Raw genomic sequence first — 47,951 nt, 5'->3', positions numbered from 1 at the left:
ATGATCTGCTCGAGAAAACCGAGCAGCACGGCGGAGACCACGAAGGCGAGATGCATGAAGGTCAGCCACATCAGCTGGCTCTCGGTATATTGCTGCGCATTGAGGAAGATCTGCAGCAGGTGGATCGACGATATCGCGACGATCGACGAGGCGACCTTGATCTTGAGGCTGCCGGCATCGAGCTTGCCGAGGAAGGAGACGTCCTTCTCCGCCTCGTCGAAGCGGCTGACGAAGTTCTCGTAGCCGGCGATCATCACCATGAGGATGAGGCTGGCGACCAGCGCCGCGTCGATAAGGCCGAGCATGGCGAGGATCATCTGCGCATCGTCATAGACGAAGACGTTCTTGGCGACCTTGACGAACTTGTAGAGGAAGGAGACGGCATAGACGGCGAGCGCCGCCACGAGGCCGAGATAGAAGACCACGAGGATCCAGCGGCTCGACAGGATGATGCGTTCAACCAGGAGTTCGAGGGATTTCATCGCGCGGGCTCCAGCGGGAATCAGTCAGGTTCACTGTTGATTAACCAATGGCCCGAGGGGCCGCAAGACGTCTTCGCACATGCAAAAGGGCGGCGTCCGCGGACGCCGCCCTTGCCGGAATGCGCCGCTTTCCTCATGCCCTTCGGAAGAGACCTGCGATCAGGGACAGGACCAGAAGGGCGAGGAAGACGAAGAACAGAATCTGCGCGATGCCGGCGGATGCGCCGGCAATACCGCCGAAGCCGAGCAGACCGGCAACAAGGGCGATCACGAGAAAGACGACAGCATAGTACAGCATTTTCAATCTCCTTGTTATGTCGCAGAAGAAACGGAAAGCATCCGAAAAGGTTCCCGGGAACGCCGCGCAACAGAGTTGATTTGCTACACTTTCCATTCTTCCAAAACGATGCCGCCGCGGCCTTTCGGCTGCGGCGGCATGAGCGGTGATCGAGAGGGCTGCGACCGGCAGAGCATTTCGTTTCCGCGCAACTCCGGACGCAAACCGCTGCGTGCTTTTGCTCGGAATTGCGCTAGTGGCGGCGCGCCCAGTCGTCGATCTGCCGCTCCGCTTCGTCCTTGGCAAGGCCGTAGCGCTGCTGGATCTTGCCGGACAACTCGACGCGGCGACCCTTGATGACGTCGAGGTCGTCATCCGTGAGCTTGCCCCACTGGGCCTGCGCCTTGCCCTTGTATTCGTTCCACTTGCCTTCGATGATATCCCAGTTCATCTCGCTGTCCTTTCGGTTGAATGCAATCGATTGACGGGGAAGCGGCGGGAGCCGGAAAAGTTCCTCAATGCAGGCCGATATCGACCGGGCCGGCGTTCTCGGCGACGACGATGCCGTCCGCCGGCGGGCCCACCTTGCGCACATGGACCTCCAGCCGGTTCCGCGACGTCATGCGCCAGCTGATCTCGACATTCTCTTCCTCCCAGGCGGGATCGAAGGGCGCACAGCGGCCATGTACGACGCGCTTTCCAACACCCGCATCGCCGAGGGCAGACGGCAGGGCGCCGACGCAGTCTTCCATCGTCTCGAACGCTACCTGCGGCGCCTGCAGCTCCTCGCAGGAAAGACTGCCAGGCGCGCAGCCGACCAGAAGCATGATTGCGGCGATGTGCTCCATGTCACTCTCCATCTCCTGTCGGATCGGGCTCCCCATAGAACTGGCCAGACAACGGGACGATGCACGGAAAAGTTCCGATCACGCCCTGTCACGATTTCGGGAACAAAGTTTCGGCAGGCACGTTGTCGGCGCATCGCTCAATGGCGAACCGGACGAGAAAGGAAGCGCAGATGCTCGGCACCATTCTTCTTATCATCCTCATCCTCCTCCTGATCGGCGCGCTGCCGAACTGGGGATATAGCCGCGGGTGGGGTTACGGCCCGTCGGGCGGTCTCGGTCTCATCGTCGTCATCCTTCTCATCCTCGTCCTCATGGGACGCATTTGATCCCGACCAACCAGCCAGGAACCGGAACCATGAAGAAAACCATCATCGCGCTTTGCCTCGTCGCCTCCACCGTGGCACTCTCCGCCTGCTCCCAGACCGAACGCGGCACCGCCATCGGCGCGGCATCGGGCGCCATCATCGGCGGGGCGGTGACCGGCCGCGCGGGCGGCGCCCTTGTCGGTGCGGCCGTCGGCGGCACCGCGGGTTACCTCATCGCCCGTTCGGACCGGCGCGGCTACTGCATCTATCGTGACCGCCACGGTCACCGCTACGAAGCCCGCTGCCGCTAAACGGCACCACGAGCAGAAACGCGAAACGGGCCCCCGGGGCCCGTTTCTTGATGTCTTGAACAGGGAAAACGAATGACGTCAGGAACCGCCCTTGGCTCTGCGCTCGGCATCGTCGAGCTTTTCCAGAAGGTCGAGCAGGCGATCGGGCACGGGCTCGGTCTCGATGACGTCGTAGAAGGATTTCAGCTTGCGGCCGACGGGGCCATTGGGATCGAACGCAGCCCTCGCGGAGGCGGCGCCGCGTCTCTTGTCTTTACCGGGCTCTATCATGGTCTTGTTTCCATCGCTTGCCGCCCGCTATCTTCCTTTTGCCCAATATTCCCAATAGCAAGTCAGACTTAGCATGCTACCAATAGGTTTCCGCAAGGTGAACTCTAGCGGAAACGGTTCCGATACGGAACATAGCCAGGGAGAACGAAATGTCACTTTCCACCCGTATCGCACCGCATCTCGCCTATCTGAGGCGGTTTTCCCGTGCCGTGACGGGTTCGCAGACGTCCGGCGACGCCTATGTCGCCGCCATGCTCGAAGCACTCGTCAGCGACATCTCGCTCTATCCGGAAGGGCGCAGCGACCGCATCGCGCTCTACCGGCTCTACTGCACGCTCTTCGACAATCTCGACATCACCCTGCCGGAAAATACCTCGCCCTTCGGCTGGGAACGGCAGGCGGCGGCGAACCTTTCCAACCTGCCGCCGGCAGAACGCAAGGCCTTCCTGCTCGTCGCCGTCGAGGGCTTCGACATTGCCGAGGGCGCCGACATCATGGATGTGCCGGAGGACCGCTTCAGCGCATTGCTGGACGAGGCCTCGCGCGACATCTCGCGTCAGGTGGCGACCGATATCATGATCATCGAGGACGAACCCCTCATCGCCATGGATATCGAGGACATGGTGAAGGGCCTCGGCCACCGGGTGACCGGCATCGCGCGCACCCATTCGGAGGCCGTCGAACTCTATCACCGCACCTCGCCGCGCATGGTGCTGGCGGATATCCAGCTCGCTGACGGCAGTTCGGGCATCGACGCCGTCAACGACATCTTGAAGAACAGCACGATCCCGGTGATCTTCATCACCGCCTTCCCGGAACGGCTCCTGACCGGCGAAAAGCCGGAACCGGCCTTCCTCGTCACCAAGCCGTTCAATCCGGACATGGTGAAGGCGCTGATCAGCCAGGCGCTGTTCTTCGACGAGCAGGCGCGGCTCGCCAAATCCGCATGACGCAAAAAGGCCCGCGCAAGCGGGCCTTTTCATTCCGGTCTGCCGTGCTTGTCAGAGCGCAGCGACGACGATGACCTCGACGAGGTAATCCGGCGTCGCGAGCTTGGATTCGCCGGTGGCGCGAGCGGGCGTGTGGCCCTGCGGCGCCCAGGTATCCCAGACGGCGTTCATCTTGGAAAAATCGGCCATGTCGGCAAGCCAGATCTGGGCGGAGAGGATGCGCGTCTTGTCCGTGCCGGAGAGCGCCAGAAGGCGGTCGACCTCGGCCAGCGCCTGCTTCGTCTGCTCGGTGACGTCAGAACCCGCCTCGCCGACCTGACCGGCCAGATAGACGGTGCCATTGTGCACGACGGCCTGGCTCATGCGCGGGCCGGTTTCAAAGCGTTTGATATCCATGTCTCGTTCCTGTCAGGTCGCGGAAATATCGGAAACCCACCGCCACGCGATGGCCGGCAGGCCCGCCGTCTATAGGCGGACGGCCGGCGGGGCGCCAGAGGCGGTCCCGCAAATTCTCCCTCAGGATGCCAATCCCCGGAGGGCGGCGGCGACGATGGCCTCGACGGGCGCATCGATATCGACCGTCACGACGCCCGGTTCGCCGGACGGGTCCTCCAGCGTGGCGAGCTGGCTGTCGAGCAGGCTGACGGGCATGAAGTGCCCTTCCCGCGCGGCCATGCGCGTCATCAGAAGGTCGCGGCTGCCCTTGAGGAAGACGAAGGAAAGCGTGCCGCCGGCGGCGTTGCGCAGGCGCTCGCGGTAGACCTTCCTGAGGGCGGAGCAGGAGACAACGACGCCGTTGCCCGCGGCGCGCGCATCGGCCAGTGCCCGGCCGATCGTGTCGAGCCAGGGCCAGCGGTCCTCGTCCGTCAGGGGAATGCCGCGGGACATCTTCTCGACATTGGCGGCGGGATGCAGGCTGTCACCCTCGATGAAGGCGGCGCCGAGGCTTGCGGCAAGACCCTCGGCGACCGAGGTCTTGCCGCAACCGGAAACGCCCATGACGACGATGGCGCGGGCGTCGGTCACGCGCGCCGCTCGCCTCAGGCGACGCGCTTGCGTCGCTCGACGCGGGCGCGGATGGCGTCGATATCGACACGCGGCGTCGCGGCGAAGAGCGTCTTGGTATAGCTGTGCTGCGGGTCGTCGAAGACCTGGTCACGGCTGCCATATTCCACCGCCTCGCCGAAATACATCACCATCACGTCGTCCGCGATGTGGCGCACGACCGAAAGGTCGTGGCTGATGAAGACATAGGTCAGGTGGAACTCGTCCTGAAGGTCGGCAAGCAGGTTGAGTACCTGGGCCTGCACCGAGAGGTCGAGCGCCGAGACCGGCTCGTCGAGCACGAGGAGGCGCGGATTGAGCATCAGCGCGCGGGCAATCGCCACGCGCTGGCGCTGGCCGCCGGAGAACATGTGCGGGTAGCGCCCGTAATGCTTCTCCTCCAGCCCCACCTTCTTCAGCATGGCCATGGCGCGGTCGCGCCGCTCGTCCGCGGGAACCTTGGTGTTGATGACCAGCGGCTCCGTCAGGATGTCGCCGATCTTCTTGCGCGGGTTCAGCGAACCATAGGGGTTCTGGAAGACGATCTGCACCTTGCTGCGCATTTCCGGCGTCAGCGGCTCGCTGGCGATGTCGACCTTGCGGCCGTCGATCAGCATTTCGCCCGCGGTGATCGGATCGATCATCGTGACCATGCGGGCAAGGGTGGACTTGCCGCAGCCGCTTTCGCCGACGATGGCGAGCGTCTTGCCCTCCTCGACCGTGAAGCTCACGCCCTTGACGGCGTGAACGGTCTTGGACGGCTTCATGAAGCTGCCGGGGATGTGATAGTCGCGCTTGAGGTCGCGCGCTTCGAGAACCGGGGTCATCGGACGGCTCCTGCGAAAATCTCGGCGTCGGTCAGCTTTTCCGTGATCGTCGGCAGGCGCCCGCCCGTGGCGTTCTCCGGCAGGGCCGCGAGAAGAGCCTTGGTGTAGACGCTTTTCGGGGCCGAGAAGAGCGAGAGCACGTCGGCCTCCTCGATCTGGCGGCCCTTGTACTGCACGATGACGCGGTCGGCGGTTTCGGCGACGACGCCCATGTCATGGGTGATGATGATGAGGCCCATGCCGTGTTCGGCCTGCAGCTTCATCAGGAGGTCGAGGATCTGCTTCTGGATCGTCACGTCGAGCGCGGTGGTCGGCTCGTCGGCGATCAGAAGCTTCGGATTGCAGGCAAGCGCGGTCGCGATCATCACGCGCTGGCACTGGCCGCCCGACATCTGGTGCGGATAGTGGCCGAGGCGCTCTTCCGGGTTCGGGATGCCGACGAGCTGGAACAGCTCGATCGCCCGGTCGCGGCGAGCCTTGCGATTAAGGTCCGTGTGGATGCGCAGAACTTCCTCGATCTGGTAGCCGACCGTGAAGCACGGATTGAGGCTGGCGATCGGCTCCTGGAAGATCATGGCGATGTCCTTGCCGATGATCCTGCGCCGCTCAGCGTCGGACATGGCCTTCATGTCGCGGCCGTTGAAGGTGAGGACATCCGCCGTCACCTTCGCCGTCCAGGGCAGGAGGCCCATGGCGGCGAGCATGGAGACGGACTTGCCCGAGCCGGATTCGCCGACGATGGCGAGCACTTCGCCCTCGTCGACCTTGAGCGAAACGCCGTCCACGGCGCGGAAGGGACCGGATGCCGTCTGGAACTCGACGGTGAGGTTCTTGATTTCGAGAAGCGACATCACGACCTCTTCAGCTTGGGATCGAGGGCGTCGCGCAGGCCGTCACCCATGAGGTTGATGGCGAGCACGGTGACGAGGATGGCAAGGCCGGGGAAGGTGACGACCCACCAGGCGCGCTGGATGAATTCGCGCGCTTCGGCGAGCATCGTGCCCCATTCCGGCGTCGGCGGCTGGGCGCCCATGCCGAGGAAGCCGAGGGCCGCCGCGTCGAGGATCGCCGCCGAGAAGGCGAGCGTCGCCTGGACGATGAGCGGCGCGAGGCAGTTCGGCAGGATCGTCAGGAACATCAGGCGCAGCGTGCCGGCGCCCGCGACCTGCGAGCCGACGACGTAATCCTTCGACTTCTCCGTCATGACCGCCGCGCGCGTCAGGCGCACGAAATGCGGCTGGTTGACGAGCGAGATGGCGATCATGGCGTTGAGCAGGCCCGGACCGAGAACCGCCACCAGCACGAGGGCGAGCAGCAGCGAGGGGAAGGCCAGGATGATATCCATGATGCGCATGATGAAGGTATCGACCTTGCCGCGGAAATAGCCCGCGACGAGACCTATCAGCACGCCCGAGACCACCGACAGCGTCACGACGACGAGACCGATGAAGAGCGAGAAGCGCGCGCCGTAGATGAGGCGCGAGAGGATGTCACGACCGACGGCGTCGGTGCCGAGGATGTGCCCCCAGGTCCCGCCCTGCTGGAAGACCGGCGGCAGGAGAAGGAGTTCACGGTTCTGGATGCTCGGATTGTGCGGCGCGACGAAGGGCGCGAAGACGGCGACGAACAGGATCACCAGGAAGATGAAGAGGCCGATGACCGCGCCCTTGTTGCGCGAGAAATAGAACCAGAATTCGGAAAGGCCCGACGGCGGCGTGCCGCCCGTCTTGGCCTCGGACGTTGTCTGTACTGAGCTCATGGGATCGCCCTCCTAGTGCCGGATGCGCGGATTGACCCAGCCGTAGAGCAGGTCGACCACGAGGTTGACGATCATGATGACGGCGGCGATCAGCATCAGCCCGCCCTGCACCACGGCATAGTCGCGCTTGAAGACGCTGTCGACCATCCACTTGCCGATGCCCGGCCAGGAGAAGATCGTCTCGGTCAGGATGGCGCCCGCAAGCAGCACGCCGACCTGCAGGCCGATCGTGGTGATGACGGGGATCATGGCATTGCGCAGCGCGTGGATGCCGATGACGCGGAAGGGCGAAAGACCCTTGGCGCGGGCGGTGCGGACATAGTCGTCGCCGAGCACTTCGAGCATGGCCGAGCGGGTCTGGCGCGCGATGACCGCAAGCGGGATCGTCGACAGCACCACGGTCGGCAGGATCAGGTAGGTCAGCGCCGACTTGAACGCCCCCGCCTGCCCCGAGATCAGGCTGTCGATCAGCATGAAGCCGGTGACCTGCGGGAAGAAGTACATCAGCGAGATGCGTCCCGAGACCGGCGTCCAGCCGAGATAGCCGGAGAAGAAGATGATGAGCAGCAGCCCCCACCAGAAGATCGGCATCGAATAGCCGACAAGGGCGACGCCCATGATCGACTGGTCGAGCCAGGTGCCGCGCTTGACCGCGGCAAGCACGCCGGCCGGAATGCCGAGCACGACTGCGACGATGATGGCGCAGAGCGAAAGCTCCAGCGTGGCGGGGAAGAGGTTCATGAAGTCCTCAAGCACCGGCCGCTTGGTGACGATCGACGAGCCGAAGTCGCCCGAGAGCAGGCCCGTCAGATAGTCGAAATACTGGATGTACATCGGCCGGTCGAGGCCGAGCTGGTGCATCAGCTCGGCATGGTGTTCCGGCGACATGACGCGTTCGCCCGACATCAGCATGACCGGATCGCCCGGCAGAAGTCGAATGAAGGCGAACGCGATGATCGATACCCCGATGAACGTGGGTATCAGGACGGCGAGCCGTCCGAAGATAAAGCGCAACATGGGAGCCAATCCCTTCTTCTTTTGAAAAACCGGCGGCCCGAATGCCTTCGGACCGCCGGCCATTGCACGCTCTTTGCGGCGTGCCTTTCTTTTGCCCGATATTACTCGGCGATGTCTACACCGTCAAAGCGGTGAATCCCCAGCGGGTCCATCTTGAAGCCCGAGACCTTCTTGCTCATCGGGACGACGACCAGCGAATGGTCGATGGTGTTCCACGGCGCTTCGCGCTTGAAGATGACCTGAGCCTCTTCATAGAACTTGGTGCGCTGGGCGATGTCGGAGGTTTCCTTCGCCTTCGTCATCAGGTCGTCGAATTCCTTGTTGCACCACTGCGCGCGGTTGTTGCCGCCGACGGCGTCGCAACCGAGCAGGGTGTCAAGGAAGTTGTCCGGATCGCCGTTGTCGCCGGTCCAGCCCATGATGGCCGCACCGTCGCGGTCCTTGGCGGAGGAGAGCTTGAGGTATTCGGCCCATTCGTAGGAGACGATCTCGGCCGTGACGCCGATCTTGGCGAGGTCGGCCTGCATCAGCTCGGCCGCACGGCGGGCGTTCAGCATGTAGGGACGCGCGACGGGCATGGCCCAGATCTTCATCTTGAGATCCTTGACGCCGGCTTCCTCGAGCATCTTCTTGGCCGCGTCCGGATCGTACTTGTCGTCCTGGACGGCGTCGTTATACGACCACATGGTCGGCGGGATCGGGTTCTTGGCGACCGTTGCCGCGCCCTGGAAGACCGCGTCGACGATGGCCTGCTTGTTGACGGCCATGTTGAGGGCCTTGCGGACCTCGACCTTGTCGAACGGCGGAACCAGCGTGTTGTAGGCGAGGTAGGCGACGTTCAGGCCTTCCTGCTCCAGAACCTGGAGGTTCTCGTCCTTCTTCAGCTCGGCGACGTCGGCGGCGTTCGGATAGGCCATGATGTGGCACTCGCCGGCCTTCAGCTTCTGCGCGCGGACGGCGGCGTCCGTGGTGATGGCGAAGACGAGATCGTCGACCGGCTGCTTGCCGTTCCAGTAGTCGGGGTTGGCCTTGTAGCGGATCGCCGCATCCGTCTGGTAGGCGACGAAGGTGAACGGGCCGGTGCCGAGCGGCTGCTGGTTCAGCAATTCCATCTTGCCGTCAGCCTGCAGCTTGTCGGCATATTCCTTGGAGAGGATCGAGGCGAAGTCCATGCCGAGATTGGCGATGAACGGCGCTTCCGGACGCTTCAGCACGAACTTGACCGTCAGGTCGTCGACCTTCTCGATCTTCTCGATCAGATCCGGGAAGCCCATGCCCGCGAAATATTCCCAGGAAGCGCCCGCGACATACTTGTTCCACGGATTGTCTTCCTTGTACTGGCGCTCGAACGAGAAGATGACGTCGTCGGCGTTCAGTTCGCGGGTCGGGGTGAAGTATTCGGTCGTCTGGAACTTCACGCCCTTGCGCAGCTTGAAGGTGTATTCCTTGCCGTCGGCCGACACTTCCCAGCTCTCGGCGAGGCCCGGTTCCAGCTCCGTGCTGCCGTGCTTGAACTCGACGAGGCGGTTATAGGCGGTGCGCGACGTGGCGTCGAAGGTCTGGCCGCCGGTATAGAGGCCGGGGTCGAACCCTTCGGGCGAGGCTTCCGAGCAATAGACCAGCGTCTTCGACCAGGCAGCGCCTGCCATCATCGAGGCAAGCGCCGTCGCTGCGAGGAGAGTAGTCAGCTTTTTCATAGTGAGCTTCCCAGGTTTGCTTTTTTGTTCGTTGTGTGCGGACGCGGGTGCAGGTCCAGCCCCGGCCTTGCGCGGATGGAACGACATTTGCCGCAGGATTGCAATAAGTCGGCGGACAATTTTGTCCAAACGGAAAAATCCCTGGAAGATTATTCTCCACAGCATTCGAAATGCCTGCAAAACCGGGATTTTCGCCCGTAGCGCCGACGCCGTTTTTCCCTTTTCCATCATCGGCTTGCAGCGCGTGACGGGCAGAAAATGAGAGACCTGCGCTAAATTGTCCGGCAAAAGCCTTTGCCGCCAGAGATTGCGGCGCTAGATTGCATCGCGTGGAATCCGGGGGTGGAGGCCGCGTGGCCGTATTGAACAGACACTACAGGCGATACGATTTCGAAGGCGATCTGGAGAAGGCTCTCAATCGCGTCGATTTCTTTCGTATCTTCCATACGATGGCCCTGCGCCACGGCTTCGAGCATTTCGGCGTCCTGCAGCTCGCCAACGAGCACGAGACCAGCCTGCTCGCCGGCCGGCTGGTGCTGCACGACCTGCCCGCCGGCCTTGCCGAAGCCTATGACAAGCGTCACCGCCTCAACGATTCCGCCCTCTTCAAGAGCTTCTACAAGTCGACGATCCCGACGGTGTGGCGCGCCTCGGACGCGGCGCAGAACGGTTCCACCGAAGGTGCCGATTTCCTCGACCAGATCGGCTTCGACATGGCGCTCGCGGTCCCCGTGCATTCCGTCGCGGGTACGCGCTATGTCGTCCTCTTCCTCGGCGACGGCGAGGATATCGGCCGGCGCGAGCATTTCGAGATCTGCTACGAGGCGAACTGCACCTTCGACTATTTCTACAGGCAGGTGCTCGCCAACAAGGCCGGCATGGGGCTGACGCCGCGCGAGACGGAAATCCTGCGCTGGATCTCCTACGGCAAGACGGCAAGCGAGATCGCCCTCATCGTCTCCGTCTCGGAGCATACGGTGAACTCGCACACGGCGACGATCCTGAAGAAGCTCGACGTCGTCAACCGTACCCAGATGGTCGCCAAGGCGATCCGCGAGCAGATCATCCAGTAAAGCGGGAAAACGGAGCCGGGCGTCCGGTATAGCAGAGTTAGGGACTTGTTAATATTCGCGGCCTGAACAAGAGTAGCTACGGCTTTCTTCGAGGCCGGCGCCCATAATGCCAATCGGGTCACCCACCGCCATGACAGCACAAGTGCATATTCTGCTCGTTGATGACGATCCTGCGGAAAATGTCATTCTCAGCGCGCTGATGCGCAAGGTGGCGAGCTATGCCATCGCCCTGCATTATGTAGAGACGGTGGACGCGGCGCTCGATTTCATCCGCTCGTCCGGGGTGACGCTCGACATGATCCTGATGGACAACCGGCTGCAGCCGCAGGCGGACTTCCGCGAGACCGTGCCGGGGCTGCGCCATGCCGGCTATATCGGCCCGGTCGGCGTCATTTCCTCGTCGATCAGCGATGCCTATTTCCAGAAGATCGACGATTACGGCGTCGACTTCCGCATAGACAAGGCCGAACTCGATCCGACGGCCATCGAATTCATTCTCAGGGAATATGTGAGGAACGAAGCGGGCGCCGGAATCTGACGATCCGGCGCGGCGCGCGTCAGGCCGCCGGCTGCTGCTGGGCCTGAGCCTGGGCGGCGCGGGTGTGATCGAGGCCGAGCAGCATGCCGATCTGCGGGCGCGCCTTGACGAGATCGTCGATCGTGTACTGCTGCAGCACTTCGAAGAAGGCGTTCAGCGCCTTGCGCAGCGCCGCGTTGAGGCCACAGCTATCGACGAGCGGGCATTCGATCTCGCCCGCCTCGAAACATTCGGCCATGGCGAAGGAATCCTCCGTCACGCGCACCACGTCGAACAGCGTGATCTCGCTCGCCGGCTTGGGCAGGCGCACGCCGCCATTGCGGCCGCGCACGGTCTCGATGATGCCAGCCCTGGTCAGCGGCTGAAGGATCTTGAACAGGAAGAGTTCCGAAACGCCGTAGGCCTTCGCGATTTCCGGGATGCGGCTGAGCTTGTCCCCGTTCGCCGCGCAGTACATCAACATGCGCACGGCATAGTTGGTTTGCTTCGTCAGACGCATGGGAAACTCCGAATTCGGTTTTGAAGTGGATCACATATAGGACAGATCGCGGTTTAGAACAATTCCAAAAAGCGGAAAAACACATTCATGTTATGCGGCAGCCGGGAATCGACCCGCTAAAGGCGACTCTTGCGGTAAGGTTTAAGCACCGGTTGAAGCGGATGCAACCATTTACCGGCCCTCCGGCGCCGGCTGGCCGGAAACGGTCCTGGCATAATCGAGGATATCCTTCCTGCGCTGCGGCGTGCCCGGATGGGTGGACAGGATATTGGTATCGGACTTGTCGCCGAGCTTTTCCTCGATGAGCGTGAAGAAGCGGGCGATGGCCGCCGGGTCGTAGCCGGCCTTCGCCATCAGCTCGACCGAGCGCCGGTCGGCCTCGGCTTCCGCCGCGCGCGAATAGGAAAGCGCCAGCAGGCCGCCGCCCTGCACCAGGACGTCCTCGACCGCCGAGCCGACGTCGCCGGCGATCAGCATGATGAGGCCGGTCATGCCGGCGGCCCGGTAGAACTGGCGAAGGCTGTGCTTCAACTCGACATGGCCGATCTCGTGCGCCAGCACGCCGATGATCATCTCCGTATCGCCACCCGCCATCTCGACGAGCTGGTCGGTGACGACGAGCGTGCCGTCCGGCAGGGCGAAGGCGTTGGGGCCGATGATACCGCCGTCGCGGAAATTGAGATTGTAGGCGCCCGCACCGGCCGGCGACTGCGCCGCGATGCGGGCGAAGCCGTCGGCGATCTCCCGGCGGCGCTCCTCGGAAAGCTTTGTCGGCGAGAACGTCGTCTTGTCGAGCGCCTCCAGCGTGCTCTTGCCCATCAGTTGCGGCACGATGGGCGGCGTCGTGACGACCGCGACCTCCACGAGCGCCGGCACGCCCCAGTGATAGACGGCGCTGCCGAGCACGAAGGCGAGCAGCACGATGACGATGAGGCGCAGGCGGAACTGCTCCAGCCAGTGCACCATGCCGGCCCCACCCCTGCCCCGCGCGGCGAGGTAGCGGTCGATGCCCTCATTGTCCCAGGTCTCGAAGATCGAGCCGTCCGGGAAGGTCACCCGACGGGGGATGGAGCCGACCCGGCTGGAAATCTCCAGCCAGGAAAGACCGGCGCCGGCCAGCGGCCTTTCGCTCCCGACCGGCACGGCGGCGATCTCGCCGCCCTTTTCGACGAGATGCGCCTCGACCGATCGGCTGGAGCCGGCGGGGTGCCATTCCCCGCCGGCGATGGCGGCATTGTCAGAAGCCAAAATCGAACCCTTCGAAGTCCATGAACTCGGCGCCGACGGCCGACCCCTGTTCCTCGATCCTGCTGAACAGCTCGCCGACGTCGCCCGAGAAGGTAACGCCGGTATGCTCCCACGTATAGCGGGCGAGGCGTACGGCCGCCCAGGGCCGCATCAGGCCGAGGGTGAAGATCGTCACGATCACGTTGGAGATGGCGATCCAGGTGTAGCGGATGCGCGAGACGTCGCTCATCAGCCGGTGCCTGCCGTCGAAGATCGTGGAGGACCAGGCGACGTTGCGCACGCCCGCCCGGTAGAAGAGCCCGGCGATGCCCATCGTGGCGAAGATGACGATATAGCCGATGACCGCGCTGACGATCAGCGGGATCTGCTGCTCGGGCGCCAGCGAACCGGGTGTCTCGATCAGCGCGGCGATCAACGCGAAATTGGCCGCGACGATGACCGCGATGATGCCGAGGCCGATCAGCGCGATGAGGAAGGACAGCAGCCAGGACTTGTAGAGCGGCCCGAGCGGCGGATCGGTATCGAAAGCCTTGCCGCCATAGCGTAGGTTCGCGCCGAGATAGCGCGACACCCAGCGGCTGGCGAGCGGCGTGAGGATGCCGAGCGTGATGACGGAAAGCAGGCCGCCGAGGATGAAGGCCTTGAACGCGCCGCCGGCACCGCCGACGAAATCGAAGCGCACGTTGCGGTAGCTCGTGACGCGCGCGGCGAAGCGCAGGCCCCTGGCGACGAGCCACGGCAGGGCGACCAGCACGACGATGGTCGGCAGCAGCACCAGGAACGGCACGACGGCGGCCAGGACGTTCAGCACGACGAACGCGCCGAGGACGATGAGCCGGCCGACGAGGATCTGCACGCCCCGCGCATGATATTCGAAGGACCGGCCGAGCAGGACGGTGTTACCGTAGAAATAGCGGTTGCGCCGGACCTTGGCCCAGGCGGAATAGATGCCGAGCGTGACGATCGTCAAAAGCACGTTGACGATCCAGATGCCGAAATATTCGGATGCCTTGCCGGTAAAGGAAATACGATGAAAGCCCCCCGCCTGCCCTGCGGCCTGCGGCGATCCTGCCAATGCCATGTTTGCCCCCTTCAGTGCATGAACCGAGGAGGTAACGGGCCGAACGACCGGCCTATTCTTCGCAAGGCACAAATAATGTGCGCATGCAAAAAGGGCTCCCGACGGGAGCCCTTTCCTGTTTCTGATCGTTACGGATCACTTCATCGTCGGCATGACGAATTCGGCGCCGTCCTTGATGCCGGACGGCCAGCGGCTCGTCACGGTCTTGGTGCGGGTCCAGAACTTGATGGAGTCCGTGCCGTGCTGGTTGAGGTCGCCGAAGGCGGAAGCCTTCCAGCCGCCGAAGGAGTGGTAGGCCAGCGGAACCGGGATCGGAACGTTGACGCCGACCATGCCGATATTGATGCGGCTGGCGAAGTCGCGGGCGGCATCGCCGTCGCGGGTGTAGATGGCGACGCCGTTGCCGTATTCATGCTTCATCGGCAGGTCGAGGGCTTCCTCGTAGTTCTTGGCGCGCACGACGGAGAGGACCGGGCCGAAGATCTCGGTCTTGTAGATTTCCATGTCCGGCGTGACGTTGTCGAAGAGGCAGCCGCCGACGAAATAGCCGTTCTCGTAGCCCTGCAGCTTGAAATCGCGGCCGTCGACGACGAGCTTGGCGCCTTCTTCCAGGCCCTTGTCGATGAGGCTGCGGATGCGGGCCTGGGCTTCCTTGGTGACGACCGGGCCCATGTCGGCCTTCTCGTCGGTATAGGGGCCGATGCGCAGGCTCTCGATCTTCGGTGTCAGCTTCTCGATCAGGCGGTTGGCGGTTTCCTCGCCGACCGGAACGGCGACGGAGACGGCCATGCAGCGCTCGCCGGCAGAGCCGTAGCCGGCGCCCATCAGGGCGTTGACGGCCTGGTCGAGATCGGCGTCGGGCATGATGATCATGTGGTTCTTCGCGCCGCCGAAGCACTGGGCGCGCTTGCCGTTGGCGGTGGCGGCACCGTAGACGTAGCGGGCGATCGGCGTGGAGCCGACGAAGGAGACAGCGCCGATATCCGGATGGGAGACGATGCCGTCGACCGCGGCCTTGTCACCGTTGACGACATTGAGGATGCCCGCCGGCAGGCCGGCCTCGATCATCAGTTCGGCAAGGCGGATCGGCAGGGACGGATCGCGCTCGGAGGGCTTGAGGATGAAGGCGTTGCCGCAGGCGATCGCCGGGGCGAACATCCACATCGGGATCATGCCCGGGAAGTTGAACGGCGTGATACCCGCGCCGATGCCGACCGGCTGGCGGATCGAATACATGTCGATGCCGGGGCCGGCGCCTTCGGTGAACTCGCTCTTGGACAGATGCGGGATGCCGATGACGAATTCGCAGACTTCGAGGCCGCGGATGACGTCGCCCTTGGAATCTTCGACCGTCTTGCCGTGCTCGCGCGAAACCATCACGGCCAGCTCGTCCATGTTCTGGTTGAGCAGGTCGACGAACTTCATGAAGACGCGGGCGCGGCGCTGCGGGTTGGTCGCGGCCCACTTCGGCTGCGCGGCCTTGGCGGCGTCGACGGCGGCCTGCAGCTCGGCGTCGCTCGCCAGCGCGACCTTGGCCTGAACCTCGCCCGTGGCGGGATTGTAGACGTCCGCGGTGCGGCCGCTCGTGCCCGGGACGTGCTTGCCGTTGATGAAGTGTCCGATCTCGTACATGGGGAGTCCTCCGTGGTTATGAGGAGATGATCGCACTTCAATTTGCACAACTCAAGCGCCTGAGATAAGGAACCGTTGTGCAGAAATTAAAGCCGGAGGCTGCGATGAACTGGGATGACGCCCGCATGTTCCTGGCGGTGGCGCGCACGGGGCAGCTCCTTGCCGCCTCCCGCCGGCTCGGCGTCAACCACGCCACGCTCAGCCGCCGCGTCAGCGCGCTGGAGGAAGCGCTGAAGACGCGCCTCCTCATCCGCCGCACCAATGGCTGCGACCTCACCGCCGAGGGCGAGGCCTTTCTGCGCGCGGCCGAACGTATGGAAACGGAGATGCTAGCGGTGCAGGCCAGCATCGGGCGCATCGACACGGCGGTCGCCGGCACCGTGCGCGTCGGGGCACCGGACGGCTTCGGCGTCTCCTTCCTCGCCCCCCGGCTCGGCCGGCTGACGGCGCGGCATCCGGAACTGAAGATCCAGCTCGTGCCGGTCCCCCGCTCCTTCTCGCTGTCGCAGCGCGAGGCGGATATCGCGATCACGCTGGAGCGGCCGGACCAGGGCCGGCTCGTCTCGTCCAAGCTCACGGACTATACGCTCGGCCTTTATGCCTCCAGGGCCTATCTGGCGGAGAACGGCACGCCGGAAAGCGTCGAGGACCTCAAGGCGCACCGGCGCATCGGCTATGTGGAGGACCTCATCTTCACGGCCTCGCTCAATTTCACCGGCGAGATCATGCGCAGCTGGGACGCCGGCTTCGAGATTTCGAGCGCCACGGGCCAGACGGAGGCCGTGCGCTCGGGCGCGGGCGTCGGCATCCTGCACGACTATATCGCCCGGCAATATCCCGAGCTCGTCCGGCTGCTGCCCGCCACCGCGATCCGCCGCGCCTACTGGACGACATGGCACGAAAGCGCGCGCGACCTCGTGCGCGTGCGCACCGTCGCCGAATTCGTGCAGGAACTCGTGCGCAAGGAACACGCGATGTTCCTCTGAGGCCCGGCAGAGGCCTCGATCAGCAGAAATTCAAATATGGAGGAGAAGAGTGGTACGGTTGGTGGGAATCGAACCTACGACCTCAGGTGCCACAAACCTGCGCTCTAACCAACTGAGCTACAACCGCACAACAAGGCGCGTCCAGCGCGCTTGGTGGGTCACATACGGGCAGCCGCACCTTTTTTCAAGCGTTTTCTGCACGCTCCACAAACGAAAATGGCTGGGCAATCGCCCGGCCACTCGATTACAGGGTCGGAACCCTTATCCTGTAGCGGTTCAGACCGACTTGAAGGACTTCATGGCCTTTTCGGCGGCCGACTTGCCGGGAGCGGCGACCTTCTCGGCAACCTTCTTGGAGGTTTCCTGGAGGGACTTGGCCTGCTCGACGACAACTTCGGCCTGCTTGCGCAGGAAGGCGGTCTGCAGTTCGAAAAGTTCGGAAACGGACTTCACGCCGAGCAGGGCTTCCATGTGGGAAAGCGAGCTTTCGGCATTGGTGCGGAGCGCTTCGATGGCCTTGAGGCCGAGTTCGACGGAGCCGGCCTGCGCGCTTTCGAGCGTCGCTTCGACGGTCTTCGTTGCGTCCTCGGCGGCTTCCTTCATCTTGGCATAGGCTTCCTTGGTCTGCGAGGCGCCCTTCTCGGCGAATTCGCGGAAGCTCTCGGAAAGCTTGGCCGGGTCGATGGAAGCGATGGAGAATACGTCGTCGGTCTTCTTGGTAGCCATTGTCTGCGCTCCTTGGTTTGGCCCTCTCTAGAGGCGCCGTGTTCTTGGATGGCCTCCATATAGGCGATTTCTTTTCGCATTGCAACATTTTTGTGCGATGCACAATAAATCCGGCGCGCCGTTAACCTTTCCGCCCGAAAGCCCGGGGCTCAGCGGGTCCGGCGCTGGACCCTCCGCCTGTGCGCCGCTATTAATAAAGCGTTAATCGAAGACCGGGGTGCCGGAGCAAGATGCAGGCCTGAACATGTCCGCGAAACAGTATCCCTTTATCGACGTCGCCGTCCATGAACGGGTGCGCCTGCCCTTTGCCCGGGGCGAGGCGGTCGTGCTGTTTTCCAAGGACATGGCGCGGGTGCTCTGGTCGAACGGCCGGGGCGCCGCCCTCTTCGGCCAGGACAATATCTACGATTTCCTCGATACCGGCCCGGACCGCACCGACGTCGCCTTCCGCCAGCTCGCCGCGACCGCGCGGCAGGTACAGGCGCCGGGCGAGCGGCGCAGCTTCCTGATGCGCATCGGCAGCGGCTTCCGCAGCGTGCCGGTCCATGCGACGGTCGAGGCGATCACCATCCGCCGCGGCGACGATGCCATCCTGTTCAGCGTGCCCGTCGCCGGCAGCCAGGGCGGCGCGGACGCAGCCACCGCGATGCTCGCCGGCTTCGACGATCCCGACACGCACATGGCCGTGCTCGACGGCGAGGGCGCCGTCGTCGCCGCCTCGGACGGCTTCGACCGGCTGGCCATCAGCCAGCAGACCCGCCTTGCCCTCGTGGAGGCCGCCGGCCGCAGCGCCGAACACCTCGTCAAGCGTCCCGTCTCCACCGGCCGCGGGCATCTGCCCGCCGCCATCGGCAAGATTTCCAACGACCCCGCCCTGCACCTGCTTTTCGCCGTCGAGACCATTCTGGGCCATCTCGACCCGGAGGAGGACGAGCCTGTCCAGCAGGCCGAAGCGGAGCCGGCCGTCGAGGAGACGCCCGCCGCTGCCGGGGAGACCGCTGCGGCGGTATCGGAAACTCCCGAGCCTGTTTCGAACGACGAAGAGGCTCCCATCGAGGATGCCCCGGCGGAAGAGGCGGAAGAGATTGCCGCCGAAGAAGCCGACGACGACGATAACGTCGAGGCCCCCACCGAGATTACGGCCACCGATGCCGTCGAGTCCCCTGCCCCCGTGAGCGAGACGGTGGAGAAGACCGGTTTCGTCTTCAACCCGCAGGGCCGTCCGATCCGTTTCGTCTGGAAGATCGATGCCGAGGGCCGGTTCAGCGAGATTTCGGAAGAGTTCGCCGCCGCCGTAGGGCCGCATGCCGCCGCGATTTCCGGGGAACGCTTCAGCGATGTCGCCGGCCGCTTCGATCTCGACCCGGACGGAAAGATCGGCGATCTCCTGCGCCGCCGCGACACCTGGTCGGGCAAGACGATCCAGTGGCCGGTCGAAGGCACGAGCCTCGTCGTTCCCGTCGACCTCGCCGCCCTGCCCACCTATTCCCGCAACCGCGAATTCGACGGCTTCCGCGGCTTCGGCATCGTGCGCATCGCCGATGCCGCCGAGGACCCGCATGCCCGCGGCCTGACGCTGGGCGATGCCGAGCCGGCCGGGGAAGCGCTGGTGGAAGAGGCCTTCGCCGAGGAGACCGGCGCCCTGCTGGAGACGGCGGCGCAGGACGCGGACGAGATGCCGCCGGAAACGGCGGATGCGGGCAGCGACGATGCCATTCTGCCGGAGGAAGCAACCTCCACGGATCACGAAGAAGCGACGACCGTCGAGACGGAACAGTCCGAAGCCGAAGGCGTGGATGCGGAAGCGGCCCCCGCGCCCGACGGCGACGAGGAAGACGCGTTCCGGGGCGAACGGCCTGCGCTGCGCCTCGTCGAGACGCTCGCCCGCCGGCATTCCGACAAGGTCGTGCAGCTCGAGACCCGACGCAATCGCGGCGGGCTGTTCGATGGCCTTTCCACCGGCGAGCAGGCGGCATTCCGCGAGATCGCCCGCCAGCTCGGCGAGACCTTCGGCAAGCGCAAACCCGAAGATCGCCCGGCGGAGGAAACGGCGGACAATACCGACAAGGCAGCCGGCGATGATGCGGACGATGCGGCGACCACCGCCACCGGCGAAGCCGCGGCGGAAATGCCCGGCCTCGAAGTCGGCCCCCATGCCGACGACATGCTGCATGAAGAGCCTGCCGGCGAGCGCACGGGCTTTGCCCCCTCGCGCCGCCAGATGGACTATGGGCTGACCGGCCCCGTCGTCGATGCGCTGCCGGTGGCGCTGCTCGTCCATGTCGGCGACCGGCTCATCCATGCCAACCCGGAATTCTTCCGCCTGACGGGCTATTCAGACCTGAAGGACCTCGAAGCCTCCGGCGGGCTCGACATCCTGCTGGCCGGTCCCGACGAGGAAGCCGAGGAGAGCGGGGGCACCATGGCGCTCCGCCATGCCGACGGCGAGAGCTCCAGCGCGGTGCGCGCCCGACTCCAGTCGATCCGCTGGGAAGACGGCACGGCGCTCATGCTGGCGCTGACGCCGGTGCAGGAAAAGCCGGCCCTCAAGCTGGTCGACACCGCCCCCGTCCCGGCCGAATCCGAAGAACGGCCCGCCGACCAGGCCGCCGCCGCGGCGCTGCGCATCGAGGTCAGCGAGCTGCGCTCCATTCTCGAAACCGCCACCGACGGCGTCGTCGTCGTCGGCCAGGACGGCGACATCCGCTCCATGAACCGCTCCGCGAGCGCCCTCTTCAACTATGACGAGGACGAGACGCGCGGCCGTCCCTTCGCCATGCTCTTCGCCCATGAAAGCCAGAAGGCGGTGCTCGACTATCTCGCCGGCCTTTCCGGCCACGGCGTCGCGAGCGTGCTCAACGACGGGCGCGAGGTCATAGGCCGCGAGGCGGGCGGCGGCTTCATTCCCCTCTTCATGACCATGGGGCGCCTTTCCTCTTCCGCCGGCTATTGCGCGGTCATCCGCGACATCACCCAGTGGAAGCGCACGGAGGAGGAGCTTCGCAACGCCAAGCGCGCGGCTGAGACGGCGAACGCCCACAAAAGCGATTTCCTCGCCCGCGTCAGCCACGAGATCCGCACGCCGCTCAATGCCATCATCGGCTTTTCCGACATGATGGCGACGGAGCGCTTCGGGCCGATCGGCCATCCGCGCTACATCGAATATGCCAACGATATCGGCCGGTCCGGCCGCCACGTGCTCGACATCGTCAACGACCTGCTCGACATCTCCAAGATCGAGGCGGGCGAAATGGAGCTGGAATTCACCGCCGTCGGCCTCAACGAGACGATCTCGGAAGCCGTCTCGCTGGTGCAGCCGCAGGCGAACGCCCAGCGCGTCATCATCCGCACCTCGCTTTCGACCAATGTGCCGCAGATCGTGGCGGACCTGCGCTCGATCAAGCAGATCGCGCTCAACATCCTGTCGAACGCCATCCGCTTCACGCCGTCCGGCGGGCAGATCGTCGTCTCCACCGCCTATGAGGCGAATGGCAGCGTGGTGCTGCGCATCCGCGATACCGGCGTCGGCATGACGCGCAGCGAGCTGGAGCAGGCGATGAAGCCCTTCCGCCAGGTGACGACGGGCGCGCGCAAGCGCGGCGACGGCACCGGCCTCGGCCTGCCGCTGACGAAGGCGATGGTCGACGCCAACCGGGCGAATTTCGCGATCAGCTCCACGCCGAACGAAGGCACGCTGGTCGAGGTGGTCTTCCCCTCCCCGCGCGTGCTGGCGGACTGAGGCGGGCGAATAAAGGATAAAAAAGAGGGCGGCAGAAGCCGCCCCGATAGTTTGAATGCTGTCCAACAAAAGCCAGGGTCAACGGCTTCATGCCACCGGAGTCGGATACGACCGGAAAGCCCTCTCATCGGGCATGCTCAAGTTGGCACGACCTTGCGTCATACCGACTTAACAAATGCTTACCTGGCCGGTTTCGGCACAAAGGTTTCGTTCACCTGTCCGAAAACTTGGTTAACGCGGCGGACCTGAAACCGTTAAACCGCGACGCTCAGGATCTCAGCGCCGGCAGGTCGGCGAAAAGTGCCAGCGCTTCCGGATTGGCGAGCGCCTCCTTGTTCTTGACCGGACGCCCGTGCACCACCTCGCGCACGGCAAGCTCGACGATCTTGCCCGACTTGGTGCGGGGAATGTCGGCGACCGCGATGATCCTTGCCGGCACATGGCGGGGCGACGCGCCGGTGCGGATCTTCGTCCTGATCTTCTTTTCCAGCGCCTCGTCCAGCACGATACCGGGCGCAAGGCGCACGAAGAGCACGACGCGCACGTCGTCGTCCCAGTCCTGGCCGATACAGAGGGCTTCAGCGATCTCCTCGAGCTGTTCGACCTGGTTGTAGATCTCGGCCGTGCCGATGCGCACGCCACCGGGATTGAGCGTGGCGTCGGAACGGCCATGGATGATGATGCCACCATGGCTCGTCCATTCGGCGAAGTCGCCGTGGCACCAGACATTGTCGAAGCGCTCGAAATAGGCGGCGCGGTATTTCGCGCCGTCCGGATCGTTCCAGAACATCACGGGCATGGAGGGAAAGGCCCTGGTGCAGACGAGCTCGCCCTTCTCCTCGCGCACCGGATGGCCGTCCTCGTTCCAGACGTCCATGGCAAGGCCGAGGCCGGGGCCCTGGATCTCGCCGCGCCAGACCGGCTTCAAGGGAATGCCGAGCACGAAGCAGGAGACGATATCCGTACCGCCGGAAATCGAGGCGAGCTGCACATCCGGCTTGATGCCCTCGTAGACGAAGGAAAAGCCTTCCGGCGACAGCGGCGAGCCGGTGGAGGTCAGAAGGCGCAGGTTCGAAAGATCGTGCGTCGTCACCGGCGTGAAGCCGCCCTTGCGCACCGCATCGATATATTTGGCGGAGGTGCCGAAGACGGCGAACCGTTCCGCCTCGGCATAATCGAACAGCACGTTGCCATCCGGATGGAAGGGCGAGCCGTCGAAGAGGCAGAGCGTCGCGCCGACCGCAAGGCCGGAGACCAGCCAGTTCCACATCATCCAGCCGCAGGTGGTGAAGTAGAACAGCCGGTCGTCCTCGACGAGCCCGCAATGCAGGCTGTGTTCCTTCAGGTGCTGCAACAGCGTGCCGCCGGCCGAATGCACGATGCATTTCGGCACGCCCGTCGTACCGGAGGAAAAGAGGATGTAGAGCGGATGACGGAACGGAAGCCGTGCGAAGGCGAGAGGCTTCGCCTCAAAGGGCGCCATCAGCGCATCGAGCGTGCGGCCGTCCGGCAGCGCGGCGGCGAGCGCCTCGGCATCGCCGGCATAATGCACCACGAGGACGGGCGTCTCCAGCTTGGCCGCGACGGCCTTCACCTTCCCGGACACGTCCTGCAGCTTTCCGGCATACCAATAGGCGTCGCAGGCGATGAAGAGCTTCGGCTCGATCTGGCCGAAGCGGTCGAGCACGCCCTGCTCGCCGAAATCGGGCGAACAGGAGGACCAGATCGCGCCGAGCGAGGCGGCGGCAAGCATCAGCGCGATGGTCTCCGGCATGTTCGGCATCATGGCCGCGACACGGTCGCCTTCGCCGATGCCCATGGCGGCAAAGGCCTGCTGGAGCTTCGAGACGCGGGCTCCGAGTTCGTCCCAGGACCAGCGATAGGAGACCTTGTCCTCGCCGCGAAAGACGATGGCGTCACCCGCGCCGGTCTTCCGCAGGAGGTTTTCGGCAAAGTTCAGCCGTCCCTCCGGGAAGAAGCGGGCCTCCAGCATGCGCTCGCCGTTTTCGAGCGCCGTCGCGCCGGTCTCGCCGATGACGCCGCATTCGTCCCAGACGGCGCTCCAGAAGCCGGCGCGGTCCGCGACGGACCAGTCGTGCAGTTCGTCATAGGAGGCGAAGGCGCGCCCGGCCCGCCGGCCGGCGGCTTTCATGAAGAGCGCCATCGGGCTCTTTTCCAGGATTTCTGCCGAAGGTTCCCACAGGGGCATTTCTGACGTCATGCTGTCCTCCACTCCATGGCATTCGTATAGCATGTTGCGTCGCACTATAAAGCGGGGAACGCCCGTTCGCGCCGTCGTCGAACGCAATTCCGCCATGGCGGCATTTGATTTCTTCCGCACGAGCGCCTATCCCCGTTTCGCTTGAGATGAGATTGCCGGCAGAGGAGCCGCGCCCCGCATGACCCTATCCCGTTTCCTCCGTTCGAAGCTTCTGGTGCGGGGCATCCTTGCGGTTCTCCTCGTCGTCGCGGCGGGGCGCATCGCCTTCCCCTTCCTCGTGCAGACGGCGGCGGTGGAGCGCGGCATCGAGCAGGCGCTGGAAAACTGGACCGGCGCTGCGGTGCATGTCGGCCGGAAAGCGGAATTTTCCTTCTGGCCCTATCCGCGCGTGACGCTCGGCAATGTACGCATCATCGGCACGAAAGCGGACGGCACCGGCGGGGAACTCGCGACCGTCGAGAAGGTCTCGGCGACCTTCGACCTCCTCGGCGCCGTGCGCGGCCAGACGGGCTTCAGCGATTTCGAGCTCGTGCGCCCCGTCGTTCATGCCGGATGGAGCGCCGACGGCGTCTTCAACTGGCGCCACAGCGGCTGGCTGATCCAGGCGATCGACGCGACCGCCAAGGCCCCGGAGGGCCAGCCCGCCGACATTAAGGACGAGCGCATCGGCACGATCTCCATCCGCGACGGCGTGCTCGACATCGCGCGGGGCGAGAAGCCCTACCGCATCACCGACATCAACGGCAGCATCGACTGGCCCGCGCTCCGGCGGCAGCTGGAGCTTTCGCTTTCCGGCGTCGTCAACGGCGAGATGACCCATTGGTCCTTCACCACCGGCCACCCGCTCGCGCTTCTCGCCGGGCGGGACGCCGTGATCCAGACCAGCCTTTCCGCCGACCCGGCGAAATTCGGCTTCGACGGCACCGCCAATCTTTCCGGCAATGCCTATATCTCCGGCGCGATGCAGCTTTCGACGCCGTCGCTCAGCCGCCTGCTCGCCTGGCAGGGCAAGGACATTCCGGCGGTCGGCAATATCGGCCAGGTGAGCGCCGAGGCGAACGTCACCAGCTCGGGGACTTCGGCACGGCTCGAGAACGTCAAGCTGGCGCTCGACAACGCGGAGGCGAAAGGCGTTCTCGACATCGCCATGCCGTCGGGCGGCCTGCCGAAGGTGGCCGGCACGCTCGCCTTCGACAAGATGGACCTGCGCGCCTTCCTCACCGCCTTCTCGCCGCTTCCCGGCACCGATCCGAATGCACCGGGCATCGACACCGCCTTCATCCGCCAGTTCGCCATGGACCTGCGGCTTTCCGCAAAGAGCGCGGACTTCGCGCCGTTCTCGCTGCAGGATCTCGCCGCCGGGATGCGCGTCGAGAACGGCCGAGCCTCCTTTGATGTCGGCGACAGCGCGTTTCTCGGCGGGCGCATGACGGGGCGCATCGTGCTCGCCGAAAGCGGCTTCCGCGGCGGCGGCCAGTTGCAGATGTCGCTCGGCAATGTCGATATCGGCGCGATCGTCAGCACGCTCGCGCTCCCCGGCCCGCTGCCGACCGGCATCGGCTCGGCGGATTTCGAGCTCTCGACGGACCTGCCGCTCTGGGCGACGACGGTCTCCGACATGTCGGGCCGTTTCCGGCTGCGCATGGGGCCGGGCACCCTCACCCATTTCAACCGCCTGGCCTTCGAGCAGCGGGCGGCACAGAACACCTTCTTCAGCACGTCGGAAGTCGCCGACGGCGCGTTCGATTTCGTGCGGGCGGACATGGATGCGAAGCTCAATCGCGGGCTTGCCGAACTCACCAAGGCGGAAATCGAGGGAACCGACAGGCTGCTGACGCTTTCGGGCCTGATCCCCTACCGCACCGGCAGCCTCGCGCTGGCCGGCAGCCTTGCCGACCGCCCGCAGGAGGGCGTCGCCCCGACCAGTCCGGCGATCAGCTTCTTTGTCGGCGGCTCCTGGCCGGAGCCGGTGATCTCGCCCATCGCGATCCTGACGGGGCAAGAGCCCCGCCGGTGATCCGGCCGCATCAACGGCCGGCGAAGGCCGCCTGTTCGTCGCGCACCCGCTGCAGTTCGCGCCGCTTTGTCATGACCGACGCGATGATGACGCCGATGGCGACGAGGCCGATGAGCAATGTGCAGGCCGCGTTGATTTCCGGCGTCACGCCGAGGCGCACCTGGCTGTAGATCTTCATCGGCAGGGTCGTCGCGCCCGGGCCCGAGGTGAAGCTCGCGATGACGAGGTCGTCGAGCGAGAGCGTCAGGGCCAGCATCCAGCCGGACAGCACGGCGGGCGCGATGATCGGCAGCGTCACCTCGAAGAAGGTCCTGACGGGCGTCGCGCCGAGATCGAGCGCCGCCTCCTCCACCGAGCGGTCGAAGGAAAGCAGGCGCGATTGCACCACCACCGTCACGAAGCACATGGAGAAGGTGATATGCGCCAGCGTCACCGTCCAGAAGCCGCGGTCGAAGCCGATGGCGACGAAGAGCAGGAGCAGCGACAGGCCGGTGATGACCTCCGGCATGACGAGCGGCGCATAGACCATGCCCGAGAAGAGAAGGCGGCCGCGGAAGCGCGTGTAGCGCGTCAGCGCCAGCGCCGCCATGGTGCCGAGGACGGTCGCAACGCTCGCCGCCAGCAGGCCCACGCGGACCGTCACCCAGGCCGCATCCATTAGGCCCTGGTTATGGAAGAGCGAGACGTACCATTTCGTCGAGAAGCCGGCCCAGACCGTCACGAGCTTGGACTCGTTGAAGGAGAAGATGACCAGAAGCACGATCGGCAGGTAGAGGAAGGTAAAGCCGAGAACGACCGAGACGATGTTGAAACGGGACCAGGAGTTGTTCATGGGCTTATCTCCCCTGCTCTTCGGCCTTGGCCTGCGCATTCTGGAAGAACACGATGGGCACGACCAGGATGAGGAGCAGGATGGTCGCGACGGCGGCGGAGACCGGCCAGTCGCGGTTCGCGTTGAATTCGTTCCACAGCGTCTTGCCGATCATCAGCGTCTGCGACCCGCCGAGAAGGTCGGGGATGACGAACTCGCCGACGGCCGGGATGAAGACGAGCATGCAACCGGCCACGACGCCCGGAATGGAGAGCGGGAAGGTAATCTTCCAGAAGGCGGAGATCTGCGAGCAGCCGAGATCCTGCGCGGCCTCGATCAGCGTGTTGTCCATCTTCTCGAGCGCCGAATAGAGCGGCAGCACCATGAAGGGCAGGTAGGAATAGACGATGCCGATATAGATCGCCCAGTTGGTGTTCATGATGACCAGCGGCTGGTCGATGATGCCCGTGCCGATGAGGAACTGGTTGAGCAGCCCTTCCGGCTTGAGGATGGCGATCCAGGCATAGACGCGGATCAGGAAGCTCGTCCAGAAGGGCAGGATCACCAGCATGAGCAGCGTCGGACGCAGCGAGCGCGGCGCCTGCGCCATGCCATAGGCGATGGGATAGCCGATCAGCAGCGTGATGGCGGTCGAGAGCCCCGCGATCCACAGGCTCGACAGATAGGCGTTGAAATAGAGCGCATCCTCCGTCAGCCAGACGAAATTGTCGAAATGCAGCTCGCCGAGCTTTGCCCAGAGACCGGAAAGGCCGTCCGACAGCGCGAAGACCGGCACGTAGGGCGGCTGGGCGATCGCCGTGGTGGAGAGCGAGATGCGGAAGACGATGAAGAAGGGGATGAGGAAGAAGAACAGCAGCCAGGCATAGGGAACGATGATGACAAGGCGGCTGAAGATGGCGGAGCCGAGCTTGTTCATCGCATCAATCCTTCAATACGACGCCGGCAGTCTCGCCGAAGGAGACCCAGACCTTCTCGTCATAGGCGATGGGATTTTCCACCTCGCGCTGGGCATTCAGCATGGAGGCCTTCACGACCTTGCCGCTGTCCAGCTTGACGTAGAAGACGGTCATGTCGCCGAGATAGCCGATATCCCAGATCTCGCCCTGCGCCGCGTTGAACGTGGCATCGGCGGGCGCATTGCGCGACACTTTCAGCTTTTCCGGGCGGATCGCGAAGCCGGCGGCGCTGCCGGGCGTGGGCGCATTGGCGGCGGCGGTGCGGATGGTGAAGCCCTCGTTGGCGGCCAGCTCGATCTTGCCGTTGCCGCTGGCCGCGACCTTGCCGTCGAGGATGTTCACGTCGCCGATGAAGTCGGCCACGAAGCGGGAATTCGGCGCCTCGTAGATTTCCGCCGGGGTGGCGACCTGGATGACCTTGCCGTGGCTCATCACCGCGATGCGGTCGGCCATGGTCATCGCCTCCTCCTGGTCGTGCGTCACGACGACGAAGGTGAGGCCGAGTTCCTGCTGCAGGTCCATCAGCTCGAACTGGGTTTCCTCGCGCAGCTTCTTGTCGAGCGCGCCGAGCGGCTCGTCGAGCAGCAGCACCTTCGGGCGCTTGGCGAGCGAGCGGGCGAGCGCCACGCGCTGGCGCTGGCCGCCGGAAAGCTGGTGCGGCTTGCGCTTGGCGAATTTCTCGAGCTTCACCAGCTTGAGCATCTGGGCGACGCGCTCGGCGATCTCGTTCTTCGGCATGCCGTCCTGCCTAAGGCCGAAGCCGATATTGCTCTCCACCGTCATGTGCGGGAAGAGCGCGTAGGACTGGAACATCATGTTGACCGGCCGCTTGTAGGGCGGGATGCCGGCGATGTCCTGGCCGTCGAGGATGATCTCGCCGGAGGTCGGCCGCTCGAAGCCGGCCAGCATGCGCAGGAGCGTGGACTTGCCACAGCCCGAGGCCCCGAGCAGGGCGAAGAACTCGCGGTGATAGATATCGAGGGTGAGGTCGTCGACGGCAGTGAAATCGCCGAACTTCTTCGTGACGTTTCGGAAGGTGATGAACGGTTTTGCGTCCGGATCCATCCAGGGCGCGAAGGAACGACGGATATTGCCGAGAGATTTCATTGCCTGTCCCCAACTCTCTTTTTCTGGCATTCCCGGCAGTTCCGGCGAGACGAAGCGGCGGCTTGCGGCGGGAACTGCGTCGAACAAAATGAAATTGCCCGGAAACCGGTTCCGGGCAATTTATCGAGCCGGTTACTGGCCGGTCACGATCTTGGTCCAGGTTCGCGTGAACACGCGCTGCGTCTTGGAATCCAGCGTCGTGTTGGTGAAGAGCTTCTTCAGGGTCTCGTCATCCGGATAGATCGTCGGGTCCTTGATGATGTCTTCCGGCAGCAGCGCCTGCGAGGCCTTGTTGCCGTTGGCGTAGTGGACGTATTCCGTCGACTTGGCGATGACTTCCGGGCGCATGATGTAGTTGAGGAAGGCATGCGCCTCTTCGACATGCGGCGCGTCGGCGGGGATGGCCATCTGGTCGAACCACATCTGCGTGCCTTCCTTCGGGATGGCATAGCCGACTTCCACGCCGTTCTTGGCCTCATCGGCGCGATCGCGCGCCTGGAAGATATCGCCGGACCAGCCGACCGCGGCGCAGATATCGCCGTTGGCAAGGCCGTTGATGAATTCCGAGGAATGGAACTTGCGGACGAAGGGGCGAACCTTCAGCAGCGCTTCCTCGGCCTTGGCGATATCGGCCGGGTCATGGCTGTCGGGATTGAGGCCGAGATAGGCCAGCACGACCGGGATCATGTCGGTCGGCGAATCGAGGAAGTTGATGCCGCAATCCTTGAGCTTGGCGGCATATTCCGGATCGAAGACCGCCTTCCAGCTATCGACCTCGTCGGTGCCGAGCGCTTCCTTGATCTTGGCCTTGTTGAAGCCGATGCCGATCGTGCCCCACATGTAGTTGATGGAATATTCGTTGCCCGGGTCGAACGGCTGCATGCGCTCGGCCACCATGTCCCACATGTTCTTGAGGTTCGGCAGCTTGGACTTGTCGAGCTTCTGGTAGACGCCCGCAGCGATCTGGCGCTGGAGGAAGGTGTTGGTCGGAACGACCACGTCGTAGCCCGTGCCGCCGGCCAGGAGCTTCGTCTCGAGGATCTCGTTCGAGTCATAGACGTCGTAGACGACCTTGATGCCGGTTTCCTTGGTGAAATCGTCGATGATCGAACTGTCGATATAGTCGGACCAGTTGTAGACGTTGACCACTTTTTCCTGTGCAAACGCACCGCCGGCAACCAAAAACGCCGCGGCCGCGGCCGTCGCCCAAAGAGTATGCCTTATCATTGATTTATCTCCCAGTTTCTTTCACGGGCCTATGAGTTCGTAGAAGAACAGTCGCCGATTATGGTTGTTTTTCGAGAGGCGACAAGCTGCATTCACGCAAACATAGAGCGAATTTTTATATCACATTGTTCCCATTCCTATCATATTTCAAACCGCATCCTTGGCGGAAATCAAGCGGAAATTTACTGGAAGTCGAAAAGGCTCAGGCCGGCGACCATTTCGTCCAGCCCGAGCGGGCGCGTGACCGGCGGCTCGGCACGGGCAAGACAGCCCTGCCGCTCGCACAGCCGGCAGGCGGCGCCGACCGCGATCGCGTCCCCTCGCCCCGCCGCCTCGCCATAGACGGTCTCCTCTGCATGGGCGGCATCGCAGCCGACCAGCAGCGCCGTGCGGCGCACCCGCTCGGCGAAGGCGGCCTGCGGCCCTTCCAGCGTCCGCGAGACCGTCAGGAACGTGCCGCCGTCCGGCATCTCCACCCGGTCGACGAGGATCTGCCCGGGCTGGGAAAAGGCGGCATGGACGCCGAGCTTGGGACAGCCGCCGCCGAAGCGCGCCTGCGGAAAGCCCTGCGCACCCGCCCGCCGGAAGCGGTGACCGGCATTGTCGATCTCCAGCATGAAGAAGGGCACACCTGCCTTTCCCGGCCGCTGCAGCATGGTGAGCCGGTTGGCCGCCTGCTCGTAGGAAACGGAAAAGCGCGAGCGCAGCACGTCGATATCGTAGCGCACGCGCTGCGCCGTGGAATGGAAAGCCTCGTAGGGCATCATCAGCGCATGGGCGGCGTAGCGCGCCAGCTCGAAGCGGGCGATGCGCTTGGCCTCCGCCGTCGTGAAGGCGAGCAGGTCGAGCTCGGCAAAAATCTCGTCCTGCAAGGCGAGCTGCACCGTCTCCATGGCGATCTCGCGCAGCTGGTCGAAGGGCGACAGGCGCTCGGAGAGGAAGAGCCGCATGGAGTGCCGGTCGAAGCGGCGGCGCAGGTTCGGCATGGTGTGGACCGGCAGGAGGCGCACGACGACGCCATGCTCCTTGCGCAGCCAGCCCTTGAGCGCCGATGCGAGGTCGTCGCCCGGCGCCAGTGCCGCATGGAAGCGCTCGGCCGCCTCGTCGATGGCGCCGAAATAATTGGGGCGGCTTTCCAGCTTCTCGCGCACCTCGTCCATCGGCAGCAGCGTGCCTGACAGCGTGGTGGCATGACCTTCGCGCGCGAGGACGTCGGCAAGGTCGGTCAGGCGCGCGGCCTGCTCGCGATAGGCACGGTAGAGCTTCATTATGCCGCTCGCCACGTTCGGCGCGGCATCGGCGATCTCCACCAGCTCGTGATCGCCCGGCAGCTCGCCGGCCAATAGCGGATCGGCGAAGACCTCGCGAAGCTGGCGCGCATTGCCGGCACTCTCGCCCTGCAACTCGTCCAGGTCCACCTTGTAGACGGAGGCAAGGCGCAGGAGGAGCTGCACGGTCAGCGGCCGCTGGTTGCGCTCGATGAGGTTGAGATAGGACGGCGAGATCGACAGGCCTTCCGCCATCGCCGTCTGGGTGAGGCCGAGCGCGTTGCGGATGCGCCGGACCTTCGGCCCGGCAAAGATCTTGTTCTCCGCCATGTGTCAAATCCTTTACACGATCGGCCGCGCTGTCAATTTTACAGATTTTACTTTTTTACAGAGCCGCCTTGTCAAAGACAAGACATCATTACCCGATTATCCCGCTGATTTTCCGGTTTTCCCTCGCCGTATTGTGCGCTGCGATGTAAATACTGTCACATGAAATCGGGACAGCAAGACAACGACATCCCGATCCAGAGACATCATACCGGAGGATATCATGACCGATTTTTACAACCTCGTCCCGAGCGCGCCGAAGGGCCGGTTCGACGGCGTCGAACGCCCCTATACGGCCGAGACGGTCGAGAAGCTGCGCGGCTCGGTCCAGATCCGCCATACGCTGGCCGAGAACGGCGCGAACCGCCTTTGGAAGCTCATCCACGAGGAAGACTTCGTCAACGCGCTCGGCGCGCTCTCGGGCAACCAGGCCATGCAGATGGTCCGCGCCGGCCTGAAGGCGATCTATCTCTCCGGCTGGCAGGTCGCCGCCGACGCCAATACCGCCTCGGCCATGTATCCCGACCAGTCGCTCTATCCGGCGAACGCCGCGCCGGAGCTGGCCAAGCGCATCAACCGCACCCTCCAGCGCGCCGACCAGATCGAGACGGCGGAAGGCAACGGCCTTTCGGTCGACACCTGGTTCGCCCCCATCGTCGCCGACGCGGAGGCCGGCTTCGGCGGCCCGCTCAACGCCTTCGAGATCATGAAGGCCTTCATCGAGGCAGGCGCCGCCGGTGTCCACTTCGAGGACCAGCTCGCCTCCGAAAAGAAGTGCGGCCATCTCGGCGGCAAGGTTCTCATCCCGACCGCCGCGCATATCCGCAACCTCGATGCCGCGCGCCTTGCCGCCGACGTCATGGGCGTGCCGACGCTGATCGTCGCCCGCACGGATGCCGAGGCGGCAAAACTCCTGACCTCCGACATCGACGAGCGCGACCAGCCCTTCGTCGACACGGACAAGGGCCGCACGGTCGAAGGCTTCTACAACGTCAAGAACGGCATCGAGCCGTGCATCGCCCGCGCCATCTCCTATGCCCCGCATTGCGACCTGATCTGGATGGAGACCGGCAAGCCGGACCTCGAACAGGCCCGCAGGTTCGCCGAGGCGGTGCACAAGGCCCATCCCGGCAAGCTGCTCGCCTACAATTGCTCACCCTCGTTCAACTGGAAGAAGAACCTCGACGACGCGACCATCGCCAAGTTCCAGCGCGAGCTCGGCGCGATGGGCTACAAGTTCCAGTTCATCACGCTCGCCGGCTTCCACCAGCTCAACTACGGCATGTTCGAGCTGGCCCGCGGCTACAAGGAGCGCCAGATGGCCGCCTACTCCGAACTGCAGGAAGCGGAATTCGCCGCAGAGATCAACGGCTACACCGCGACCAAGCACCAGCGCGAAGTCGGCACCGGCTATTTCGACGCCGTCTCGATGGCGATTACCGGCGGCCAGTCCTCGACGACCGCCATGCATGAATCGACCGAGCACGAGCAGTTCCGCCCGGCCGCCGAATAAGCCTTTCAATTCACTTTCAAGAACCCCGTTACAAGAGGAGAAATGCCATGACAGTCCAGACCCGCGTCAAGGAACGAGCCGAAGAACAGGCTTCCGCCATGACCCCCGACCAGCAGGCCATGATCCGCATGGTCGCCAACGACCTGCACCGCCTCAACCAGTCCGTCATGAAGGCGGTCGAGGCCGGCGTCTCGGTGGAGCTCGTCCGCTCCGCCCGTCACCACGGCGGCGAGGGCAACTGGGGCGACCTGCTGATCCCGGTCATCGTGACGCAGGGCCGCGGCTGACAGGCAGACATCCGGTCGAAAGGAAATCCCCGGCGTTCCCTGCGCCGGGGATTTTTCGTTTCGAGCGCCTTGCAGATCGGCGGTCGCCTTCATGGCCTCGCGCGTTGGAAATGCGCGAGGCGGTCAGTTATCCGGGTGCTCCGTCAGGATAGCACCGGTGCGGGGATCCGCGCTGAACTCCATTCGCGTGCCGTTCTTCATGCCCTCTCCTTCCCAACGCCCGTCGTCGGCCTCGATCTGATGGATTGCCGTGTAGCCGGCGGCCTTCAATTTCCCGACGACCTCTTCGAGCGGCATCCAGTCGGCGCCGGGCTGGTCCGCCAGCGCAGGCAGCGCCGTCCCGAGCATCAGGGCGAAAGCGAGGGCGAATGTGTTCGTTCCGGTCATGACAGCCTCCGTTGCAAGCCCTGACATTGCGTTTGCCTCAGGGCCTGGATGGTTCACACCAGCCGGATGATAGCCGCGAATGCGTCCTCGGTTTGTCACAGGCCGCTCTTGCCAGCCGTGAAGCAGCAAAAACCCCCGGCGGGCTCCCTGCGCGCCGGGGGTTCGTTTCCTGTGCGGCGGTGATCAGGCCGCGCGGTACAGCACCTCTTCGTTCGCCTCCAGGCGGAACTGCTCGACCAGCATCATCAGCGTGTCGGCATCGCCCGCCAGCTTGCGGCTTGCGGCGGTCGTCAGGTCGACCATCGAGGCGTTCTGCTGGGTCATCTGGTCCATCTGGTTGACGGAGCCATTGACCTCCTGCAGCGCCGCCGCCTGGTCGCGGCTTGCCGTCGCCATCATGTCCACATGCTGGCTGACGGTGACGATCTGCTGGCTGATCGAGGCGAGCACGGAGCCGGTCTCCTGCACGAGATGCGCGCCTGCGCTGACCTCGCTCGTCGACTTCTCGATGAGGCCCTTGATCTCGCGGGCGGCGCTGGCCGAACGCTGGGCCAGCTCGCGCACTTCCTGCGCGACGACCGCAAAGCCCTTGCCAGCCTCGCCGGCGCGGGCGGCCTCGATGCCGGCATTGAGCGCCAGGAGGTTGGTCTGGAAGGCGATATCGTCGATCACCTCGATGATCTGCTCGATCTGGCGCGAGGCGCCCTCGATGCGGCCCATGGCGGCGATCGCGTTGCTGACGACCTCGGCGGAGCTGTCGGCGCTGCGCTTCGTCGTGCCGACGACGAGGTTCGCCTCATGCGCCCGCTCGGCGGAGGAACGCACGGTGGCGGTGATCTGCTCCACGGCGGCCGCCGTCTCCTCCAGCGAGGAGGCCTGCGATTCGGTGCGCTTGGAGAGCGCATCGGCCGATTGCAGCATGTCCGAGCCGCTGCGCTGGATCGACAGCGCATTGGTGCGGATCTGGCCGAGCGTATCCTGAAGGCGGACCAGCGAGACGTTGAAGTCTTGGCGGAGCTGCTCGAGGCGGCCGTTGAAGGGCGTGTCGATCTGGCGCGACAGGTCGCCCTGCGCAAGACGGCCGAGACCGGCGGCGAGGGCATTGACGGCGAAGTCGATCTCGCGGTCGAGCGACTGCTTTTCGGCATCGTTGCGGGCGCGCTCGGCTTCCGCCGCGGCGCGCTGCTGCTCGCTCTCCTCCTCGATGCGGATCTTCGACAGGGCGTTCTCCTTGAAGACGCCGAGCGCGCGGGCCATGTCGCCGATCTCGTCAGCGCGGCCTTCGCCGGAAATGCCGGTGTCGAGGAAGCCGTCGGCAAGCCGGCGCATGGCGCCGGTGATCTGGCCGATCGGCCCCTTCAGCGTCAGCACCAGCGCGATGCCGGCGAGGATGGCGATGGCCGCGCCCGCGACGGTCGCGAGCACCGAGACCTGGTTGGCCTTCTCGCGTTCGGTGCCGGCGCTGGTCTTCTGCTCCTCGGCGAACTGGCTGAGGAGGTTCCAGATCGTGTCGATCGACTGGCCGGCGGCCTCGAAATCGGCAGCGCGCTCGGTGCTGATCTTCACGAGGGCGGCGCTGTCGGCCTCCATCCGCTCGAGCATCGGCGACAGGCTCTCGTCGACCGTGTCGAAGAACTCAAGACCGCTCGCGCTGCCGCGCAGGCCCTTCATGTCGATGCGCAGGATGGCGAGATGGCCGAGCAGCTTGACGCGGTTGGTGTCCGACGTCTGGCCGAGGAAGCGCGCGGCACCGACCTTGATGTCGTCGATGGTGGAGACGAGCTTGCGCGTGGCGGCGAGGATCGCCTCGGACTTGATGATCGGCTCGTCGAGCTCGGTGAAGAGGCGGGTCGCCTCGCGCATCTTCTCGCCGGCCGCGCCCTGGAGCTGGATGGCAACCTGGCGGAAACGGCTGACGCGCCGCGCTATGTCCGGAATGGTGACGGCCGCCGGATCGGAGGACGACAGGAAGCCGCCGAGCTCGTCGATCGTGTTGCGGATGGTGATGGAAACGACCTTCTGGCTCTTCGGCAGGATCGTCGTGATCGAGCGCTCGGTCTTGGAAATGAGCGGATAGCGTTCCTTGACGAGCTTGAGCTGCTCCTCGGGGGTTGCGCCCTTGCCGAAATCGGCGAGGAAATCGGCGAAGAACTTGCTGGCATTGGTCAGGCGTTCGGCCTCGCGCAGCATGCTCTTGGCGGCATTCTCGTTCTGCCGCACGGAGCGCTGGAGCTTGGTGGCCTCGTCGAGGATCTTCACCTGATCGGCGCCGAGAGCATTGAGGGTGTTGCCCATCGCACCGTGCAGGTCGTTTTCCTGTACATAGAGCGCCCAGAGGCCGTCCATGCGGGCCTCGATATCCTTCGTCTGGGCCTGCGCATCGATAAGGCGCGACTTGTCGGCGTCGGGCGCCAGCGCATCCATCGTCGCCTGCAGGACGGCGCCCTGCGCGTTCAGCCGCTCGTGCACGGCGTCGCGGCTTTCCTCGGAGGTCTCGCGCAGGAAGCGGTTCATGCCGGCATAGACGTCCTTGAAGCCGCTCAGCGACTGGAGGACGCTGTTGGAAATCTCCATGCGACCCTGCAACAGGCCGGACGCATAAAGGCCGGTGAAGCCGACCGCGCAGATGCTGAGAACGAATGGCAGGATGAAGACAAGAACCTTGGTCTGGATCTTGAAGCGGGCGAGAATCTTATCAATGAACATGGCGGAACATCCGTTGTCGGCGTGCTCCACCCCTGCCCTTTTCGGGCCTCCCCAGGATTCGGACGCCGGATTACCGACTTTCATGCGGCCGCAATGCCGCGCATCCGGGGGAGCAGTCATTGCCAGCCGCGCGGCAACCCTCACGGCGACGCGGCATCCGGAACCCTATCCGGCGATATTCGGCGGCAATCTTTAAAATTCTCTCACTTTTTAAACCGATTTATGACAACCGGCTGCCCTCAGAACGCCAGCATGGCGAGCAGGGCGAGGAGGCCGGCGGCGAGGGCGCAATTGATGCCGACGGCGGCGAGCCGGCGACGGCTCTCCCCGGCGGTGGCGGCGATGGCGAGGGCGCGGGCTTGGCGGTTTCTGGCGGGCATGCGGCGACACTCCGTTACGAGATACAGGCAATCCGGATCAACCGGCCAGCCGGCCCACATCATGTTGTCCCCGCTTTCCGCCCGTCAGGCTGGAAAGCCCGGAAACGCCGACCTTGGACAGCATCCGCCGCAAGGCCTTAAAGGATGGTAAATGCCCGTCAGGCCACCTGCCCCGCGGCAAAGCCCGAGGCCCAGGCCCATTGGAAATTGTAGCCGCCGAGCCAGCCGGTGACGTCCACCGCCTCGCCGACGAAATGGAGCCCCGGCACCGCCTTGGCCGCCATGCTGCGCGAATCGAGCGCGGCGGTATCGACGCCGCCGAGGGTGACTTCCGCCGTGCGGTAGCCTTCCGAGGCCGGCGGGCGCAGGCGCCAGTCGCGAAGGCGCTGGACGAGCGCCTCGATACGCTTTCCCGACTGCTCGGCGAGCGGACCGTCGATGCCGAGCTCGGTGACGAGGAGCTGCGCCAGCTTCTTCGGCATGTGCTCGGCCAGCACGGTCTGCAGCGCCTGCCGGCCGTTCTGCCGCCGGGCGGCGGCGACGATCGTGGCGAAATCGACGTCGGGACGGATCGTCAGGGCAATCTCCTCGCCCTCCCGCCAGTAAGACGAGATCTGCAGGATGGCAGGGCCGCTGAGGCCGCGATGGGTGAAGAGCGCCGCCTCGCGGAACTCCGTCCGCCCGTGGCGGGCGACGACCTCCACCGACACGCCGGGCAGGCCCTCATGGGCGGCGAGCGTCGCCGGATCGAGCATCAGCGGGACGAGGCCTGCGCGCGTTTCCACCAGCGGCAGGCCGAACTGCTCGGCGATGCGGTAGGCAAAGCCGGTCGCGCCCATCTTGGGGATCGACTTGCCGCCCGTCGCGACGACCACGGAAGCCGCCTCGATAGTGCCGTTCTCGGTGACGACCCGGAAGGATGCACCGTCATGCTCGACGGCACCGATCGGCGTGGAAAGACGCAGGTCCGCGCCAACGGCCTTCATCTCCGCCAGCAGCATGGCGATGATGTCCTTCGCCGAATTGTCGCAGAAGAGCTGGCCGAGCGTCTTTTCGTGCCAGGGAATGCGGTGGCGCTCGACGAGGTCGAGGAAATCGCGCGGCGTGTAGCGGGCGAGCGCCGACTTGCAGAAATGCGGATTGGCCGAGAGGAAATTCTTCGGTCCGGCATGGAGATTGGTGAAGTTGCAGCGGCCACCGCCGGAAATGCGGATCTTCTCGCCGGGCGCGCGGACATGGTCGAGCACCAGCACGCGGCGACCGCGCCGGCCCGCCTCGATGGCGCACATCATGCCCGCCGCGCCCGCTCCGATGATGACGACGTCTCGCCGTTCCGCCACGTGTCCGATCCCCGTTTCGCCTTCCTTTCGGCCATCGCGAGCGAAAGTCAACCGGCGAAAAGCGCCCAAATTCCTGAAAAATCGTCTTTTCTACCCCCCGGGGGGAGCTAGCCAAGGGTCAAACTCCGGCTATGATGGCGCATCGTCAACCAAACCCGGTGTCTCATGCCGTCCAAAAAGAAAGTCGTTACCCCCACCATCGAAAAGGCCGCACGCTCCTCTAAAATCCCTCCCGCCATCAGCGTGCCGCGCGGGGTAAAGACCTGGAAGGACGCCGCAGACTGGCTTCGCGCCCGCGGCATCGAAGACATCGAATGCATCACGCCGGACCTTGCAGGGGTGCCGCGCGGCAAGATGATGCCGTCGTCGAAATTCACCTCGAACACCTCGCTCGCCTTGCCCTCGGCGCTCTACCGCCACACGATCTCCGGCGACTATCCGGAGGAGACCGGCAATTTCCGCTACGAGCCGCGCGACAGCGACCTGAAGCTCGTGCCGGATCTTTCGACGCTTTCCGTCGTGCCGTGGGAGACCGATCCGACCGCGCAGGTCATCTGCGACATCGTCGGCTCGACCGGCGAGAACGTGCCCTACACGCCGCGCAACGTGCTGAAAAACGTCGTCAAGATGTATAGCGACCGCGGCTGGAAGCCGGTGGTGGCGCCGGAGATCGAGTTCTACCTCGTCGCCGTCAACGACGACCCGGACTATCCGCTGCATCCGCCGAAGGGCCGCTCCGGCCGCGCCATCCAGGGCGGCCAGGGCTATTCCATCGCGGGCATCAACGAATTCGACGAGCTGATCGACGACATCTACCACTTCTCGGAAAAGCAGGGGCTCGAGATCGATACCCTGATCCACGAGGAGGGCCCGGCGCAGCTCGAGATCAACCTGCGCCACGGCGATCCCGTCGAGCTCGCCGACCAGGTGTTCCTGTTCAAGCGCACGATCCGCGAAGCCGCGATGAAGCACGGCATCTACGCCACCTTCATGGCCAAGCCCATGCAGGGACAGGCGGGCTCGGCCATGCACATCCATCAGTCCGTGGTGGAGATCGAGACCGGCCGGAACGTCTTCTCCAATCCGGACGGATCGGCCTCGCAGGAATTCTTCCACTTCATCGGCGGCATGCAGGCTTATGTGCCGAAGACGCTGGTCATGATGGCGCCCTATGTGAATTCCTACCGGCGCCTGACGCCCGACATGTCGGCGCCCGTCAACAATGCCTGGGGCTACGACAACCGCACGACGGCCTTCCGCGTGCCGGTATCGGATGCCGCGGCGCGGCGCATCGAGAACCGGCTTCCCGGCTCGGACGCCAACCCCTATCTCGCGCTCGCGGCCTCGCTCGGCTGCGGCCTGCTCGGCATCATGAACAAGCTCGAGCCGACCGCGCCGACGGAGGACACCGCCAACGAGGGCTCTATCGACCTGCCGCGCGGCCTGCTGGAGGCCGTGTCGCTGCTCGAATCCGATCCGGCTCTGGCCGAGGTGCTGAGCGCCGAGTTCATCGGCCTCTATGCCGGCGTCAAGCGGGGCGAGTTCGAGACCTTCATGCAGGTGATCAGCCCCTGGGAACGCGAGTTCCTGCTGCTCAACGTCTGAGCGGCCGGCGGTCCGGGCCGCTGCAAGAGACCAGACCCTGAGAGCGGCGGCGCCCCGGCGCGCCGCTGCACCCTCTTGAATACGAGTGTGTGCAATGCCCTGGCAAAGCCCGATTTCCCCCGGCGTCTCCTGGTATGAGGCAAGCGTCGGCGAGCGCCCCGAATATGCGGCCCTCGACGGCTCGGTGGAGACCGATGTCGCCATCGTCGGCGGCGGCTTCACCGGCCTGCAGGCCGCCTACAATCTCGCGCGGAAGGGCGTCCGCGTCACGCTCATCGAGGCGCATCGCTTCGGCGACGGCGCGTCCGGCCGCAACGGCGGCCAGCTCGGCACCGGCCAGCGCGCCGAGGCGGAGGAGCTGGAGGCCGAACTCGGCTACGAACGCGCAAAGGCCCTCTTCAACATGGCCGAGGACGCCAAGCGCCATATCCACGATTTCGCCGCCTCGCAGAACCTCGACATCGACTATGTGCCCGGCCAGCTCAATGTCAGCCACAAGGCGAGCTTCGAGAAGGATTTCCGCGATCACGTCGAAATCGCCGCGACGCGCTACGACTATCCGCACATGACCTACATGGACCGGGCGGAGACGGAGGAGCGCGTCGGCTCGAAGCGCTTCTTCTTCGGCATCCGCGACACCGGCACCGGCCATATCCACCCGATGAAGCTGCTGGTCGGCGTCGCCCGCGCCGCGCAGGCCGCCGGCTCCAGCCTGCATGAGAAGACCCCCGCGCTGAAGATCGAGCGGGCCGGCGGCAAGGCGGTGATCACCACCGCGAAGGGCATGATCCGCGCCGACAAGGCGCTGATCGCCTGCAACGCCTATATCGGCGACCTGGAGCCGAAGACGGCGGCGCATGTCATGCCGATCCGCTCCTTCATCGGCGCGACGGTGCCGCTCGACAGGTTCCCCTCGGTCATTCCCGGCGGCGAGGCCATCGCCGACACGCGGTTCGTCGTGCGCTATTTCCGCAAGACCCGCGACGGCCGGCTGCTCTTCGGCGGGCGCGAGGCCTATTCGGAAAACCTCGACGACATGACGCCGCCGATCCGCCGGCAGATCGAGGAGGTCTATCCGGAACTGAAGGGCATCGAGCTCACCCATGCCTGGGGCGGCTCCGTCGGCATCACCATGCCGCGCAAGCCCTATGTGCGCGAGGTCATGCCGGGCATCACCACCATCGGCGGCTATTCCGGCCATGGCGTCATGCTGTCAAACTATTGCGGCAAGCTCTATGCGGACGACGTGACGGGCGGCAGCAGCGACCTCGACCTGATGAAGGCCCTGAAGATTCCGGCCTTTCCGGGCGGTCAGCGCTTCCGTTCACCGCTTCTGTTCCTCGCCATGACGTGGTACGCGCTGCGCGACAGGCTCTGATCGAATGGAAACACCGATTTTGTTGCGTTGCACGCTGGCGTTTTTAAATCGATTAGATTATAACACCCGCCAACAGAACGAGATCGAGATATCCGATGAGCAGCCAGATCATTCCCGTTGAACCCTTCGACTATGTCGTCTTCGGCGGAACCGGCGACCTTGCGGAACGCAAGCTCCTTCCGGCCCTTTACCACCGGCAGCTCGCCGGCCAGCTTTCGGACCCGACGCGCATCATCGGCGCGTCGCGCACCGCCTTCACGGATGCGGAATACCGCAAGTTCGCCGTCGATGCGCTGAAGGAGCACCTGAAGGCCGGCGAATTCGACGACGAGCAGGTCAGGATCTTCTGCGACCGGCTGTTCTATGTCGCGGTCGACGCCAAGTCCGAGCTCGGCTGGGACAAGCTGAAGGCCCTGCTGGACGAGGGCAAGGACCGCGTGCGCGCCTTCTATCTCGCCGTCGCGCCCGCCATCTTCGGCGACATCTCCGAGAAGATCCGCGACCACAAGCTCATCACCAAGCAGACGCGCATCGTCGTCGAGAAGCCCATCGGCCGCGACCTTGCCTCCGCCAACGAGCTGAACAACACGATCGGCAAGGTCTTCCACGAAGATCAGATATTCCGCATCGACCACTATCTCGGCAAGGAGACGGTGCAGAACCTGATGGCGCTGCGCTTTGCCAACGCGCTCTACGAGCCGCTGTGGAACTCCGCCCATATCGACCATGTGCAGATCACGGTCGCCGAATCGGTCGGCCTCGAAAGCCGCGCGGGCTATTACGACAAGGCCGGCGCGCTGCGCGACATGGTGCAGAACCATATCCTCCAGCTTCTCTGCCTCGTGGCGATGGAAGTGCCCTCCTCCATGGACGCCGAAGCCGTGCGCGACGAGAAGCTCAAGGTGCTGCGCGCGCTGAAGCCGATCGACCAGTACAATGTCGAGCGCCTGACGGTGCGCGGTCAGTACCGCGCCGGCGCCTCCTCGGGCGGCCCGGTCAAGGGCTATCTCGAAGAGCTGGAAGGCGGCGTCTCCAACACGGAGACCTTCGTCGCCATCAAGGCCGAGATCGGCAACTGGCGCTGGGCGGGCGTGCCCTTCTACATCCGCACGGGCAAGCGTCTTGCCACGCGCATGTCGGAGATCGTCATCACCTTCAAGCCGATCCCGCATTCGATCTTCGATCCTTCGGCGGGCCGCATCGAGGCCAACCAGCTTATCATCCGCCTGCAGCCGGACGAGGGCGTCAAGCAGTCGCTGATGATCAAGGACCCCGGCCCGGGCGGCATGCGCCTGCGCAACGTCTCGCTCGACATGAGCTTCGCCGAGGCCTTCGACGCGCGCAATGCCGATGCCTACGAGCGCCTGCTGCTCGACGTCATCCGCAACAACCAGACGCTCTTCATGCGCCGCGACGAGGTGGAAGCCGCATGGCGCTGGGTCGACCCGATCCTGAAGGCCTGGGAAGCGACCGGCCAGCAGGCGCAGGGCTACACCGCCGGTACCTGGGGCCCGAGCCAGGCCATCGCCCTCATCGAGCGCGACGGCCGCACCTGGCACGAAACGTAAGGAAGCCCGATGAGCGCGCAACTGCATGAATTCAAGGATGGCGCGGCATTGGCCGAGGGGCTGGCGGACCGGGTTTCCGCCGCGCTCGCGGGCGGCATCGCCGCGCGCGGCCGCGCGAGCCTCGCGGTGTCGGGCGGCTCGACGCCCAAGGCCTTCTTCAAGGCGCTCTCCACCCGCGACATCGACTGGAGCAAGGTGACGGTCACGCTCGTCGACGAGCGCTTCGTGCCGGCGGACAATCCGCGCTCGAACCACCTGCTCGTCGCCGACAACCTGCTGCAGGGCAAGGCGAAGGCAGCCGCCTTCCTGCCGCTCTACCGGGACGCCGGCAGCGCGGAAGAGGCGGCGAAGATCGTCTCGGCCGATGCCGCGAGCCTCGGCCATCCCTTCGACGTCGTCATTCTCGGCATGGGAACGGACGGCCATACGGCCTCGTTCTTCCCCGGCGGCAGCAACCTTGCCGAGGCGATCTCATCCGAGACGCCGCGCGGCGTGATCACCATGGAAGCGGAGGGCGCGGGCGAAACCCGCCTCACCTTCACCTTCACCAGCCTTCAGGATGCCCGCCTTCTGGTGCTGCATATCGAGGGTCAGGGCAAGATGGACGTTCTTTCCGCTGCAAAGGAGGACGGGCCGGAGGCCGAGATGCCGATCCGCGCCATTCTCCGGCGCGCGGCGACGCCGCTCGATATCTACTGGGCGCCCTAGAGCACCCGGCCGGCTGAAGCCGAACATGACCGGCGTCGAGGGACGCCATTGCCCCCGCGGATGGCGCAGCTTTCCCGCTCGCCTTGCCGTGCAAGAATGCAATCGAGAAAGTCAGGATAGATCCCATGTCCGCCGACAAACGCATCGAAGCCATCACCGCCCGCATCGTCGAACGTTCCAAGCCGCACCGCCTGCCCTATCTGGAGCGCGTGCAGGCCGCCGCCTCCAAGGGCGTGCACCGCGCCGTGCTCTCCTGCGGCAACCTCGCGCACGGCTTTGCGGTCTGTTCCCCCGCCGAGAAGGACGCGCTCGCCGGCGACCGCGTCCCCAACCTCGGCATCATCACCGCCTATAACGACATGCTCTCGGCCCACCAGCCCTTCGAGACCTACCCCGCCCTGATCCGCGAGGCCGCGCGGGAAGCCGGCGGCGTGGCGCAGGTCGCCGGCGGCGTGCCGGCCATGTGCGACGGCGTCACCCAGGGCCAGCCGGGCATGGAGCTCTCGCTCTTCTCGCGCGACCTCATCGCCATGGCGGCGGGCGTCGGCCTCTCGCACAACATGTTCGATTCGGTCGTCTATCTCGGCGTCTGCGACAAGATCGTGCCGGGCCTCACCATCGCGGCGCTGACCTTCGGCCACCTGCCGGCCGTCTTCGTTCCCGCCGGCCCCATGACCTCCGGCCTGCCGAACGACGAGAAGGCCCGCGTGCGCCAGCTCTATGCGGAAGGCAAGGCCGGCCGCGCCGAGCTGCTGGAGGCCGAATCCAAGTCCTATCACGGCCCGGGCACCTGCACCTTCTACGGCACCGCCAATTCCAACCAGATGCTGATGGAGATCATGGGCTTCCACATGCCCGGCGCCTCCTTCATCAATCCCGGCACGCCGCTGCGCGACGCGCTGACCAAGGAAGCCGCCAAGCGGGCGCTCGCCATCACCGCCGGGGGCAACGAGTTCACCCCGGCCGGCGAGATGATCGACGAGCGGTCCATCGTCAACGGCGTCGTGGGCCTCCACGCCACGGGCGGTTCGACCAACCACACGCTGCACCTCATCGCCATGGCGCGCGCCGCCGGCATCGTGCTGACCTGGAAGGATATTTCCGACCTTTCCGACGTCGTGCCGCTGCTCGCCCGCGTCTATCCGAACGGTCTTGCCGACGTGAACCATTTCCATGCCGCCGGCGGCATGGGCTTCCTCATTCAGGAACTGCTGAAGACCGGCATGCTGCATGACGACGTGCGCACGGTCTACGGCCAGGGCCTGCAGGCCTATACGATCGATCCGAGGCTCGGCGAGAACGGCAGCGTGCGCCGCGAGCCGGCACCGAAGGTCAGCCACGACCCGAAGATCCTCGCCAGCATCGAGGCGCCCTTCCAGCCGACCGGCGGGCTGAAGATGCTGACCGGCAATATCGGCAAGGCGGTGATCAAGATCTCCGCCGTCAAGCCGGAGCGCCATGTCGTCGAAGCGCCGGCCAAGGTCTTCCATGACCAGCAGGAGCTCAATGTCGCCTTCAAGAACGGCGAGCTGACGGGCGACTTCATCGCGGTCGTCCGCTTCCAGGGCCCGAAGGCCAATGGCATGCCCGAATTGCACAAGCTGACCACCGTGCTCGGCATCCTGCAGGACCGCGGCCAGCGCGTGGCGCTGCTCACCGACGGCCGCATGTCCGGCGCCTCCGGCAAGGTCCCGGCCGCCATTCACGTGACGCCCGAGGCGGTCGACAACGGCCCGATCGGCCGCATCCGCAGCGGCGACACGATCCGGCTGGACGCCTCCCATGGCACCATCGAGGTTCTGGTGGACCCCGCGGAATTCGACGCCCGCCCGCAGGCGACGGCCGATCTTTCCGGCAACGAATTCGGCATGGGCCGCGAGCTTTTCGCGCCCTTCCGCGCCATCGCGGGGCCGGCGGACCATGGGGCGAGCGTGCTGTTCGCGTAATCGGGCGGTCGGCCCCTCATCCGGCCTGCCGGCCACCTTCTCCCCGCAGGCGGGGAGAAGGGACATTGCCGCGCGGGTTTCCTTCAATTCATGGGAAAGCATCGCCACGAGTTCCTTCTCCCCGCTCGCGGGAAGAAGGTCGCAGCAGCGGGATGAGGGGCAGCGCCTCCCAAGCCCTCAGCTATAGATATCCAGCGTCCGGCCCTGATGGTTCCGATGCGTCGAGTAGACGAAGATGCGCTGCAGGTCCTTGTCGGACAGGAGCCGCAGGAAGCGGGCCTCCACCACGTCGTTCGTATAGATGCGCTGCGTCAGGCATCCGATCATCGGGATGCGGGCGCTGACGATGTCGAGGTAGAAATTGCGCGGCAGCTGGAACTTGGTCGTCATGGTGATGACGGCGCCGCTGCGTGAGAGCTTGGTAATGATGCCGCGGCGGGAGACGAGGTTGACGAGCCCACCGCTCTCGGTGAACTCGATGCGGGCCTCGTTGCAGGTATCCTCCATCGGGAAGGACTTTTCCCGATCGTACATGAAGGACTCTTCCTTGTTCAGGTAGCTGCCCCGCTGCCCTTGCCCATAGATGCTCATCCGCCTGCTGCCCCGGCACTTTCGATTTGCGGGAAAGCTAGCCCGGCAAGGCTTAATAACGGGTTGAGCGGCAAGGCGAAATCCTGCTGCCCGTCCCTGTCTCAGCGCCCACGCTCAAGCGGCACGGTAGCTGTTCCCGGCCGCGTCGAAGAGATGCAGCCGCGCCTTGTCGGCGGTGAAGCGGACCTTGTCGCCGCGCCTGACGGCAAGGATACCGGGGATCTTCGCGATGATCGGCTCGCCCGGCACGAGGCCCTCGATATAGAGCAGCGTCACCTCTCCAAGCGCCTCGACGATGGAGACGGTACCCTCGAAGAGGAAGTCCTCGCCGGTGGTGATCTGGAGGTCTTCCGGCCGCACGCCGAAGCTCACCGTCTTGCCGACTTCGGAGGCCGCCGTCGGGATATCGACGCTGGAGGTGCGCCCGCCGGTCAGTTCCAGCGCCGTTGTCTCACCGGCCGTGGTGATCTTTGCCGGGATGATGTTCATGGCGGGCGAGCCGATGAAGCGGGCGACGAAGAGGTTCGCCGGGCGCTCGTAGAGTTCCAGCGGCGGCCCGACCTGCTCTATATGGCCGGCTGAGAGCACGACGATGCGGTCGGCGAGCGTCATCGCCTCCACCTGGTCGTGCGTGACGTAGATCATCGTCGTGTCGGCCATCTGCTCGTTGAGCTTGGCGATCTCGATGCGGGTGGCGACGCGCAAGGCGGCATCGAGGTTCGACAGCGGCTCGTCGAAGAGGAAGACCTTCGGATCGCGGCAGATGGCGCGGCCGATGGCGACGCGCTGGCGCTGGCCGCCCGACAGCGCCTTGGGCAGGCGGTCGAGATATTGGGTGAGCTGGAGGATATCGGCGGCCGAGCGCACGCGGCGGTCGATCTCCTCCTTGCTCTCGCCGGCGATCCGCATGCCGAAGGCCATGTTGTCGTAGACGGTCATGTGCGGATAGAGTGCGTAGGACTGGAAGACCATGGCGATGCCGCGCTTGGAGGACGGTACGTCGTTGACCCGCTCGCCATCGATGGTCATGTCGCCGCCGGTGATCTCTTCGAGGCCCGCGATCATGCGCAGGAGGGTCGACTTGCCGCAGCCGGACGGGCCGACGAAGACGATGAACTCGCCCTGCTTGATATCGAGATCGATGCCGTGGATCACGTCCACCGCGCCGTAGGACTTGCGGATATCCCTGAGCACCAGCCCTGTCATGTCTCTCTCCCCTTTACGTTTTGACGCAGCCGTCACGCGAAGCGGGCGAAGAACCCGCTCCAGGCCGGAAGTTCTATATTTTCCTCATGCATCAGGCTAGCGAAGCCATGGCCTTCCAGCACCTCCAGCGTGCCGGACGGCAGGTCGGCAAGGCGCGGCACCGGGCTCATGTTGAAGGCGCAGAAGACCTTCTCGTTGCCGTGGCTGCGCACGAAGGAGAGGATCGCCCCTTCGGCCGAAAGGAATTCGATCTCGCCCTTGACCAGCGCCACATGCTCCTTGCGGAAGGCGAGGAAGCGGCGGTAGTGCGACAGGACCGACGCCTCGTCGCCCTCCTGCATGTCGACCGCGCGCTCCAGATGGGCGGCCGAGACCGGCAGCCAGGGCCTGCCATCGCTGAAGCCGCCGGACTGCTCGCCGGCACTCCAGACCATCGGCGTGCGGCAGCCGTCGCGGCCCTTGAAATCCGGCCAGAACTGGATGCCGTAGGGGTCCTGCAGATCCTCGTAGGCAAGCTCGGCCTCCGGCAAGGCCAGTTCCTCGCCCTGGTAGATGCAGACGGAGCCGCGCAGCGACATCAGCAGGCTCGCCAGCAGCTTGGCATGCGCCTCGTGATCCGTCACGCCGAAGCCCCAGCGGCTGACATGGCGCATGACGTCATGGTTGGAGAAGGCCCAGCAGACCCAGCCTTCGGGCGCCGCCTTTTCCAGCGCATGCTGCGTCTCGGCGACGAAGGCCGGCGTCAGCGGATCGGGCGCCAGGAACTCGAAGGCGTAGCACATGTGCATCTTGTCGCCACCGGAGGTGTACTCGCCGGCGATCTCGAGGCCGCGCTGGCTATCACCCACCTCGCCGACCGCCGCGATGGCCGGGAATTCCTCGAGAAGCGCGCGGAAGCGTTTCAGGAATTCGAGGTTCTCCGGCTGGTTCTTGTCGTAGAGATGTTCCTGGTAGTTGTAGGGGTTCACGGCGGGCGCCGTCTGCGCGTTGCGGCGCTCGGGGGGAAGCGACGGGTTGTCGCGCAATTCCTTGTCGTGGAAATAGAAATTGATCGTGTCGAGGCGGAAGCCGT

The 47,951-nt window shown here is 64.9% G+C and carries 45 protein-coding genes and 1 tRNA gene (2 of these 46 cut by a window edge); 15 read left to right on the top strand and 31 right to left on the bottom strand.

All coding sequences use genetic code 11. The features are described from left to right. The 4 genes from ACZ48C_RS02780 to ACZ48C_RS02765 form a co-directional block, all read right to left on the bottom strand. On the bottom strand, positions 1–482 hold the 5' portion of the coding sequence (locus ACZ48C_RS02780) for a TIGR00645 family protein (RefSeq protein WP_119257765.1). The gene continues 19 nt to the left of window position 1, outside the view; 482 of the gene's 501 nt are visible here — the first part of the coding sequence; it begins with the start codon at positions 480–482; its stop codon lies beyond the left edge, outside the window. 133 nt (positions 483–615) lie between these two features. Further along, on the bottom strand, positions 616–780 hold the full coding sequence (locus ACZ48C_RS02775) for a DUF1328 domain-containing protein (RefSeq protein WP_023514833.1): 165 nt from the start codon (positions 778–780) through the stop codon (positions 616–618). A gap of 232 nt (positions 781–1,012) precedes the next feature. After that, entirely contained in the window at positions 1,013–1,210 is a 198-nt protein-coding gene (locus ACZ48C_RS02770) for a CsbD family protein (RefSeq protein ID WP_119257764.1), read from the bottom strand. Positions 1,211–1,274: 64 nt separating this feature from the next. Then, entirely contained in the window at positions 1,275–1,607 is a 333-nt protein-coding gene (locus tag ACZ48C_RS02765) for a hypothetical protein (RefSeq protein WP_464782105.1), read from the bottom strand. Positions 1,608–1,777: 170 nt separating this feature from the next. On the opposite strand from ACZ48C_RS02765, the gene ACZ48C_RS02760 reads away from it, so the two are divergent. Together ACZ48C_RS02760 and ACZ48C_RS02755 are read left to right on the top strand one after the other, a co-directional pair. After that, positions 1,778–1,933, top strand: coding sequence for a DUF3309 family protein (locus tag ACZ48C_RS02760; protein ID WP_117368338.1), 156 nt, complete (start codon positions 1,778–1,780; stop codon positions 1,931–1,933). A gap of 29 nt (positions 1,934–1,962) precedes the next feature. Further along, positions 1,963–2,223 (top strand): YMGG-like glycine zipper-containing protein, encoded by a 261-nt coding sequence (locus ACZ48C_RS02755; protein WP_119257762.1) that lies wholly within the window; start codon positions 1,963–1,965, stop codon positions 2,221–2,223. Between the two features lie 78 nt (positions 2,224–2,301). On the opposite strand, the gene ACZ48C_RS02750 is transcribed toward ACZ48C_RS02755, so the two are convergent. Beyond that, positions 2,302–2,493: a NepR family anti-sigma factor gene (locus ACZ48C_RS02750; RefSeq protein ID WP_119257761.1), complete on the bottom strand. Its 192-nt coding sequence runs from the start codon at positions 2,491–2,493 to the stop codon at positions 2,302–2,304. Positions 2,494–2,642: 149 nt separating this feature from the next. Here ACZ48C_RS02750 and ACZ48C_RS02745 point away from each other — a divergent pair, with 149 nt between their 5' ends. After that, positions 2,643–3,443 (top strand): response regulator, encoded by an 801-nt coding sequence (locus tag ACZ48C_RS02745; RefSeq protein ID WP_119257760.1) that lies wholly within the window; start codon positions 2,643–2,645, stop codon positions 3,441–3,443. Between the two features lie 51 nt (positions 3,444–3,494). Here the strand turns inward: ACZ48C_RS02745 and ACZ48C_RS02740 are convergent, their stop codons facing one another. The 7 genes from ACZ48C_RS02740 to ACZ48C_RS02710 all read right to left on the bottom strand — a co-directional run bounded on the left by ACZ48C_RS02740 (position 3,495) and on the right by ACZ48C_RS02710 (position 9,787). Then, the gene (locus tag ACZ48C_RS02740; protein ID WP_119257759.1) at positions 3,495–3,839 is read right to left on the bottom strand and encodes a RidA family protein; all 345 of its coding nucleotides are present in this window, start codon (positions 3,837–3,839) and stop codon (positions 3,495–3,497) included. 120 nt (positions 3,840–3,959) lie between these two features. After that, on the bottom strand, positions 3,960–4,442 hold the full coding sequence (locus tag ACZ48C_RS02735; RefSeq protein WP_464782765.1) for a gluconokinase: 483 nt from the start codon (positions 4,440–4,442) through the stop codon (positions 3,960–3,962). A 41-nt stretch (positions 4,443–4,483) separates the two neighbouring features. Further along, positions 4,484–5,314, bottom strand: coding sequence for a dipeptide ABC transporter ATP-binding protein (locus tag ACZ48C_RS02730; protein ID WP_464782104.1), 831 nt, complete (start codon positions 5,312–5,314; stop codon positions 4,484–4,486). Continuing rightward, positions 5,311–6,165, bottom strand: coding sequence for an ABC transporter ATP-binding protein (locus tag ACZ48C_RS02725; protein WP_119257757.1), 855 nt, complete (start codon positions 6,163–6,165; stop codon positions 5,311–5,313). The genes ACZ48C_RS02730 and ACZ48C_RS02725 overlap by 4 nt, the downstream gene beginning before the upstream one ends. After that, positions 6,165–7,073, bottom strand: coding sequence for an ABC transporter permease subunit (locus tag ACZ48C_RS02720; protein WP_119257756.1), 909 nt, complete (start codon positions 7,071–7,073; stop codon positions 6,165–6,167). The genes ACZ48C_RS02725 and ACZ48C_RS02720 overlap by 1 nt, the downstream gene beginning before the upstream one ends. Positions 7,074–7,085: 12 nt before the next feature. Further along, a complete protein-coding gene (locus ACZ48C_RS02715) occupies positions 7,086–8,090 on the bottom strand; it encodes an ABC transporter permease subunit (RefSeq protein ID WP_119257780.1) in 1,005 nt (334 codons plus the stop codon). Between the two features lie 101 nt (positions 8,091–8,191). Beyond that, complete coding sequence (locus ACZ48C_RS02710) at positions 8,192–9,787, bottom strand: ABC transporter substrate-binding protein (RefSeq protein ID WP_318911038.1); 1,596 nt, start codon at positions 9,785–9,787, stop codon at positions 8,192–8,194. A 353-nt stretch (positions 9,788–10,140) separates the two neighbouring features. On the opposite strand from ACZ48C_RS02710, the gene ACZ48C_RS02705 reads away from it, so the two are divergent. Then, positions 10,141–10,860 (top strand): helix-turn-helix transcriptional regulator, encoded by a 720-nt coding sequence (locus tag ACZ48C_RS02705; RefSeq protein WP_162911445.1) that lies wholly within the window; start codon positions 10,141–10,143, stop codon positions 10,858–10,860. A gap of 130 nt (positions 10,861–10,990) precedes the next feature. Continuing rightward, entirely contained in the window at positions 10,991–11,398 is a 408-nt protein-coding gene (locus ACZ48C_RS02700) for a response regulator (RefSeq protein WP_245424865.1), read from the top strand. Positions 11,399–11,417: 19 nt separating this feature from the next. Here ACZ48C_RS02700 and rirA read toward each other — a convergent pair whose 3' ends face one another. The 4 genes from rirA to ACZ48C_RS02680 form a co-directional block, all read right to left on the bottom strand. Continuing rightward, positions 11,418–11,897 (bottom strand): iron-responsive transcriptional regulator RirA, encoded by a 480-nt coding sequence (gene rirA / locus ACZ48C_RS02695; RefSeq protein WP_119257752.1) that lies wholly within the window; start codon positions 11,895–11,897, stop codon positions 11,418–11,420. Positions 11,898–12,068: 171 nt separating this feature from the next. After that, complete coding sequence (locus ACZ48C_RS02690) at positions 12,069–13,145, bottom strand: M48 family metallopeptidase (protein WP_464782103.1); 1,077 nt, start codon at positions 13,143–13,145, stop codon at positions 12,069–12,071. Next, positions 13,135–14,226: a YjgN family protein gene (locus tag ACZ48C_RS02685; protein WP_464782102.1), complete on the bottom strand. Its 1,092-nt coding sequence runs from the start codon at positions 14,224–14,226 to the stop codon at positions 13,135–13,137. Before ACZ48C_RS02685 ends, ACZ48C_RS02690 begins: the two co-directional genes overlap by 11 nt. Positions 14,227–14,361: 135 nt before the next feature. Next, the gene (locus tag ACZ48C_RS02680) at positions 14,362–15,858 is read right to left on the bottom strand and encodes a CoA-acylating methylmalonate-semialdehyde dehydrogenase (protein ID WP_318911027.1); all 1,497 of its coding nucleotides are present in this window, start codon (positions 15,856–15,858) and stop codon (positions 14,362–14,364) included. A 104-nt stretch (positions 15,859–15,962) separates the two neighbouring features. Here ACZ48C_RS02680 and ACZ48C_RS02675 point away from each other — a divergent pair, with 104 nt between their 5' ends. After that, positions 15,963–16,844, top strand: a complete 882-nt coding sequence (locus ACZ48C_RS02675) for a LysR family transcriptional regulator (protein WP_464782101.1) — start codon at positions 15,963–15,965, stop codon at positions 16,842–16,844. A gap of 50 nt (positions 16,845–16,894) precedes the next feature. Here ACZ48C_RS02675 and ACZ48C_RS02670 read toward each other — a convergent pair. Together ACZ48C_RS02670 and ACZ48C_RS02665 are read right to left on the bottom strand one after the other, a co-directional pair. After that, a tRNA-His gene (locus tag ACZ48C_RS02670) sits at positions 16,895–16,971 on the bottom strand. Positions 16,972–17,120: 149 nt separating this feature from the next. After that, complete coding sequence (locus ACZ48C_RS02665) at positions 17,121–17,570, bottom strand: phasin (RefSeq protein WP_119257747.1); 450 nt, start codon at positions 17,568–17,570, stop codon at positions 17,121–17,123. A 244-nt stretch (positions 17,571–17,814) separates the two neighbouring features. On the opposite strand from ACZ48C_RS02665, the gene ACZ48C_RS02660 reads away from it, so the two are divergent. Beyond that, positions 17,815–21,309: an ATP-binding protein gene (locus ACZ48C_RS02660; protein ID WP_464782100.1), complete on the top strand. Its 3,495-nt coding sequence runs from the start codon at positions 17,815–17,817 to the stop codon at positions 21,307–21,309. A gap of 268 nt (positions 21,310–21,577) precedes the next feature. On the opposite strand, the gene ACZ48C_RS02655 is transcribed toward ACZ48C_RS02660, so the two are convergent. Further along, on the bottom strand, positions 21,578–23,530 hold the full coding sequence (locus ACZ48C_RS02655; RefSeq protein WP_464782099.1) for an acetoacetate--CoA ligase: 1,953 nt from the start codon (positions 23,528–23,530) through the stop codon (positions 21,578–21,580). 178 nt (positions 23,531–23,708) lie between these two features. On the opposite strand from ACZ48C_RS02655, the gene ACZ48C_RS02650 reads away from it, so the two are divergent. After that, the gene (locus tag ACZ48C_RS02650) at positions 23,709–25,547 is read left to right on the top strand and encodes an AsmA family protein (protein ID WP_464782098.1); all 1,839 of its coding nucleotides are present in this window, start codon (positions 23,709–23,711) and stop codon (positions 25,545–25,547) included. A gap of 10 nt (positions 25,548–25,557) precedes the next feature. Here the strand turns inward: ACZ48C_RS02650 and ACZ48C_RS02645 are convergent, their stop codons facing one another. From ACZ48C_RS02645 to ACZ48C_RS02625, 5 genes are all read right to left on the bottom strand, one after another. Next, positions 25,558–26,379 (bottom strand): ABC transporter permease, encoded by an 822-nt coding sequence (locus tag ACZ48C_RS02645; protein ID WP_318911020.1) that lies wholly within the window; start codon positions 26,377–26,379, stop codon positions 25,558–25,560. Positions 26,380–26,383: 4 nt separating this feature from the next. Beyond that, a complete protein-coding gene (locus ACZ48C_RS02640) occupies positions 26,384–27,295 on the bottom strand; it encodes an ABC transporter permease subunit (protein WP_119257742.1) in 912 nt (303 codons plus the stop codon). Between the two features lie 4 nt (positions 27,296–27,299). Beyond that, positions 27,300–28,442: an ABC transporter ATP-binding protein gene (locus ACZ48C_RS02635; protein WP_318911017.1), complete on the bottom strand. Its 1,143-nt coding sequence runs from the start codon at positions 28,440–28,442 to the stop codon at positions 27,300–27,302. Between the two features lie 132 nt (positions 28,443–28,574). After that, positions 28,575–29,684, bottom strand: coding sequence for a polyamine ABC transporter substrate-binding protein (locus ACZ48C_RS02630; protein WP_413251133.1), 1,110 nt, complete (start codon positions 29,682–29,684; stop codon positions 28,575–28,577). 167 nt (positions 29,685–29,851) lie between these two features. Further along, positions 29,852–31,267, bottom strand: a complete 1,416-nt coding sequence (locus tag ACZ48C_RS02625; protein ID WP_464782097.1) for a helix-turn-helix domain-containing protein — start codon at positions 31,265–31,267, stop codon at positions 29,852–29,854. Between the two features lie 220 nt (positions 31,268–31,487). On the opposite strand from ACZ48C_RS02625, the gene aceA reads away from it, so the two are divergent. Further along, positions 31,488–32,777 (top strand): isocitrate lyase, encoded by a 1,290-nt coding sequence (aceA, locus tag ACZ48C_RS02620; RefSeq protein WP_318911013.1) that lies wholly within the window; start codon positions 31,488–31,490, stop codon positions 32,775–32,777. Positions 32,778–32,824: 47 nt separating this feature from the next. Further along, positions 32,825–33,064 carry an SMc00767 family acetate metabolism repressor gene (locus tag ACZ48C_RS02615; protein WP_023516665.1) on the top strand — a complete coding sequence of 80 codons (240 nt, stop codon included), beginning with the start codon at positions 32,825–32,827 and terminating at the stop codon, positions 33,062–33,064. Between the two features lie 123 nt (positions 33,065–33,187). Here the strand turns inward: ACZ48C_RS02615 and ACZ48C_RS02610 are convergent, their stop codons facing one another. The 4 genes from ACZ48C_RS02610 to ACZ48C_RS02595 form a co-directional block, all read right to left on the bottom strand. Continuing rightward, positions 33,188–33,451, bottom strand: a complete 264-nt coding sequence (locus ACZ48C_RS02610; protein WP_464782096.1) for a PepSY domain-containing protein — start codon at positions 33,449–33,451, stop codon at positions 33,188–33,190. 183 nt (positions 33,452–33,634) lie between these two features. After that, positions 33,635–36,157, bottom strand: coding sequence for a methyl-accepting chemotaxis protein (locus tag ACZ48C_RS02605; RefSeq protein WP_464782095.1), 2,523 nt, complete (start codon positions 36,155–36,157; stop codon positions 33,635–33,637). Positions 36,158–36,396: 239 nt separating this feature from the next. Continuing rightward, positions 36,397–36,537: a hypothetical protein gene (locus ACZ48C_RS02600; RefSeq protein ID WP_162911444.1), complete on the bottom strand. Its 141-nt coding sequence runs from the start codon at positions 36,535–36,537 to the stop codon at positions 36,397–36,399. Positions 36,538–36,695: 158 nt separating this feature from the next. After that, positions 36,696–37,877, bottom strand: coding sequence for a BaiN/RdsA family NAD(P)/FAD-dependent oxidoreductase (locus ACZ48C_RS02595; RefSeq protein ID WP_464782094.1), 1,182 nt, complete (start codon positions 37,875–37,877; stop codon positions 36,696–36,698). A gap of 165 nt (positions 37,878–38,042) precedes the next feature. Here ACZ48C_RS02595 and ACZ48C_RS02590 point away from each other — a divergent pair, with 165 nt between their 5' ends. The 5 genes from ACZ48C_RS02590 (at position 38,043) to edd (ending at position 45,082) form a co-directional block, all read left to right on the top strand. After that, positions 38,043–39,482 carry a glutamine synthetase family protein gene (locus ACZ48C_RS02590; protein ID WP_119257734.1) on the top strand — a complete coding sequence of 480 codons (1,440 nt, stop codon included), beginning with the start codon at positions 38,043–38,045 and terminating at the stop codon, positions 39,480–39,482. Positions 39,483–39,576: 94 nt separating this feature from the next. Further along, positions 39,577–40,860 (top strand): NAD(P)/FAD-dependent oxidoreductase, encoded by a 1,284-nt coding sequence (locus ACZ48C_RS02585; protein ID WP_464782093.1) that lies wholly within the window; start codon positions 39,577–39,579, stop codon positions 40,858–40,860. Between the two features lie 95 nt (positions 40,861–40,955). Then, complete coding sequence (gene zwf / locus ACZ48C_RS02580) at positions 40,956–42,428, top strand: glucose-6-phosphate dehydrogenase (RefSeq protein WP_313194362.1); 1,473 nt, start codon at positions 40,956–40,958, stop codon at positions 42,426–42,428. 9 nt (positions 42,429–42,437) lie between these two features. After that, positions 42,438–43,136, top strand: a complete 699-nt coding sequence (gene pgl, locus ACZ48C_RS02575; RefSeq protein ID WP_464782092.1) for a 6-phosphogluconolactonase — start codon at positions 42,438–42,440, stop codon at positions 43,134–43,136. A gap of 125 nt (positions 43,137–43,261) precedes the next feature. After that, complete coding sequence (gene edd / locus ACZ48C_RS02570; RefSeq protein ID WP_464782091.1) at positions 43,262–45,082, top strand: phosphogluconate dehydratase; 1,821 nt, start codon at positions 43,262–43,264, stop codon at positions 45,080–45,082. Positions 45,083–45,259: 177 nt separating this feature from the next. Here edd and ACZ48C_RS02565 read toward each other — a convergent pair whose 3' ends face one another. The 3 genes from ACZ48C_RS02565 to bglA form a co-directional block, all read right to left on the bottom strand. After that, positions 45,260–45,673: a hypothetical protein gene (locus tag ACZ48C_RS02565; RefSeq protein WP_318910991.1), complete on the bottom strand. Its 414-nt coding sequence runs from the start codon at positions 45,671–45,673 to the stop codon at positions 45,260–45,262. Between the two features lie 114 nt (positions 45,674–45,787). Further along, on the bottom strand, positions 45,788–46,879 hold the full coding sequence (locus ACZ48C_RS02560; RefSeq protein ID WP_464782090.1) for an ABC transporter ATP-binding protein: 1,092 nt from the start codon (positions 46,877–46,879) through the stop codon (positions 45,788–45,790). 32 nt (positions 46,880–46,911) lie between these two features. After that, a protein-coding gene (gene bglA, locus ACZ48C_RS02555; protein WP_464782089.1) for a beta-galactosidase BglA crosses the window boundary here: on the bottom strand, positions 46,912–47,951 show its 3' portion. It continues 613 nt past the right edge of the window; only the last 1,040 of its 1,653 coding nucleotides appear in the window; the start codon falls outside the window, past its right edge; the stop codon is at positions 46,912–46,914.

Source organism: Shinella sp. 1A1 (genome assembly GCF_055379515.1).
This window is presented reverse-complemented; position numbering and strand designations above follow the sequence as displayed.

Coding starts and splice junctions, on each gene's coding strand:
- ACZ48C_RS02775 (WP_023514833.1), bottom strand. CDS start 780: ATGCTGTACTATGCTGTCGTCTTTCTCGTGATCGCCCTTGTTGCCGGT.
- ACZ48C_RS02770 (WP_119257764.1), bottom strand. CDS start 1,210: ATGAACTGGGATATCATCGAAGGCAAGTGGAACGAATACAAGGGCAAG.
- ACZ48C_RS02765 (WP_464782105.1), bottom strand. CDS start 1,607: ATGGAGCACATCGCCGCAATCATGCTTCTGGTCGGCTGCGCGCCTGGC.
- ACZ48C_RS02760 (WP_117368338.1), top strand. CDS start 1,778: ATGCTCGGCACCATTCTTCTTATCATCCTCATCCTCCTCCTGATCGGC.
- ACZ48C_RS02755 (WP_119257762.1), top strand. CDS start 1,963: ATGAAGAAAACCATCATCGCGCTTTGCCTCGTCGCCTCCACCGTGGCA.
- ACZ48C_RS02750 (WP_119257761.1), bottom strand. CDS start 2,493: ATGATAGAGCCCGGTAAAGACAAGAGACGCGGCGCCGCCTCCGCGAGG.
- ACZ48C_RS02745 (WP_119257760.1), top strand. CDS start 2,643: ATGTCACTTTCCACCCGTATCGCACCGCATCTCGCCTATCTGAGGCGG.
- ACZ48C_RS02740 (WP_119257759.1), bottom strand. CDS start 3,839: ATGGATATCAAACGCTTTGAAACCGGCCCGCGCATGAGCCAGGCCGTC.
- ACZ48C_RS02735 (WP_464782765.1), bottom strand. CDS start 4,442: ATGGGCGTTTCCGGTTGCGGCAAGACCTCGGTCGCCGAGGGTCTTGCC.
- ACZ48C_RS02730 (WP_464782104.1), bottom strand. CDS start 5,314: ATGACCCCGGTTCTCGAAGCGCGCGACCTCAAGCGCGACTATCACATC.
- ACZ48C_RS02725 (WP_119257757.1), bottom strand. CDS start 6,165: ATGTCGCTTCTCGAAATCAAGAACCTCACCGTCGAGTTCCAGACGGCA.
- ACZ48C_RS02720 (WP_119257756.1), bottom strand. CDS start 7,073: ATGAGCTCAGTACAGACAACGTCCGAGGCCAAGACGGGCGGCACGCCG.
- ACZ48C_RS02715 (WP_119257780.1), bottom strand. CDS start 8,090: ATGTTGCGCTTTATCTTCGGACGGCTCGCCGTCCTGATACCCACGTTC.
- ACZ48C_RS02710 (WP_318911038.1), bottom strand. CDS start 9,787: ATGAAAAAGCTGACTACTCTCCTCGCAGCGACGGCGCTTGCCTCGATG.
- ACZ48C_RS02700 (WP_245424865.1), top strand. CDS start 10,991: ATGACAGCACAAGTGCATATTCTGCTCGTTGATGACGATCCTGCGGAA.
- rirA (WP_119257752.1), bottom strand. CDS start 11,897: ATGCGTCTGACGAAGCAAACCAACTATGCCGTGCGCATGTTGATGTAC.
- ACZ48C_RS02685 (WP_464782102.1), bottom strand. CDS start 14,226: ATGGCATTGGCAGGATCGCCGCAGGCCGCAGGGCAGGCGGGGGGCTTT.
- ACZ48C_RS02680 (WP_318911027.1), bottom strand. CDS start 15,858: ATGTACGAGATCGGACACTTCATCAACGGCAAGCACGTCCCGGGCACG.
- ACZ48C_RS02675 (WP_464782101.1), top strand. CDS start 15,963: ATGAACTGGGATGACGCCCGCATGTTCCTGGCGGTGGCGCGCACGGGG.
- ACZ48C_RS02665 (WP_119257747.1), bottom strand. CDS start 17,570: ATGGCTACCAAGAAGACCGACGACGTATTCTCCATCGCTTCCATCGAC.
- ACZ48C_RS02660 (WP_464782100.1), top strand. CDS start 17,815: ATGTCCGCGAAACAGTATCCCTTTATCGACGTCGCCGTCCATGAACGG.
- ACZ48C_RS02655 (WP_464782099.1), bottom strand. CDS start 23,530: ATGACGTCAGAAATGCCCCTGTGGGAACCTTCGGCAGAAATCCTGGAA.
- ACZ48C_RS02650 (WP_464782098.1), top strand. CDS start 23,709: ATGACCCTATCCCGTTTCCTCCGTTCGAAGCTTCTGGTGCGGGGCATC.
- ACZ48C_RS02645 (WP_318911020.1), bottom strand. CDS start 26,379: ATGAACAACTCCTGGTCCCGTTTCAACATCGTCTCGGTCGTTCTCGGC.
- ACZ48C_RS02640 (WP_119257742.1), bottom strand. CDS start 27,295: ATGAACAAGCTCGGCTCCGCCATCTTCAGCCGCCTTGTCATCATCGTT.
- ACZ48C_RS02635 (WP_318911017.1), bottom strand. CDS start 28,442: ATGAAATCTCTCGGCAATATCCGTCGTTCCTTCGCGCCCTGGATGGAT.
- ACZ48C_RS02625 (WP_464782097.1), bottom strand. CDS start 31,267: ATGGCGGAGAACAAGATCTTTGCCGGGCCGAAGGTCCGGCGCATCCGC.
- aceA (WP_318911013.1), top strand. CDS start 31,488: ATGACCGATTTTTACAACCTCGTCCCGAGCGCGCCGAAGGGCCGGTTC.
- ACZ48C_RS02615 (WP_023516665.1), top strand. CDS start 32,825: ATGACAGTCCAGACCCGCGTCAAGGAACGAGCCGAAGAACAGGCTTCC.
- ACZ48C_RS02610 (WP_464782096.1), bottom strand. CDS start 33,451: ATGACCGGAACGAACACATTCGCCCTCGCTTTCGCCCTGATGCTCGGG.
- ACZ48C_RS02605 (WP_464782095.1), bottom strand. CDS start 36,157: ATGTTCATTGATAAGATTCTCGCCCGCTTCAAGATCCAGACCAAGGTT.
- ACZ48C_RS02600 (WP_162911444.1), bottom strand. CDS start 36,537: ATGCCCGCCAGAAACCGCCAAGCCCGCGCCCTCGCCATCGCCGCCACC.
- ACZ48C_RS02590 (WP_119257734.1), top strand. CDS start 38,043: ATGCCGTCCAAAAAGAAAGTCGTTACCCCCACCATCGAAAAGGCCGCA.
- ACZ48C_RS02585 (WP_464782093.1), top strand. CDS start 39,577: ATGCCCTGGCAAAGCCCGATTTCCCCCGGCGTCTCCTGGTATGAGGCA.
- zwf (WP_313194362.1), top strand. CDS start 40,956: ATGAGCAGCCAGATCATTCCCGTTGAACCCTTCGACTATGTCGTCTTC.
- pgl (WP_464782092.1), top strand. CDS start 42,438: ATGAGCGCGCAACTGCATGAATTCAAGGATGGCGCGGCATTGGCCGAG.
- edd (WP_464782091.1), top strand. CDS start 43,262: ATGTCCGCCGACAAACGCATCGAAGCCATCACCGCCCGCATCGTCGAA.
- ACZ48C_RS02565 (WP_318910991.1), bottom strand. CDS start 45,673: ATGAGCATCTATGGGCAAGGGCAGCGGGGCAGCTACCTGAACAAGGAA.
- ACZ48C_RS02560 (WP_464782090.1), bottom strand. CDS start 46,879: ATGACAGGGCTGGTGCTCAGGGATATCCGCAAGTCCTACGGCGCGGTG.